The organism is Micromonospora sp. NPDC049662 (assembly GCF_040675055.1).
In the GTDB taxonomy this organism is placed as follows: Bacteria; Actinomycetota; Actinomycetes; order Mycobacteriales; family Micromonosporaceae; genus Micromonospora.
Genome location: NZ_JBFAOC010000035.1, coordinates 1 through 57,671 on the forward strand (window position 1 = coordinate 1; position 57,671 = coordinate 57,671).

At 71.0% G+C, this 57,671-nt stretch carries 43 protein-coding genes, 2 pseudogenes and 1 riboswitch (1 of these 46 running past the window's edge); of the genes and pseudogenes, 19 read left to right on the plus strand and 26 right to left on the minus strand.

Translation table 11 applies throughout. The annotated features are described in order from the left end of the window. The 3 genes and pseudogenes from AB0J36_RS23360 to glgC all read right to left on the minus strand — a co-directional run. Positions 1 to 85 (minus strand): annotated as a pseudogene (locus tag AB0J36_RS23360) (TIGR01457 family HAD-type hydrolase); the annotation flags it as partial. An 11-nt stretch (positions 86 to 96) separates the two neighbouring features. Next, positions 97 to 1,740, minus strand: a complete 1,644-nt coding sequence (pgm, locus tag AB0J36_RS23365; protein WP_363661110.1) for a phosphoglucomutase (alpha-D-glucose-1,6-bisphosphate-dependent) — start codon at positions 1,738 to 1,740, stop codon at positions 97 to 99. Positions 1,741 to 1,771: 31 nt separating this feature from the next. Next, complete coding sequence (gene glgC / locus AB0J36_RS23370) at positions 1,772 to 3,004, minus strand: glucose-1-phosphate adenylyltransferase (protein ID WP_278138510.1); 1,233 nt, start codon at positions 3,002 to 3,004, stop codon at positions 1,772 to 1,774. Between the two features lie 72 nt (positions 3,005 to 3,076). Here glgC and glgA point away from each other — a divergent pair, with 72 nt between their 5' ends. Further along, on the plus strand, positions 3,077 to 4,282 hold the full coding sequence (gene glgA, locus AB0J36_RS23375; protein WP_357120016.1) for a glycogen synthase: 1,206 nt from the start codon (positions 3,077 to 3,079) through the stop codon (positions 4,280 to 4,282). Positions 4,283 to 4,286: 4 nt separating this feature from the next. After that, a complete protein-coding gene (locus AB0J36_RS23380) occupies positions 4,287 to 4,781 on the plus strand; it encodes a hypothetical protein (RefSeq protein WP_363661111.1) in 495 nt (164 codons plus the stop codon). On the opposite strand, the gene AB0J36_RS23385 is transcribed toward AB0J36_RS23380, so the two are convergent. The 3 genes from AB0J36_RS23385 to AB0J36_RS23395 are packed head-to-tail and all read right to left on the minus strand — an operon-like array spanning position 4,753 to position 6,986. Further along, complete coding sequence (locus tag AB0J36_RS23385) at positions 4,753 to 5,697, minus strand: inositol-3-phosphate synthase (RefSeq protein ID WP_357171563.1); 945 nt, start codon at positions 5,695 to 5,697, stop codon at positions 4,753 to 4,755. The genes AB0J36_RS23380 and AB0J36_RS23385 overlap by 29 nt on opposite strands. 45 nt (positions 5,698 to 5,742) lie before the next feature. Continuing rightward, positions 5,743 to 6,573, minus strand: coding sequence for an ergot alkaloid biosynthesis protein (locus AB0J36_RS23390; protein ID WP_357171562.1), 831 nt, complete (start codon positions 6,571 to 6,573; stop codon positions 5,743 to 5,745). After that, positions 6,570 to 6,986 (minus strand): nuclear transport factor 2 family protein, encoded by a 417-nt coding sequence (locus tag AB0J36_RS23395; RefSeq protein ID WP_357120028.1) that lies wholly within the window; start codon positions 6,984 to 6,986, stop codon positions 6,570 to 6,572. The genes AB0J36_RS23390 and AB0J36_RS23395 overlap by 4 nt, the downstream gene beginning before the upstream one ends. 102 nt (positions 6,987 to 7,088) lie before the next feature. Here AB0J36_RS23395 and AB0J36_RS23400 point away from each other — a divergent pair, with 102 nt between their 5' ends. After that, complete coding sequence (locus tag AB0J36_RS23400; protein ID WP_357120031.1) at positions 7,089 to 7,643, plus strand: helix-turn-helix domain-containing protein; 555 nt, start codon at positions 7,089 to 7,091, stop codon at positions 7,641 to 7,643. A gap of 6 nt (positions 7,644 to 7,649) precedes the next feature. On the opposite strand, the gene AB0J36_RS23405 is transcribed toward AB0J36_RS23400, so the two are convergent. Next, positions 7,650 to 8,783: a helix-turn-helix domain-containing protein gene (locus tag AB0J36_RS23405; protein WP_357120034.1), complete on the minus strand. Its 1,134-nt coding sequence runs from the start codon at positions 8,781 to 8,783 to the stop codon at positions 7,650 to 7,652. Between the two features lie 455 nt (positions 8,784 to 9,238). Here AB0J36_RS23405 and AB0J36_RS23410 point away from each other — a divergent pair, with 455 nt between their 5' ends. The 3 genes and pseudogenes from AB0J36_RS23410 (at position 9,239) to glgB (ending at position 14,538) form a co-directional block, all read left to right on the plus strand. Next, the gene (locus tag AB0J36_RS23410; protein ID WP_355618591.1) at positions 9,239 to 9,466 is read left to right on the plus strand and encodes a winged helix-turn-helix domain-containing protein; all 228 of its coding nucleotides are present in this window, start codon (positions 9,239 to 9,241) and stop codon (positions 9,464 to 9,466) included. Positions 9,467 to 9,895: 429 nt separating this feature from the next. Continuing rightward, positions 9,896 to 11,950, plus strand: a pseudogene (locus AB0J36_RS23415) (maltotransferase domain-containing protein); the annotation flags it as partial. 485 nt (positions 11,951 to 12,435) lie between these two features. Continuing rightward, complete coding sequence (glgB, locus tag AB0J36_RS23420; RefSeq protein ID WP_363661112.1) at positions 12,436 to 14,538, plus strand: 1,4-alpha-glucan branching protein GlgB; 2,103 nt, start codon at positions 12,436 to 12,438, stop codon at positions 14,536 to 14,538. 486 nt (positions 14,539 to 15,024) lie between these two features. On the opposite strand, the gene AB0J36_RS23425 is transcribed toward glgB, so the two are convergent. Beyond that, on the minus strand, positions 15,025 to 15,264 hold the full coding sequence (locus AB0J36_RS23425) for a hypothetical protein (protein WP_357120042.1): 240 nt from the start codon (positions 15,262 to 15,264) through the stop codon (positions 15,025 to 15,027). Between the two features lie 111 nt (positions 15,265 to 15,375). After that, positions 15,376 to 21,783, minus strand: coding sequence for an RHS repeat-associated core domain-containing protein (locus AB0J36_RS23430; RefSeq protein ID WP_363661113.1), 6,408 nt, complete (start codon positions 21,781 to 21,783; stop codon positions 15,376 to 15,378). Between the two features lie 380 nt (positions 21,784 to 22,163). On the opposite strand from AB0J36_RS23430, the gene AB0J36_RS23435 reads away from it, so the two are divergent. Beyond that, positions 22,164 to 26,609, plus strand: coding sequence for a LamG-like jellyroll fold domain-containing protein (locus AB0J36_RS23435; RefSeq protein ID WP_363661114.1), 4,446 nt, complete (start codon positions 22,164 to 22,166; stop codon positions 26,607 to 26,609). 102 nt (positions 26,610 to 26,711) lie between these two features. Here the strand turns inward: AB0J36_RS23435 and AB0J36_RS23440 are convergent, their stop codons facing one another. Continuing rightward, the gene (locus AB0J36_RS23440; protein WP_357120051.1) at positions 26,712 to 27,752 is read right to left on the minus strand and encodes a phosphatase domain-containing protein; all 1,041 of its coding nucleotides are present in this window, start codon (positions 27,750 to 27,752) and stop codon (positions 26,712 to 26,714) included. Positions 27,753 to 27,899: 147 nt separating this feature from the next. Between AB0J36_RS23440 and AB0J36_RS23445 the strand changes: the two genes are divergently transcribed. The 4 genes from AB0J36_RS23445 to AB0J36_RS23460 all read left to right on the plus strand — a co-directional run bounded on the left by AB0J36_RS23445 (position 27,900) and on the right by AB0J36_RS23460 (position 32,250). Further along, a complete protein-coding gene (locus AB0J36_RS23445; protein WP_357120783.1) occupies positions 27,900 to 29,573 on the plus strand; it encodes a hypothetical protein in 1,674 nt (557 codons plus the stop codon). Between the two features lie 53 nt (positions 29,574 to 29,626). Beyond that, positions 29,627 to 30,424: a peroxide stress protein YaaA gene (gene yaaA, locus AB0J36_RS23450; protein WP_363661115.1), complete on the plus strand. Its 798-nt coding sequence runs from the start codon at positions 29,627 to 29,629 to the stop codon at positions 30,422 to 30,424. Positions 30,425 to 30,530: 106 nt separating this feature from the next. Next, positions 30,531 to 31,223, plus strand: coding sequence for a hypothetical protein (locus AB0J36_RS23455; RefSeq protein ID WP_357171556.1), 693 nt, complete (start codon positions 30,531 to 30,533; stop codon positions 31,221 to 31,223). 73 nt (positions 31,224 to 31,296) lie between these two features. Then, positions 31,297 to 32,250, plus strand: a complete 954-nt coding sequence (locus AB0J36_RS23460; protein WP_357120060.1) for a TAXI family TRAP transporter solute-binding subunit — start codon at positions 31,297 to 31,299, stop codon at positions 32,248 to 32,250. Between the two features lie 46 nt (positions 32,251 to 32,296). On the opposite strand, the gene AB0J36_RS23465 is transcribed toward AB0J36_RS23460, so the two are convergent. From AB0J36_RS23465 to AB0J36_RS23475, 3 genes are all read right to left on the minus strand, one after another. Then, entirely contained in the window at positions 32,297 to 33,730 is a 1,434-nt protein-coding gene (locus AB0J36_RS23465) for a HAMP domain-containing sensor histidine kinase (RefSeq protein ID WP_363661116.1), read from the minus strand. A 9-nt stretch (positions 33,731 to 33,739) separates the two neighbouring features. Then, complete coding sequence (locus AB0J36_RS23470; RefSeq protein ID WP_355050323.1) at positions 33,740 to 34,396, minus strand: response regulator transcription factor; 657 nt, start codon at positions 34,394 to 34,396, stop codon at positions 33,740 to 33,742. Between the two features lie 80 nt (positions 34,397 to 34,476). Further along, complete coding sequence (locus AB0J36_RS23475; RefSeq protein ID WP_355050324.1) at positions 34,477 to 34,788, minus strand: hypothetical protein; 312 nt, start codon at positions 34,786 to 34,788, stop codon at positions 34,477 to 34,479. A 96-nt stretch (positions 34,789 to 34,884) separates the two neighbouring features. On the opposite strand from AB0J36_RS23475, the gene AB0J36_RS23480 reads away from it, so the two are divergent. Continuing rightward, a complete protein-coding gene (locus tag AB0J36_RS23480; RefSeq protein ID WP_357120068.1) occupies positions 34,885 to 35,223 on the plus strand; it encodes a DUF952 domain-containing protein in 339 nt (112 codons plus the stop codon). Positions 35,224 to 35,299: 76 nt separating this feature from the next. Here the strand turns inward: AB0J36_RS23480 and AB0J36_RS23485 are convergent, their stop codons facing one another. From AB0J36_RS23485 to AB0J36_RS23495, 3 genes are all read right to left on the minus strand, one after another. Beyond that, on the minus strand, positions 35,300 to 37,057 hold the full coding sequence (locus AB0J36_RS23485) for a CDP-glycerol glycerophosphotransferase family protein (RefSeq protein WP_357120072.1): 1,758 nt from the start codon (positions 37,055 to 37,057) through the stop codon (positions 35,300 to 35,302). Between the two features lie 269 nt (positions 37,058 to 37,326). Continuing rightward, positions 37,327 to 39,438, minus strand: coding sequence for a DUF6077 domain-containing protein (locus AB0J36_RS23490; protein WP_363661117.1), 2,112 nt, complete (start codon positions 39,436 to 39,438; stop codon positions 37,327 to 37,329). A 135-nt stretch (positions 39,439 to 39,573) separates the two neighbouring features. Beyond that, the gene (locus AB0J36_RS23495; RefSeq protein WP_355050328.1) at positions 39,574 to 40,212 is read right to left on the minus strand and encodes a TetR/AcrR family transcriptional regulator; all 639 of its coding nucleotides are present in this window, start codon (positions 40,210 to 40,212) and stop codon (positions 39,574 to 39,576) included. 178 nt (positions 40,213 to 40,390) lie between these two features. Between AB0J36_RS23495 and AB0J36_RS23500 the strand changes: the two genes are divergently transcribed. The 4 genes from AB0J36_RS23500 to AB0J36_RS23515 all read left to right on the plus strand — a co-directional run bounded on the left by AB0J36_RS23500 (position 40,391) and on the right by AB0J36_RS23515 (position 45,468). Further along, positions 40,391 to 41,284, plus strand: coding sequence for an ABC transporter permease (locus AB0J36_RS23500; RefSeq protein ID WP_357120079.1), 894 nt, complete (start codon positions 40,391 to 40,393; stop codon positions 41,282 to 41,284). Positions 41,285 to 41,288: 4 nt separating this feature from the next. Beyond that, positions 41,289 to 42,098 (plus strand): ABC transporter ATP-binding protein, encoded by an 810-nt coding sequence (locus AB0J36_RS23505; protein ID WP_357120787.1) that lies wholly within the window; start codon positions 41,289 to 41,291, stop codon positions 42,096 to 42,098. 145 nt (positions 42,099 to 42,243) lie between these two features. Then, positions 42,244 to 43,752 carry a bifunctional cytidylyltransferase/SDR family oxidoreductase gene (locus tag AB0J36_RS23510; protein ID WP_357120082.1) on the plus strand — a complete coding sequence of 503 codons (1,509 nt, stop codon included), beginning with the start codon at positions 42,244 to 42,246 and terminating at the stop codon, positions 43,750 to 43,752. A 45-nt stretch (positions 43,753 to 43,797) separates the two neighbouring features. After that, a complete protein-coding gene (locus AB0J36_RS23515; RefSeq protein ID WP_363661118.1) occupies positions 43,798 to 45,468 on the plus strand; it encodes a CDP-glycerol glycerophosphotransferase family protein in 1,671 nt (556 codons plus the stop codon). Positions 45,469 to 45,472: 4 nt separating this feature from the next. On the opposite strand, the gene AB0J36_RS23520 is transcribed toward AB0J36_RS23515, so the two are convergent. From AB0J36_RS23520 to AB0J36_RS23540, 5 genes are all read right to left on the minus strand, one after another. Continuing rightward, on the minus strand, positions 45,473 to 46,219 hold the full coding sequence (locus tag AB0J36_RS23520) for an alpha/beta hydrolase (RefSeq protein ID WP_363661119.1): 747 nt from the start codon (positions 46,217 to 46,219) through the stop codon (positions 45,473 to 45,475). 133 nt (positions 46,220 to 46,352) lie between these two features. Continuing rightward, complete coding sequence (locus AB0J36_RS23525; RefSeq protein WP_357120091.1) at positions 46,353 to 47,201, minus strand: C39 family peptidase; 849 nt, start codon at positions 47,199 to 47,201, stop codon at positions 46,353 to 46,355. 233 nt (positions 47,202 to 47,434) lie between these two features. Next, positions 47,435 to 47,575: riboswitch (cyclic di-AMP (ydaO/yuaA leader) on the minus strand. Between the two features lie 285 nt (positions 47,576 to 47,860). Then, complete coding sequence (locus tag AB0J36_RS23530) at positions 47,861 to 48,631, minus strand: hypothetical protein (RefSeq protein WP_357120094.1); 771 nt, start codon at positions 48,629 to 48,631, stop codon at positions 47,861 to 47,863. Positions 48,632 to 48,808: 177 nt separating this feature from the next. After that, positions 48,809 to 49,252: a hypothetical protein gene (locus AB0J36_RS23535; protein ID WP_363661120.1), complete on the minus strand. Its 444-nt coding sequence runs from the start codon at positions 49,250 to 49,252 to the stop codon at positions 48,809 to 48,811. Positions 49,253 to 49,435: 183 nt separating this feature from the next. Next, the gene (locus tag AB0J36_RS23540) at positions 49,436 to 50,638 is read right to left on the minus strand and encodes an acyltransferase (protein ID WP_357171549.1); all 1,203 of its coding nucleotides are present in this window, start codon (positions 50,636 to 50,638) and stop codon (positions 49,436 to 49,438) included. A gap of 141 nt (positions 50,639 to 50,779) precedes the next feature. On the opposite strand from AB0J36_RS23540, the gene AB0J36_RS23545 reads away from it, so the two are divergent. Both AB0J36_RS23545 and pseI read left to right on the plus strand, forming a co-directional pair. Further along, positions 50,780 to 51,943: a glycosyltransferase gene (locus AB0J36_RS23545; RefSeq protein WP_357120103.1), complete on the plus strand. Its 1,164-nt coding sequence runs from the start codon at positions 50,780 to 50,782 to the stop codon at positions 51,941 to 51,943. 103 nt (positions 51,944 to 52,046) lie between these two features. Then, entirely contained in the window at positions 52,047 to 53,099 is a 1,053-nt protein-coding gene (gene pseI / locus AB0J36_RS23550; protein ID WP_357120106.1) for a pseudaminic acid synthase, read from the plus strand. Between the two features lie 188 nt (positions 53,100 to 53,287). On the opposite strand, the gene AB0J36_RS23555 is transcribed toward pseI, so the two are convergent. Genes AB0J36_RS23555 through AB0J36_RS23570 form a run of 4 tightly spaced genes read right to left on the minus strand, consistent with a single transcriptional unit; the run spans position 53,288 to position 55,970 of the window. Beyond that, on the minus strand, positions 53,288 to 53,719 hold the full coding sequence (locus AB0J36_RS23555; protein ID WP_357120109.1) for a hypothetical protein: 432 nt from the start codon (positions 53,717 to 53,719) through the stop codon (positions 53,288 to 53,290). After that, on the minus strand, positions 53,703 to 54,458 hold the full coding sequence (locus tag AB0J36_RS23560) for an SDR family NAD(P)-dependent oxidoreductase (RefSeq protein ID WP_357120112.1): 756 nt from the start codon (positions 54,456 to 54,458) through the stop codon (positions 53,703 to 53,705). The genes AB0J36_RS23555 and AB0J36_RS23560 overlap by 17 nt, the downstream gene beginning before the upstream one ends. After that, entirely contained in the window at positions 54,451 to 55,722 is a 1,272-nt protein-coding gene (locus tag AB0J36_RS23565) for an AMP-binding protein (RefSeq protein ID WP_363661121.1), read from the minus strand. Before AB0J36_RS23565 ends, AB0J36_RS23560 begins: the two co-directional genes overlap by 8 nt. Further along, positions 55,719 to 55,970, minus strand: coding sequence for an acyl carrier protein (locus tag AB0J36_RS23570; protein WP_357120118.1), 252 nt, complete (start codon positions 55,968 to 55,970; stop codon positions 55,719 to 55,721). Before AB0J36_RS23570 ends, AB0J36_RS23565 begins: the two co-directional genes overlap by 4 nt. A 99-nt stretch (positions 55,971 to 56,069) precedes the next feature. On the opposite strand from AB0J36_RS23570, the gene AB0J36_RS23575 reads away from it, so the two are divergent. Then, positions 56,070 to 56,579, plus strand: coding sequence for a GNAT family N-acetyltransferase (locus AB0J36_RS23575; RefSeq protein ID WP_355050343.1), 510 nt, complete (start codon positions 56,070 to 56,072; stop codon positions 56,577 to 56,579). A gap of 111 nt (positions 56,580 to 56,690) precedes the next feature. Here AB0J36_RS23575 and AB0J36_RS23580 read toward each other — a convergent pair whose 3' ends face one another. Next, positions 56,691 to 57,671 carry the 3' portion of a hypothetical protein gene (locus AB0J36_RS23580; protein WP_357171544.1) on the minus strand. Its footprint extends 753 nt past the window's final position, so the window shows 981 of its 1,734 coding nt (coding positions 754–1,734); its start codon lies beyond the right edge, outside the window — the gene reads right to left on this strand; its stop codon occupies positions 56,691 to 56,693.

Consider the following 57,671-nt stretch of genomic DNA (forward strand, 5'->3'; position numbering starts at 1 on the left):
CGAAGCTGTAGGTGCGGGTCTCACCGAGCACCACGTAGTCCGGGGCGAAGTCGGTGAGCACGTACCCGACGGCGTGCAGCGCGGTGGCCGGAGGGGTCAGGCCTGGGTCAGGGCCTGGTCTACCAGGGTTTTGGCTTCTTTTTGGATCTTCTTGAGGTGGTCGGGGCCCTGGAAGGACTCGGCGTAGATCTTGTAGACGTCTTCCGTGCCCGAGGGACGAGCGGCGAACCAGCCGGACTTCGTGCTGACCTTCAGGCCACCGATCGGGGCGTTGTTGCCGGGGGCAGTGGTGAGGGTCGCGGTGATCGGCTCGCCGGCCAACTCCGTGGCGGTGACCTGATCCGGGTTGAGCTCGGCGAGCACGGCCTTCTGCTCGCGGGTGGCTGGGGCGTCGATCCGGGCGTACGCGGGGGCGCCGAACCGCTCGGCCAACTCCGCCCAGTGCTCGCTCGGGCTGCGCCCGGTGGTGGCCAGGATCTCGGAGGCCAGCAGGCAGAGCAGGATGCCGTCCTTGTCGGTGGTCCAGGTGGAGCCGTCACGGCGCAGGAACGACGCCCCGGCGCTCTCCTCGCCACCGAAGCCGACCGCCCCGTCGAGCAGGCCGGGCACGAACCACTTGAACCCGACCGGTACCTCCAACAGCGGCCGACCCAGATCGGCGGCCACCCGGTCGATCATCGAGGACGAGACCAGGGTCTTGCCGACGGCGGCGGCCGGCCCCCAGTGGGCGCGGGTGCGGAACAGGTGCCCGATCGCGACCGCCAGGAAGTGGTTGGGGTTCATCAGGCCGCCGTCGGGGGTGACGATGCCGTGTCGGTCGGCGTCCGCGTCGTTGCCCGTGGAGATCTGGTAGTCGGCGCGGGCGGCGATCAGCGACGCCATCGCGTTCGGCGACGAGCAGTCCATCCGGATCTTGCCGTCCCCGTCGAGGGTCATGAACCGCCAGGTCGGGTCGACCGTCGGGTTGACCACCGTCAGGTCCAGCCGGTGCCGCTCGGCGATCTCACCCCAGTACGCCACGCTCGCCCCGCCCAGCGGATCGGCGCCGATACGGATGCCGGCGTCACGGATGGCGTCGATGTCGATCGCGGCCGGCAGGTCGTCGACGTAGTGCGCGAGGAAGTCGTACTCCCCGGTGGTGTCGGCGGCCCGGGCCCGCGCGTAGGTGATCCGGCGGACCTCCTTGAGCCCGGCGGCGAGGATGCTGTTGGCGCGGTCCTGGATCCACCGGGTGACGTCGGTGTCGGCGGGCCCGCCGTTGGTCGGGTTGTACTTGAAGCCGCCGTCGTCCGGCGGGTTGTGCGACGGGGTGATGACGATGCCGTCGGCGAGGCCGCTGGTACGACCCCGGTTGTGAGTGAGGATCGCGTGCGACAGCGCCGGCGTGGGGGTGTAGCCGTCGCGGCTGTCCACCAGCACGGTGACGCCGTTGGCGGCGAGGACCTCGAGGGCGTCCACGGCGGCCGGCGCGGAGAGCGCGTGGGTGTCCCGGGCGAGGAACAGCGGGCCGTCGAGGCCCTGCTCCCGCCGGTAGTCGCAGAGCGCCTGGGTGACCGCGACGATGTGGTCGGAGTTGAACGCGTTGCGCAGGCTGGAGCCGCGGTGACCGGAGGTGCCGAAGGAGACCTGCTGCGCCGGGTCCGCAGGGTCCGGATGCTCGGCGTAGTAGGCGGTCACCAGGCGCGGCACGTCGACCAGGTCGGCGGGCTCGGCGGGCTGGCCGGCACGGGGGTGGGTCACTGCGGGATCCTCCTCGGTGTGTGCGGGTCGGTCACGGCTCGACCTTCTGGCCCTTGCCGATGACCACGATGCCGTTGTCGGAGACGGTGTAGCGCTGGCGGTCCTTCTCCAGGTCGACGCCGATCTCGACGCCCTCGGGGACGAACACGTTCTTGTCCAGGATCGCCCGTCGGACCACCGCGTGTCGGCCGATCTCGACGCCCTCCATCAGCACCGAGCCCTCCACGTGCGCCCACGAGTGAACCCGGACCTTCGGCGACACGATCGAGTTCTCCACCAGCGAGCCGGAGATCACCACGCCGGGCGAGACCATCGAGCCGACCGCCCGGCCGACCCGCTCACCCCACTGGTGGACGAACTTCGCCGGCGGCCACGGCGGCTGCTCGGTGTAGATCGGCCAGTCGAAGTTGTAGAGGTTGAACACGGGGTGCACGTTGATCAGATCCATGTGCGCGTCGTAGAACGAGTCGAGCGTCCCCACGTCCCGCCAGTAGCCCCGGTCCCGGTCGGTGCTGCCCGGCACCTCGTTGTCACGGAAGTCGTAGACGTTGGCCTCGCCCCGCTCGACGAGCATCGGGATGATGCTGCCGCCCATGTCGTGCTTGCTGCTCTTGTCGGCGGCGTCGCGCTCCACGGCCTCGCACAGGGCCCGGGTGGTGAAAACGTAGTTGCCCATCGAGGCGTAGATCTCGTCCGGCGCGTCCGGCAGGCCGACCGCGTCGGTGGGCTTCTCGCGGAACGCGCGGATCTTCCGGCCGTCCTCGCCGACCTCGATGACACCGAACTGGTCGGCCATCGACAGCGGCTGGCGGATGCCGGCGACGGTCACCGCGGCGCCGGAGGCGATGTGGTCCTCCACCATCTGCCGGGGGTCCATCCGGTAGATGTGGTCGGCGCCGAAGACGATCACGTAGTCGGGCTGCTCGTCGTTGATGAGGTTGAAGCTCTGGTAGATGGCGTCGGCCGAGCCGGCGAACCACCACGGGCCGCGACGCTGCTGCGCCGGCACCGGGGTGACGTAGTTGCCGAGCAGCGTGGACATCCGCCAGGTCTTGGTGATGTGTCGGTCGAGGGAGTGGGACTTGTACTGGGTCAGCACGACGATCTTGAGATAGCCGGCGTTTGCCAGGTTGGAGAGGACGAAATCGACCATGCGGTACATCCCGCCGAACGGGACGGCCGGCTTGGCCCGATCCGTGGTGAGTGGCATCAGGCGCTTGCCCTCACCACCCGCCAGGACGATCGCGAGAACCTTGGCAGCCATGCCCCGACGCTATCCACCCGCGTGCCACTTCACCACTCGTACGGGGAGTCTTCTGCACTAGGGTGCGGGGTCATGACGGAACCCACCCCGCTGCGCGTCGACCTGCTCACCCGCGAGTACCCGCCGGAGGTCTACGGCGGCGCGGGCGTGCACGTCGAGTACCTGGCCCGGGAGCTGCGTCGCCTCGCCGACGTCCGGGTGCACTGCTTCGGCCTGCCGCGCACCGAGCCGGGCGTCACGGCGTACGCCGATCCGCCCGGCCTGACCGGCGCGAACGCCGCGTTGCGGACCATGGGCGTGGACCTGGAGATGGCCGCCGGCGCCGCCGGCACCGACGTGGTGCACAGCCACACGTGGTACGCGAACCTGGCCGGGCACACCGCGAAGCTGCTGCACGGGGTGCCGCACGTGGTGACCGCGCACAGCCTGGAGCCGCTGCGGCCGTGGAAGGCCGAGCAGCTCGGCGGCGGCTACGCGCTCTCCTCGTGGATCGAGCGCACGGCGTACGAGTCGGCCGACGCGATCATCGCGGTCAGTGGTGGGATGCGCGGCGACGTGCTGACCGCGTACCCGCAGATCGACCCGGCGAAGGTCCAGGTCGTCTACAACGGCATCGACACCGTGCAGTACGCCCCGGACTCCGGCACCGACGTGCTCGACCGGCTCGGCATCGACCCGGCGCTGCCCAGCGTCGTCTACGTGGGCCGGATCACCCGGCAGAAGGGCCTGCCCTACCTGCTGCGGGCCGCCCGGGAGCTGCCGGCGGACACCCAGCTCGTGCTGCTGGCCGGCGCGCCGGACACGGCGGAGATCGCCGCCGAGGTCGAGGAGCTGGTGGCCGAGCTGCGGGCCAACCGCTCCGGCGTCGTCTGGGTGGCCGAGATGCTGCCCAAGCCCGAGGTGATCCAGGTGCTCACGCACGCGACGGTCTTCGTCTGCCCGTCGGTGTACGAGCCGATGGGCATCGTGAACCTGGAGGCGATGGCCTGCGAGACGGCCGTGGTGGCGACCGCCACCGGCGGCATCCCCGAGGTGGTGGCCGACGGCGACACCGGGCTGCTGGTGCCGATCGAGCAGGCCACCGACGGGTCGGGGACGCCGCTGAAGCCGGAGACGTTCGTGGCCGACCTGGCGGCGGCGATCAACGCGCTGCTCGCCGACCCGGCGCGTACCGAGCGGTTCGGCCTGGCCGGTCGACGGCGGGCGGTCGAGCACTTCTCCTGGGATGCCGTCGCGCGGCAGACCCTGGACGTGTACCGCTCCGTCGGCGGGCGCTGACGACATGCGGTACGACGAACTCGAAGCCGCGATCCTCCGGTTGGTCGTCGCGGCGGGCGACGACGACCTGCGCGCGTTCGGCCTCGACACGGTCACCCGGCTGACCCGGGACGATCTGCTCGACACCGCCGTCGACGACGAGATGACCGAGGACGGGTGGGCGGCGCTCACCAGCGCCCGCAAGAACGTGCCGACGGCCGACGCGACGGAGCTGCGCGCGCTGCTGGTACGGATCGACGAGGGCATTCTCGCCGAGAGTGACCTCGATCAGGGTCTCCTGACGGCCTTCACCGCGCTGGAGCACTGGACCACCTACCTGGAGGAGAACGCGCGCGGGGAGATCTACGAGCTGGCCATCCGCTCGGTGGAGGAGGTCGACTTCCAGGCCTCGGCCGACCTCGACGACGTCCTCGCCACCCCGGAGATGGCCGCCGAGTACGCCCGGATCGAACGCCTGCTCACCGCCGGGCTCAAACCGCCGTCCCGGGAGGGGACTTGAGCAACGACGTCGCCTCGGCGCGGTAACCACCACGTCCGCCTCTAAGCGCGCTGGCCGCGATGCGGATCAGGTCGATGTTGACTCCCGCAGCGCCACTCGGATCGTGCACCTTCAGCTTCACGTCGAGGCTCACCGCCGTCTCACCCCAACCCCGCGCCTCGAGGTTGAGGTGGGCCACCTTCTGCGACGCGAGATGCGGGAGGTAGCCGAGCGGGGCGACCTCGACGCCGTTCGCGCCCGACAGGGCATTGAGCTTGGACTGCTTCTTGGTGTTGGGGTTCTCGACCAGGTTGCGGAAGTCCTCGGTGCCGCCCAAATTGACCTGGTAGGAGCTGTCCAGGGTGAGGCCCCGCTCCTGGAGCAGCCGCAGCAGCGCGTCGTGCAGTACCGAGGTGCCGAACTGACTGGCCAGGTCGTCGCCGAGCAGCGGCAGCCCGGCCGCCTCGAACCTGTCGATCCAACCTGGATCGCGTGCGACCGGGTCCGAGGTGGTGTTGATGAAGGCGACACCGGCCGTCTGAGCTGCCTCGGCGTACGCCTGAGCGGTTTCCGGCCGGCCGCTCGGCGCCGAGTAGAGCAGCACCTCCGCCTCGGCAAGCGCCGCCGCCACCCGCCCCACCCCGGTCGCGTCGACGAGGCCCTTCGTGACGGGCACACCTGCTCGGGGTAGGTCGCAGTTCAGTCGGGGGAAGTTGTTGGGCGGCAGGAAGATCGCCTCGGTCAGGTCCCGACCGATCTTCTCCGGGGAGGTGGCGAAGGCCGCCACGACGTCGATGTCCCCCACCCCGAGCCCGTCGATCACCGGCCGGCGGATCCCGACCAGGCTGCCGCTCTGGCGGTAGAGAGCCAGCCCCTGCACCAGCGCCGACGTGTTGTTGCCGACACCGACAACCGCAACCCTGACCCGTTCGATCATGAGCGGAGGCTACGCCATTTGTGATGAGTAGACGTCTACCGAGCGTCAGCCGGGACGGTCGCCGCGCAGCCGGTCCCGGCAGAAGTCCCGGAAGGATCGGGGCGGGCGACCTGTCACGTCCGCGACGGTCGACGTCGTCCGGTCCTCCGCCCCTGCCGCTATCGCCGTGTCCAGGCTCGCGAGGAAGCGGGCGAAGTCCGGCGGTATGCCGTTCGCGGTGTGGCGGGCGGCCAGTTCCGCCGTGTCGATCGCACGGTGCTCGACCGGCCGGCCACCGACCTCGGTGAGGACGGCGGCGATCTCGCCGTAGCTCAGCGCCTCCGGTCCGGTGATGAGGTGGTCGGTGTTGTGCGGCGTCGGGTCGGTGAGAGCCCGCACCGCCACCTCGGCGATGTCGGCGGGATCGACGAAGCCGACCCGGGCGGTGCCGGTGGCGCTGACGATCTCGCCCTGCTCGCGAGCGCTGACGGCGTGCGGCTGCTCACCGACGAAGTTCTCCATGAACCAGGACGGCCGCAGTACCGCCCATTGCGCGAACAGCTCACCCAGCCGCACGTGCACCAGACCCAGCCCGTGTCCGGCCGGCGGAATGGCCGAGGAGCTGAGCAGAACCACCCGGCGGACACCGGCGCTGCGCGCCCGTTCGAGGAAGGGCAGCATGACCGGCACCGGATCGACCTCGCCGACCGGGGGGATGGCGTAGATCGCGCGTACGCCGTCCAGCGCGTCCGGGTGGGTGGTCGGGTCGTACCAGTCGAAGCGGAACCCTCCGGTCGAGGGGTGTCGGCTGGCGATCCGGGTGGGGTGACCACGCTCGGCGAGCGTGGCGGCGACGATGCGGCCGGTGGTTCCGGTGCCACCGATGACCAGGATCATGAGCGCACCAGGCCGCCGCCGAGCAGTTCCTGGGCGGCGATCGGATCCCAGTAGTCGCGATAGCGCACGAGCCGCCCGTCGCGAATGGTCAGCACGGCGATGTAGCGCACCTCGTACGGCCGACCCGTGGCGACGACGACACCGGAGGCGGCGAACTCGACGACGACGACCTCTGGATCCGTGGTCTCGTGCACGGTTCGATCGTGGATCTCGCGGACGTCGAGCAGGGCCGGGTAGTTGATCAGGTAGTCGTGCAGCTCGGCGCGGCCGGCTACGCGGCGCGGCTGGCCGGGCGGCGCGAACGGCAGCTCCAGCACCGCGTCCTCGGCGAACAGCGCGATGAACCCGGCCATGTCCTTGGCGAGCAGCAGCTCCATGGCGCGATGGAACACCGCGGTGGGGTGGTCCGACATGATCTCGTCCTTTCGTCGTCCGGCACGGCCACGATAAGATTCGGACCGCCGGTCCGCTTCGACTATACGGACCGGCAGTCCGTTTGGCGAGAGGGGTGTCCGATGCGGGCCGATGCGCTGCGCAACAGGGAGTCGGTGCTGGCCGCCGCCGGGCGTCTCTTCGACGCCGCAACCGACCCCGACCAGGTGTCGATGGACGACATCGCCACCGCGGCCGGCGTCGGCAAGGGCACCCTGTTCCGGCGCTTCGGCGACCGCATCGGGCTCATCCGCGCGCTCTACGAGCAACGGGGACTGCGGTTGCGGGACGCGCTCGCGGTGTCACCCACCCGGCCGGCCGCGGAGCAGGCCGTCGACCTGCTGCGGGCCATGCTGCGCTTCAAGCTCGACAACCGGGTGCTCACGCTGGCGCTGGAGAGCGCCGGAGGCGGCAGCCCGTACCGCAACGAGGCGTACGACCACTGGCACGCCCTGCTCGCCGGCCTCGTCACCGAGGCACGCGGCCCGCAGTCGGCGGACTACCTGGCCCACGCGCTGCTCGCCGCCGTCCGCAGCGACCTGGTCGAGCACCTGCGCGACTGGCCCGAAGCTCGGTGGCACGCGGGACTGGACGCACTTGTCGGCTCCGTACTCGGCGACGACGGGAAGACGATGTGACGGCGGTCAGGCGACACCGAGAGTGGTGGCGAGCTGAACGATGCCGGCTGGCGCGTCGGCGGACCGCCACATGACCGTGACCAGCTTTCGTACCGCCGGGCGGTCGTGCACCTCGCCGGGTGCGGTGCGTTCCGCGTCGAGCAGCGCCCGGCCAGCCCGAAGCATGTCGCCGGTCAGCGCGTAGGCGCGGGCCACATCGAGGAGGTACGCGGCACGGTGCTCGGGCGGCAGCCACCGCCACTCCTCGCCGGTTACCAGCCGCTCGTGCCGAGCCGAGGCCGTGGTGACGTCGCCAAGGGACGCCTCGGCCACCACTCGGGCGGCCTCGACCACCGCCCAGCCGGCGATCCCCGTGGCCTGGTCGAGCGCGCGGAGTGCGCGGGCCTGGTCCTTGCCACCCGCGGCGGCGAGCGCAGCCTGGATCAGTAGCACGCCTCGAAGCGCGCCAGCCGGAGAGTCGTCACCGGCCCGAGACACATCGATGTGTTCGGCGGCGACGAGCGCGGCGTCCAGGGCGGATCGTCGTCGACCACGAGATCGCAGGGCCTGACTCAGTGACACGGTGGCGAGGCCGACCAACTGCGGGTCGTGGGTCGCCAAGGCGACTGCCATTCCCCGGTCGGCGGCCAACCAGGCCAGGTCCCCCTGGTCGACCTTGACCAGCGCCAGGGCGATGAGCGCGTACACCGACACCAGCAGCGCGTCCGTCGCGCCGGGGCGAGCCGCGTGTGCTTCCCGGGCCGCGTCGAGCAGGCCGGGCAACAGTGCCAGCAACGCTGGGTACCGAGCGTGGCGATAGCTCTGCTCGGCATGCTCCAGCCGGGCCCGCAACTCCTCCGCCAGCGGCAGTCGGTCCGCGCCCGGTAGGTGGTACCGGGCCAGCGCCGCCCGTACCCCGTCCACCCCGGCCACGACCGGAGTCGGCCGCACTGGCCGTGCCGCCAACAGGACCTCCACGTCGATGCGCAACGTCTCGGCGACCTCCCGGAGGTTCGATACCCGCTCCAACCGGCGTACCCCACGCTCGACCTTGTCCACCCAACTCTTCGACTTGCCGAGCCGGTCCGCGAACTGCTGCTGCGTCATGTTGCGCCGCACCCGCCACTGGGCGACCCGGCGACCCACCGGCAGCTCGTTCACCGCCGGCCCGTCGCGCTCACCGCACGACCCCAAGAACAAACAACAGGAGTACGACCACAGCGATCACGAGTCCGTAGAGGTACTGCCGCCGGGTGAGCGACGCCCGCGCCGGGAGCGGCGGACAGGGCACCTGATCCCCGTCCGGCAGCCGAGGACGCGCACCGGCAACGGGATTGGCCGGTGGCAACGGCCCATCCGGCGAACGTTCATACATCGTGCCTCCTGACCAGCGCGATCGAGATGGCGAACATTGGGGAACGGCGGCTGACCGGACGATCGACCCGGGGCGGAAGCGACCTGCGGGCACTCCCGCCCCGGCTGGAGGCACTCCGTTGCTGACGAGAGAACCCCTACCCATCCCAACTTAGAAGGCACTGCCGTCACAGTCAACAGAGCATGCACGGCGAGTTACCCAGAGTGCGAAGATCGGTGCGCTGACGAGAGGTGGCGCCACCATGCCGCAAGCACCGCTGTACGAGCAGATCATCGATGACGTCGCTGCTTCAATCCGCAGCGGCACCCTCAAACCGGGCGACAAACTGCCGTCCATCGCCGAGATGCGTGAGCAGTACCAGTCGAGCGCGTGGCCTGTGCGTTACGCCCTTCGGATTCTCGAGGAGCGAGGCTGGATCGTCACTCGCCAGGGCAAGGGCTCGTTCGTCGCACCGAACCCGCCCGCCTGAGCCCGAGCACAACGTCGCTCCCTCGATCGTTGGCGGCTGAGCGGTACGACACGCCGAGCGCATTGCTGCCGAGGCGCCAACGATCATCGCCGCCCGAATGCCACCACGGGCCGCGCTCCAGAACCCCCCACCTGGCCCGTTCGTGTGTGCCACACGGTCTTGATCCACTCGCCTTCCGGGAAATCGCGGCATCGAACGCGCACTGACACCGCGGTTTCCTGTAACGCGAGTGGATCAAGGCGGGAGCGGCCGGTCAGATGGACGCCTCTACCCACCGAGCCGCGGAGATCCGCGCAACTTCGGGGAAACTGCTGTCTCAACGCGCTGCGATGCAGCAGTTTCCCCGAAAGTGAGCGGATCTTGGGTCGGGTGCCCACCGGGCGGGTGCTTGGCCGCGCGCGAGCCGATCTCGCACAGTAGGTTGGCGGGGTGACAGGACGGTTCCCGATCGAAGACGTCTCCCCCGTCGTCTCGTGCGGGCGGTACCCGGCCAAGGCGGTCGTCGACGAGCCGGTTCCGGTGTCGGCGCGCGCCTACCGGGAGGGGCACGACGCGCTGGGCTGCAACGTGGTGTGGGCCGGCCCGGACGGCGAGAAACGGCCGTTCACCCGGATGCGCCCCGGCGAGCCCGGCCAGGACCGTTGGCACGCCACGATCCGCCCGGACGCCGTCGGCGCGTGGACCTTCACGGTCGAGGCGTTCGGAGACCCGTACCTGACGTGGCAGAACGCGGTGACCAAGAAGATCGCCGCCGGGCAGGGCCCGGAGGATCTCGCCAACGACCTGGCCGAGGGTGCCCGGGTGCTGGCCGCCGCCACGGACCTGGTGCCGGCCGCCGACCGCGCGAGCGTCGCCGACGCGCTCACCGCCCTCGCCGCCACCGATCTGCCGTTACCGCAGCGCGTCGGGCCGGCGTTGGCCCTCGCCGACCTGCTCTGGGAGCACCCGGTGCGCGAGTTGGTGACGGTCGGTGACGCGTACACCCTCTGGGTTGACCGCAAGCGGGCCCTCTTCTCGGCCTGGTACGAGTTCTTCCCGCGCTCCGAAGGAGCAGCGGGTGGGCGCTCCGGCACCTTCGCCACCGCGACCGGGCGGCTGCCGGGCGTGGCCGCGATGGGCTTCGACGTGCTCTACCTGCCGCCGATCCACCCGATCGGCCGGGTCAACCGCAAGGGCCGCAACAACGCGCTCACCGCCGGACCGACCGACGTCGGCTCGCCCTGGGCCATCGGCGCCGCCGAGGGCGGCCACGACACGATCCACCCCGACCTGGGTACGCCGGCGGACTTCCGGGCCTTCATCGAGGCCGCTGCGGCGCAGGGCCTGGAAGTGGCGATGGACCTGGCGTTGCAGTGCGCGCCGGACCACCCCTGGGTCACCGAGCACCCGGAGTGGTTCACCACCCGGGCCGACGGCAGCATCGCGTACGCGGAGAACCCACCGAAGAAGTACCAGGACATCTACCCGGTCAACTTCGACAACGACCCGGAGGGCATCCGGGCCGAGGTGCTGCGGGTCGTGCTGCACTGGGTGGGCGAGGGTATCCGGATCTTCCGGGTGGACAACCCGCACACCAAGCCGTTCGACTTCTGGCACTGGCTGATCGCCGAGGTCAAGAAGGTCGACAAGGACGTGCTGTTCCTGGCCGAGGCGTTCACCCGGCCGGCCATCATGCACGGGCTCGGCAAGATCGGCTTCACGCAGTCGTACACCTACTTCACCTGGCGCACGACGGCCGCGCAGATGCGGGAGTACTGCGAGGAACTGGTCGAGTCGGCCGACCACATGCGGCCCAACTTCTGGCCGAACACGCCGGACATCCTGCACGAATCGTTGCAGCACGGCGGCCCGCCGATGTTCAAGATCCGGGCGGTGCTGGCCGCGCTGCTCTCCCCCTCCTGGGGCCTGTACGCGGGCTACGAGCTGTTCGAACACGTGGCCCGCCCCGGCGCGGAGGAGTACCTGGACAACGAGAAGTACGAGCTGCGTCCCCGCGACTGGGCCGCCGCCGAGGCGCAGGGCCGCTCGCTCGCGCCGTTCCTGACCACCCTCAACCGGGTACGCCGCGACAACCCGGCGCTGCACCAGCTCCGCAACCTGCAATTCCACGAGATCGACAACCCGGCGCTGCTGTGCTGGTCGAAGCACGACCCGGAGACCGGCAACACGGTCATCGTGGTCTGCTCGTTCGACTCCCGCGAGGTGCAGTGGGGCAACACCACGCTCGACATGCCCGCGCTCGGGTTCGACTGGCACGAGCGCTTCACCGTGTACGACGAGCTGACCGGCACCAGCTACGACTGGGGGCAACGCAACGCGGTACGGCTCGACCCGTACCTGCAACCGGCGCACGTGCTGACCATCCGCCGCCCGACGCCGCCCGCCGTGCCCGAGCCGGCCGGCGTCGAACCGGCGGATCTCACCGTCGCCGACGTGCCGGACGAGCTGTCCGGCGGCACCGCGCCGACGACCCCGGCCACCGAGCCACCGCCTCCGGCCACCGAGCCACCGCCTCCGGCGAGCGTCGCAGAGCCCTCGGCTACCCAGCCGTCGTCCCCGCCCACCGCGCCGCCGGCGACCGCGCCTCCGCCCACCGCGCCCCCGGCCACCGCGCCGCTGGCCCCAGCCACCACGACGCCACCCCCGGCTACCGCGCCCTCTGCCCCGGCCGTCAAACCATCTGCCCCGGTCGTCGAGCCATCTCCCCCGGCCGCCGCGCCCTCTGCCTCAGCCGCCGAGCCATCTCCCCCGGCTGCCGCGCCATCTCCCCCGGCCGAAGCGCCATCTGCCCCGGCCGCCTCGTCTGCGACCCCGGCCCGCAGTGCGGCGACGCCGGCCACCCTGGCGTCCCGCGCCGCGGCCCGTGCGGCTGCCGCCCAGTCCTCGGACGGCCGCCCGTCCGCGCCCCACCCGGCTGCCACCCGCCCGTCCCGCCCCGCGCCGACCGCTCCCGCCTCGAAGGACGACCGATGGACCAGCTGATCACCGGTGTGACGCACGACCCGCACGCGCTGCTCGGCGCGCACCCCGCCGAGGGGTCGACCACGATCCGCACGATGCGCCGGGGCGCGGGTGACGTGGCGCTGCTCGTCGGCGACGACCGGCACCCGATGAAGCGGGTGCACGACCTGGGCATCTTCGAGGCGCAGGTCGAGGGCAACGTGCTCGACTACCGGGTGGAGGTCGACGGCACCACGCACGACGACCCGTACCGCTACCCGCCCACCCTCGGCGAGCTGGACCTGCACCTCATCGGCGAGGGCCGCCACGAGCGGCTGTGGGAAGCGCTCGGCGCGCGGGTCTTCGACGAGGGCGTGGCGTTCAGCGTCTGGGCGCCCAACGCCCAGGGCGTCCGCGTGATCGGTGACTTCACCGGCTGGGGCGCGGACGACGGCTGGCCGATGCGCTCGCTCGGCTCCAGCGGGGTGTGGGAGCTGTTCGTCCCCAACGCGCGGGTCGGCGCCCGCTACAAGTACCGGGTGCTCGGCGCCGACGGGAAGTGGCGGGACAAGGCCGACCCCCTGGCGGCGTACGCGGAGGTGCCGCCGGCCACCGCGTCGGTGGTGCACCACTCGACGTACCGGTGGAACGACGCCGACTGGCTCGCCCGCCGGGCCGAACGGCGGCCGCACCAGGAGCCGATGAGCGTGTACGAGGTGCACCTCGGCTCGTGGCGGCCCGGCCTGGGTTACCGCGAGCTGGCCGACCAGCTCACCGCGTACGTCACCGAGCTGGGCTTCACGCACGTGGAGTTCCTGCCCGTGATGGAGCACCCGTTCGGCGGCTCCTGGGGCTACCAGGTGACCGGCTACTACGCGCCGACGTCCCGCTTCGGCGACCCGGACGAGTTCCGCCACCTCGTCGACGCCCTGCACGCCGCCGGCGTCGGCGTCATCCTCGACTGGGTGCCCGCGCACTTCCCGAAGGACGAGTGGGCCCTCGCCCGGTTCGACGGCACCCCGCTGTACGAGCACCCCGACCCCCGTCGCGGCGAGCACCCGGACTGGGGCACGTACGTCTTCGACTTCGGCCGCCGCGAGGTGCGCAACTTCCTGGTCGCCAACGCGCTCTACTGGTGCGAGGAGTTCCACGTCGACGGGCTGCGCGTCGACGCGGTCGCCTCGATGCTCTACCTGGACTACTCCCGCGAGGCGGGCCAGTGGACGCCCAACCAGTACGGTGGTCGGGAGAACCTGGAGGCCATCGCGCTCATGCAGGAGGTGAACGCGACGGTCTACAAGCACCACGCCGGCGTCGTGATGATCGCCGAGGAGTCCACCGCGTGGCCGGGAGTCACCCAGTCCACCGCCGGCGGCGGGCTGGGCTTCGGCTTCAAGTGGAACATGGGCTGGATGCACGACACCCTGCTCTACACGTCGAAGGACCCGATCTACCGCCAGCACCACCACCACCAGCTCACGTTCTCCCTGGCGTACGCCTGGAGCGAGAACTACGTCCTGCCGATCAGCCACGACGAGGTCGTGCACGGCAAGGGATCGCTGGCCGGCAAGATGCCCGGCGACACCTGGCAGCGCCTCGCCAACGTCCGGGCGCTCCTGGCGTACATGTGGGCGCACCCCGGCAAGCAACTGCTCTTCATGGGCTCCGAGCTGGCCGACGACCGGGAGTGGAGCGAGGAGCGCGGCCTCGACTGGTACCTGCTGCACGACCCGGCCCGCGCCGGCGTGCAGCGGCTCGTCGGCGACCTCAACCGCGTCTATCGGGACACCCCGGCGCTCTGGGCGCAGGACACTGAACCGGCCGGGTTCCGCTGGATCGCCGGCGACGACGTCGCCAACAACACCGTCTCCTTCGTCCGGATCGCCCCGGACGGCTCGACGCTGGTGTGCGTGGCGAACTTCTCCGCGCTACCGCTGCACGACTACCGGATCGGCCTACCGGCCGGCGGCACCTGGACCGAGGTGCTCAACACCGACGCCCACCACTACGGCGGTTCCGGGGTGGGCAACCTGGGCGAGGTGCACGCCCAGGACGTGCCCTGGCACGGCCTGGTCGCCTCGGCGGCCCTCCAGGTCCCCCCACTGGGCGTCATCTGGTTGCTTAAGAAATAGCTTGCTGAAGCGGCTGGCTCATAGGCAAGACGGACGCTCGACATCCCCGATGTGTCATGCCCTTCTGGGATGCCGAGCGTCGCCATAGAGCGACCGAGCGTCCTTCGCCCGGCCTGAACCCTTTTCCATCTCTCGCGAGTGACCAGGGCAGGCGCCTGCGAAGCCGCGACACAGACACCATCTGCCAGGACGGCAGCGCCGGTTAGCATCTCGTTTGGTGCCCGCAGCACAATTGCCGAGTTTATCCCACTCCTGACACTACGGTACGTCCTATTGGGCGCCTTGCCGGCCTCGCGCCCGAGACCAAGCGGAGCACTCCTTCTTTTCGGCTTCAGGCTTTGACCGGGTGGCTGGGGGACTCCCCACTCGGGGAGCCCCCAGCCGGGGACGATCAGTAGCTCACCAGGAGCTAGCTACAGGGGCTACGACCACAGGCCCGAAAGCCTCCGCGCCGCCCAAGACCGATGGTTGAGGAATGCACCTGTCCTATCGGTTACGGAAGCTGCAGGTGTCTCTTAAAAGGTGCTGCAATATAATCATGCTTCGACCTGGATCGATAAGCCCTGACTGCCCTACAGCTAATCTTGTGGTGTCACGCGCAAGCAATATCGCCGCCACCCATCCGATGACTAATACGATCGCGGCTATGAAGAACAGGATCAACACCAACGGCTCAGCTAGCTGCTTGAGACCATCAATCCCCGCCATTAAAACCAGAATGACCATTGATGGCAATATCGCAAGTAAAGTTCGCAAGCTCCACACCGCCAATCGCCACCTCAATGTTCGAACAATAGCTTTCAACTCTTCCAATATTCTAACTTCCGATAGCAGGCACTACTGACTGAAAGGGTGGAAAGCTTCTGCGCAACTGATTCCACTCGAACCGGACCAAGCGAAGGGTGGAGCAGGAGTGAAAGAAGCTCCCCCTCCAATAGAGAAGCCGCCTTGATAGTTACCATTGCCATCACCCTCACCACTGATGCCGCCCACAACTCCTTCGCCTCCGGTCACCTGCCCGTAAGGATTACACCCGCCTTTGTCGTCGATATCTTGGTTAGAGTAGTTGAAGCCTACCGTTGCATCAGCGCCGGCACTAGGGCCGGTACCAACTTTGAATCCACCACCGAATCCCGGCCCATGCCGGTCCACCTCAATGCACAGCTCCCCCGCTATGGACGCACCCATTTGAGCTCCCAGTCCACCGCATATATTCAACGTCCCCCAAGGCTTAGGCTCCTCCTTTACAGGCTTCCTTCGCGGAGCGGCCACTTGACACGGTGCGTATGCCGAGTTGTAGTCACTCACCAGCACTCCGCAATCGTTTCGGAGCCAGCCTCCGGTGCGGAAACAGGAGGGGGGCGCCGTCGGAGAGAGGCATTGCCCACTTGAGTGGGCCAAACCCGGCCAGGGCTCCATAAACTCGACTGCTCCGGGAGTACCTGGCCCAGTATTGCAGTTCATACAGCGAAGCTTATTGGGTTTCGGCCGTGTCAAGTGTCGCGGCTTCGTCAGATCCCGAGATCCCAAGCAACGGGGCCAACAATCGGAGTTCTTGGCCTTGTTTTTACGGTTGCCTTTTTCGTCACCGAGGCGGTAATCGGGACAACTGGCCTGGGTGAGGCAGTCGGTGGGGATCAGCCCGGTGGGGTCGCTCGAGGTGACGGGTGTGTTGTTGGCGTAGGAGTAGCCGTTCCACTGTTGCGGCTGGGCTGCGTCCTGCACAGGATCGATGGAGATGAATCGACCGAGGATGGGGTCGTAGGAGCGGGCGCCGACGGTGGTGAGTCCGGTCGGGCTCATCGGCTTGTCGAGGAAGCCATGGTTGTCGGGTGCGGCGACGGCAGCACCCCGAGCGCCACCGTACGGCGTGTACTGCCGCCAGGTCGGATTTTGTGCGGTGTTGTCGAGGTAGAGCGACGGGGTGCCCTGGTGGTCGGCGATGGCGAAGGTGTACGCCGTGCCGCTCCCGGTGCGGATGCAGCTGCCGCCGCCGGGGAGGGCGTAGTACCGGCTACCGGTCACCACCGTGGAACTGGTGTTGAGGGTGTGTTGTTGCCCCGGCAGGTAGAGGGTGTTCTTGCCGGGCTCCTTTTGCAGCAGCAGGTTGCCGTCGGCGTCGTAGATGAAGCTGTTGTCGCCGCTGGCGCCTCCGGTCACGGTGGCGAGTTTGCCGGCGTCGTCCCAGGTGAGGGTCTGGTTGCCCTGGGCGGCGTTGCGGCCGGTGGTGTTGCCGGCGTTGTCGTAGGTGTACGACGTGGTGCCGGTTGCCCCGCCGGTTGTGGTGGTGGAGGTCAGGGTGTGGGGCTTGTTCTGACCGTTGCCGTTGTAGGCGTAGACGGTCTTGGTGTCGGTGCCGCCGGTGAGGTTGTGCTCGGTCTGCTGGGTGCGGTTGCCGATCAGGTCGATCTGCCAGCTGGTCCAGTAGGCGCTACCTCCGCCGATGGTGTTGCCGACCATGGACTTGTTGGCGTCCGTGGGCGTGGCGGCGCAGGCGTCGGTGCCGGTCCAGCCTTCGGCGAGTCGGGCCAGGCCGTCGTAGCCGTAGCACTGGGTCTCCGCCGGAGTGGTGGCACCCAACCTCTTGCTGGTCTTGCGGGTGATGTTGCCGACCAGGTCGTACTTGTACTCCTGCTCGTCGACATTCGACGGGGTAGCCGTCGAGCGGGTGACGAGCTGGTTGGTCAGCCGGCTGGTGTGCGGGTCGTAGGTGTTGGTGACATACGCCAGGTTCGTGTTCATGCCGAGGGTCTGCTGGTTGACCCGGCCGTAGGCGTCGTAGCTGACCCCGTTGGCATAGCCGTGCAGTCCACCGAGCGTCCAGGGCAGATCCATATCCGGCGAGTAGCCGTGTATCACGACTTCCGCGGGCAGCCCACCCTTGGCGGGGTAGGTGTCGGTCAGGAGCAAACCCAGCGTCGAGGTATAGGTGTGCCCGAACGCGTACGAGCCGCCGAGGGCGCCCTCGGTGGCGGGGATGGTGACCGTCGTGCCCAGCGAGCTACCGAAGACGTTGAACGCCTTCTGCTGCGTGGTGTACGCCTGCCCAGCGCGGTAGGCGATGGTGGTGGTCAGCTTCCCGAGCGCATTGGTGACCCCCGAGACGCCGTTGCTGTTGTCGTACACCCACGCCGCCCGCTGGTTCGCCGACGCCTGGTTCGCCGTCGTCGACGCGTACTCCCCGGTCTTGCGGTTCAGGGAGTCGTAGGTGAACGACAGGGTCTTGCCGCGCCCGTCGGTGGACTCCTGCAGGTTGCCGTTGGCGTCGTAGGTCATGCTGCTGCTACCGGCATCCGGGTCGGACTTCGCCACGACCTGACCGAGCAGGTTGTACGTCGAGGTCCACACGTTGTTGCTGGCGTCGGTGAGCGTCGACTGGTTGCCGTGCCCGTCGTAGCCGTACTTGCTGACCGTCGCCGTCCCGCCGGAGACGGCGAACGTGCCGGTGAACGTGTCCGACGGCGTCGTCACCGTGGGACGGACGCTGTACTCCTGCAACTCCTTCTTCCGACCCAGCGCGTCGGTGAGCGTGGCGGACACCACACCGCCGGCAGGCGGAACGACCGTGGTGCGGTCACCGCCGTGCACCGTAGTCGTCGTCGACACGGTCACACCGTTCTTGGCCGCCGCCACGATCACCGCGCGGCCCAGGCCGTCGTAGGTGGTGAACGTCTGGTTCGGCACCTGCTTACCCAAGTCAGCCGCCGACACCGGCGTGCTGACCGCCGGCGACGAACCGTCGTCCCACCAACCGTTGTACGACGCGCGGGTCCACCCGCGAGTGTCGTAGAACGTGTCCGTGATCATCCGACCACCCGCAGGGGTGACCGACTGGGTCTGACGGCTGCGCAGCAGCGCGTCGTAGATGGTGACCGACTTCTGGTAGCCGCCGGATTCGGTCAGTTTCTCCGTCGTGGTGGCGGACACCCCCGTCTTCGAGACGGTGTAGCCGAACTTGTAGTCTGCTCCGACGCTCGTGGCACGGGAGTTCAGCCACACCGACGTCCCGCGGCCGAGCGCGTCGTACCGCTGGGTGGTGACGACGCCGTTGGGGTCGGTGCTGACCAGCGGAATGCCGCGCTTCGTGTCGAGGGTGACGGAACCGGCGTGCCCTGCGGCGTTGGTGCTGGAGGTGGCGGTGACCAGTTTGACGGCGTTCATGGTGTAGCCGCTGCTGGTCTTGTTGCCCTTGGCGTCGTACGAGTCGGTGACCCGGCCGTAGTTGTCGTAGGTCGACCGCTCGGTGGTCTGCCAGACGTACGCGCCGGAGGTGTAATCCTTGGCGGTCTGGGTGAGGGTGACGTCGCCCTTGGACGGGGCGTTCGTCTGCGGGAACGTGGTGGAGAAGGTCTGGTCGTCGTAGAAGGTGCGTTCGGCCTTGACGACCTGGGCGGGCCGGTTGACGCTGCCGGGGGCGGTCAGGGTGTTGAGGCTGCCGGGTTCGGAGGCGGGGCTGCCCTGGGTGAACCCGCCGCAGGCCACGGCCACGGTTTCGGTCTGGCTGACCAGGCCGGCGAGGTTATTGCTGGTGTTCGCCGGAGCGTAGGTGTAGGTGGTGCACTGGTTGTACGCCGTGTCGACCGGCACGGTGTAGGTGTAGGTGTTCTTCAGCTCGCCGAACGTGGCGCTGGTGGTGTTCGCGTCGTAGCTGTTGTCGCTGGCGGTGGTACGCCAGGTCACCGATCCGCTGCTGGTGACGGCCTGGCGGGTGTACGTCTTGACCGGCGCGACCCACTGCGCCGTCAACGCCGACAGTCCGGTCCTGCTGCGGGTGGCGGTGGCGCCGGACACCCAGTACGAGGTGATCGTGGAGGAGTCGACGCGGCCGTTCTCGCCGAGGTACTTGGTGGTCTCCAACTCCTTGCCGGCGAGTTCGTCGACGTCCTCGTGGTTGCCGCCGACGGAGTCGGTCAGGTTCAGCACGATGCTGTTGTTGTTCTTCGACATGCCGCGGTAGTAGGCGGTCTCGGACTGGGTCCGACGGTCGTTGACACCGTCGCCGGTGAACGTCTGCACCTTGGCGTAGCCGCGGAACTGGCCGTAGCTGCGGTACTTGGACTTGACGACCTCGTTCTCGTCGTAGTGCCAGGCCGCGCCGCCGAGGTACTTGTAGCTGGTCGACAGGGCCGCGGCGCCACCGGTCGGGTCCGTCGAGGTGACGCGGGTGACGGCGTACTTGTTGAACCAGTCCTTGAACGGGTTCACGTAGCCGTCCGGGGTCCAGTAGACCGGGTAGCAGGACTTCGTGTTGACCGCCGGGTCGGTGCTGACCGGGGCGGTGCACGGCACCGGCAACTCGTAGGACGGCGAGATCACCGAACCGGTCTCGGTGGTGATCGTGGCGATGCGCTGGCGGTAGAACGACGGCAGGCCGCCGGTGATGTCGACCCGGTTGGGCAGCTTGATGCCGGTGAACGACACCGACGGCAACGTGATCGCCTCGGTGGACCCACCCGCGCTGGTGTCGTGACCGGTACGCGCGATATCGGTGAGCCACAACGTCGGCGAGGTGCCGTCACCGGTGGCCGGCATGCTGTGCGACAGGGCGTACGAGTCGACCTTCTCGTACTGCTTGGTGGCCGTGTTGTACTGCTGGGCCTCGATCGAGGTCAGGCGCACCGTGGAGAAGAACGACGGGCTCCAGTCGTCACAGTCGGTTCCCGAGGCGCAGATCAGGTCGAACGGCACGTCCGGCCAGTTCGCCTTGTTCGTCGAGTTCAACGGCTGACACGTCCCCGACAGGCAGCGGTCACCGGTGTTGAAGACCACCCGGTTCGCCACCGTGCCGTACGCGCCGCCGTCGGTGAAGCCGTAGTCGATGCGCGCCAGGTTGCTGTCCCGGATGTAGGACTCGTCCGAGGCGCCCTTGTTACGGCCGTAGAAGTTGGTGGCCTGGTCGTAGTAGTAGGCCATCGCGTTGCCGTGGGTGTCGGTGACGTAGTCCAGGTTCCATCGGTACGCCATCGTGCACACCGACGAGGTGAACCCCGCCGCTTTGTAACACGGGTCGCCGGAGTGCGGCGAGTACACCGGCGTGTGGTCCACCGACTTCGTCTCCGCCTTATCCGAGGCCCACCCTGGCAGCCGGTTACGGCCGAACTCGTAGCTCGTGCCGTCGCGCAGCGTCACCCGCCAGTAGTCGGTGTTGTACGTCCCCGAACCGTTGTTGGCGTTCTCGACGTGGGTGATCACCTCGCCGTTGTCCGACTCCGGCTTCCACACCTCCTTCGCCGCGTCCCACACCAGCGCCGTCGACGAGCCATTCAACGACAGCGTCAGCATCGGACCGTCGTAGCAACGGTCCGGCGTCTTCACCGGAGACGCGCTGCCACCCGGGTCGTCCATGCACGACGCGAACGTCTGCTCCACGAACGAACGCGGCGTGGACCAACCGTCACCCACCCACGAGGCCTGCGCGTTCGTCGACGCCGTCTGCCCGTCCACACTGCCCGAGTCGTACGACAACGCCACCGGCGGCACCAGATCCGAGGCCACCGGCGGCACACTGATCGGATACGAGTACGTGAACGACCCCGTACTTCCACCACCGCTCCACGAACCCGACGGCTTCAGATCCGTGGCCGCATACGTGCCACCCTTACCGCCCTCCTCGCCGGCAGCCGCGACGGCCGCCAACACGGTCAGGCCGCCCGCCGCCCGGGAACCCGCGTCCGTCGTCATCGGCACCTCCGCCGACACCGACCTCGCCCCGGCGTCATTCGTCGACACCAACGGCGACGGCACCCGGCACTCGCTCGCCGCCGGCGTCGTCAGCACACACGACGGCAGACGCACCAGGCGCAACCGCGACCCGTAGTTACCGCCGAACGCCTCGGCGAACCCCGCGTAGTCCACGCCGACCCGAACCGCCCCCGAGGCTACGTCCGGAGTCACCGACAGCAGCACACCGTCTACCCCGGCAGCCTCGGCGGCCTTGCGGTCAGCGACCTTCACCGCCAGGGTGCGCGGGCCCGTCTTCTCCCCCGCTGGCTGAACCCACACCGGCGCATCCGCCACACGTGCCTTCGCCGCAGCCGCGCCCCGCGCCCCAACAAGCGGTGCGGCCGGCAGGTCGACCTTCGCGGAAACGGCCTTCGGCCACGCCGTACGCGTCGGCCGGTACGTCGACTTCGCGTCATCAGGCGGCGTGACGAACCTCGTCGGCAACGGCTTCACACCCTTGACCGACTGCCCCGGCGACGTCGCCGGGGCCTTCGCCACCTCCGGCCCCTTCGGCTTCGCCACCGCCGGCGCACCCGACAACAAGCCCGCCGCCACAGACATGGCCACGACAGTCGCGGCCAGACGTCTAGGACGTGTGAGCAGGCGTAATCCCCCGTAGACGGTCATGCAGACCTCACCTCTGCCCGATGAAATGGAAACCACGCAGGGTGATGGGTCGCGCACCCCCGTGGCGCGAACAATGTTTCATGTCCGACCGTCCACAAGGTCACGACACGGTAACGATGATCAGCCGCCAAAGCCCTCAAATGCGCTCCACTGAACGTCAAAGGGACGGCGTCGAGGACCCTCGGGCGTTTCCCGCAGCCGGCCACGCCTGCTTCACTGTGGCCGCTCGATCGGGCGCACCCACGCGCTCACGTCACTCACGGGGAGTACTTGACATGATCAGGAGACGACTGCGCCTACGCGCCGTCGCATCGGGCGCGGTGGCCGCCGTCGCCATCGCCACGGCCACGGTGCCGCTCGCCATACCAGCCGCCGCCGCACCGGCAGCGCCGAAGCCCGCCGTCGATCCGAAGAAGGCACTCGGCGTCGACGCGGCCCTGGCGCAGGCCAAGCGGACCGGTAAGCAGGTCGAGGCGACCGCCGCCGGCACCTCGACGGAGAAGCTGACCGCCCTTCCGAACGGCCAGATCCTGCTCAGCCAGAGCGCGGTGCCGAACCGCAAGCGCGTGGGCGCCGACTGGAAGCAACTGGACCCCACCCTGTACCGGCGGGCCGACGGCGCCGTCACCGCGACCACCACCACACACGACATCAGCCTGTCGGGCGGTGGCAGCGGGCCGATGGCACACCTGGTCAGTGGGGACCGGTCACTCACCCTGACCGCCCCCGTCGCGCTGCCGACCCCCACGCTCGCCGGGCCGACGGCGACGTACCCCAACGTCCTTCCCGGTGTGGACCTGACCGTGACGGTCAACGCCCAAGGCGGGTTCTCCCACGTCTTCGTGGTCAAGGACGCGACAGCGGCGAAGAACCCGAAGCTGGCCACGCTCGAGTTGGCCACCACCGCCAAGGGGTTCACCCTCGACGCCGACGCGGTCGGCAACATCAGCGGTCGGGACCGCACCGGCGATGCGGTCATCACCGCGCCGGCCCCGACCATGTGGGACTCCTCGGCGGGTGCCACCGCCGCCCCGACCGGGCGCAGTAGCGCCGCGTCGACGACCGCGGCCCCGGGCCGGGCGGCTCGCACCGCCGCCATCGGGGTCTCCGTCTCCCCCGGCAAGCTCGCTCTCAAGCCCGACCGCAAGCTGCTCACCGATGCCGCGACCGTCTACCCGGTCTACATCGATCCCAGCTTCAACTGGAGCGTCACCGGACCGCGGATGTCCGGCTGGTCCAGCATCTCGTACCAGCACCAGTCGACGAACTACTGGAACAACACGCCCGACCCGCAGGGTCGGATGCAGGTGGGCAACTCCGGCGAGCAGCGCTCGAACACGCTCATCAACTTCCCGGTGCCGTACAGCACCCTCACGGGCGCGACGATCAACGACGCTACGTTCAAGATCACTAATACCTGGTCGTGGAGCTGCACCAAGAAGACGGTAAACGTCTACGCCCCCGCGACGACGTTGTCGAAGTCGAACGCCAGCTGGGACTACTGGGAGGACCAGAGCAAGGGCCCCCTCGCCGCGTCCGGGAGCTTCGCCTACGGCTACAGCGGCTGTAGCGCCCAGGGCGTGTCCTTCGACATCACCGACCAGATCAAGACCGACGTCGCCAACAAGAAGGCCACCCGGACCCTGTGGATGATCGGCGGCAACGAGGCCAGCGACGATGAGAGCTGGAAGGAATTCCTGGAGACCAGCCCCACGCTGGAAATCCGCTTCAACCACAAGCCCAACAAGCCGACCGGCATGACCACCTCACCGCGCACCGCCTGCGGCGGTGGGTCGATGGTCGGCGACAACCCGGTCTACCTGTACGCCCCGGTTTCCGACCCCGACGGCGGCACCCTCGGCGTGAGCTTCAAGCTCTGGAAGACCTCCGACTCCGCGCAGACCGCCCTGGCATCCTCCAACCCGAACCTGCTCACGTACTCGTCCGGCAGCACGGGCGTGCTGATCGTGCCGGTCGCCACGCTGCGCTCCGCCGCGGGCGGCGCCATCACCAGCTTCTCCTGGAAGGTCCAGGCGACCGACTTCGGGGCGTCCAGCGACTGGTCGACGACCTGCAGCTTCACCTACGACCCCACCCGGACCGGCGCTCCCGACATCAGCCAGCCGCAGGGGCAGTCGAAGATCGGCGAAGAGGTCAGCTTCGCCGTCACGCCGCCGAGCACCGGTACCCAGCCGGCCAGCTACAGCTACCAGCTCAACGGCCTGCCCCCGGTCAGCATCTCCGCCTCCGCCGGCACCGCCTCGGTGGTCGTGACGCCGACCCGGTTCACCAACACCCTCGCCGTGACCAGCCTCTCGACCGGTGGGAACTTCGGCGAGACCGCCACCATCACCTTCAACGCGGATCCCGCCGACACGGCGGCTGACGCGGACCTCACCGGTGACGGTGTCGCCGACCTGCTGACCATCGGCGCCCGCAACGGGCTGCCCGCCGGCCTCTGGCTGGGCACGGGCATGAACAGCGGCGCGGTACGCACCACGGTCAACGACCTCGGCGCCCGGGGCAACGGAGTCACCGGCAACGAGGACCCGTCCGACTTCAACAACGGCCAGGCGATCTCCGGCCACTTCTTCGGCTCCGGTCTGCAGGACGTCCTCGTCTACTACACCGGGGGCGTCAACGCGGGCAACGGCATCGTCCTGCGGGGCAGCGGCGACGGCTCGGTCATCCAGCCGTACAACAACCAGGTGAGCGTCTCCGGCGAACTGCTTGTCGACAGCAACGGCAACGCTCCGCTGCAGTTGGCAAACGCCGGCGACTCCCGAGCGACCGGAAGCACCATCCCGGACCTGATCGGCACCAGCGGCGACGCGACGAACGGGTACTTCCTCAACTACTACCCGATGGCCTTCGCGGCCGGCCTCTACTACTACGCGGGCAGCACCACGACGCTCACCCCGGCCGGTGGCGTGGACTGGAACAACTGGACGATCGCCACCGCCCAGGTCAGCGGTGGCACCGCCATGTTCCTCTGGAACAGCAGCACCGGCGCCCTGCACCTGTGGACGAACCTGGCGTACAACCAGGACACCAACCAGCTCACCTACACGCCGTACACGCTCTCGACCAACTGGAACCGGGGCGCGTCGCTAGCCCTGCGGGCCGCCGACGCCAACTCCGACGGCACTCCCGACCTGTGGAGCGTCGGCGGCAACGGCCTGACCACGGCGTACCTGGTGAGCGGCCTGGGCACCACGCCCACCATCGCCACCCAGCAGGCGCAGGGCCTGGTCACCGCCAAGCACACCTGGCCGCTCGACGACGGCACGGCCGGAGCGTCCGCGGCCACCGCCGGCGACATCACCGGTGGCAGCACTCTCACCGGCACCGGCAACGCGTACTGGCACGAGGGTGACCTCTTCAGCCCGGACCTGCGGCTCAACAGCGATGCCACCGGCACGGGCGTGGACGCCAACGGCACCGGCAGCCTGGTCAGCGCCGCCAGTCCGGTGCTGGTCGACACCACCAGGTCGTTCAGCGTCGCCGCCTGGGTGAAGCCCACCACCGCCGGAAAGATCATCCTTTCCGAGGAGGGATCGCGCTCGGCCCGGTTCATCCTCTGGCAGGAGCAGAGCGACAACACCTGGCGGTTCGGGATGGCCCGATCCGACAGCGACGCCTGGGCGTACGACCAGGCCATCAGCGCGCCCAACGCCCAGCTCGGAGTCTGGACACACCTGGTAGCCACCTACAACGCGACCACGAGCACGATGGCCCTGTACGTCAACAACAACCTCGCTGGCACGGCACAGCACGCCGCAGCCGTGTCCTGGCCCAGCACCGGTCGTTTCGTGATCGGTCACTACCGCTACAAGGGCGCGCCGAGTTCGTACTACTCGGGTCAGGTCAGCAACGTGCAGCACTGGGACCGGGCTCTGAACCCGGCCGAGGCCACCGCGCCGGGCAACTACGCCCAGATGCTCATCGCACCAAACGTCCGCGACATCACCGGCGACGGCCGGGGCGACATGCTGGTCAGGCAGGGCAACGGCGACGTGCTGCTGCGCCGCGGAACGAACCTGGACGGCACGCTCACGTTCGATGCCGGCGTGGTGGTGTGCGGCAAGTGCGGCGGTTACGACTCGTTCAACATGGCCGACGCCAACAATGACGGCAAGTTGGACTTCTTCATGCGGCAGATCAGCACCGGTGACATGTACGTCTATACGAACACGGTCGCCAGCGGCGACCCGGTCTGGGGTGGCCGCCAGCTGGTCTGTGGCAAATGCCTCAACTTCGGCCTGTCCGACCTGGGCGACGTGAACCGGGACGGCAAGACCGACCTGTTCGTCAAAGAAAACAGCACCGGGAACATGTACGCATACCTGGGCAGCGGTACTCCAGGCGGCGAAGTCACCTGGAGTACCCGGATCATGCTCTGCGAATTGTGCGGCGGGTACGATCAGGCGAGCGTCGAGGACGCCAACAACGACGGCAAGACTGACTTGATCATGCGCAATGCCAGCACCGGCGACATGTGGGTCTACCCCAACACGGCCGCCAGCGGAACGCCGGCCTGGGGTCCCCGTGTCCTGGTCTGCGGCAAGTGCAAGGACTTCGATATGAGTAGCCTCGGCGACGTCACCAACGACGGGAAGATGGATCTCATGGTCCGTCGCAGGAGCAACGGCACCCTGGCCCTCTACCCGGGCAACGGCGCCCCCGGCACCGTCACCTGGGCCTCGCCCACGCTGATGTAGAACCGAACACGATGTAACCCGAATGGCCGGAACCCCCCGGGCACCGCGAACTGCGGTACCCGGGGGGTTCGCCTATGCGGGCTGAGCCGGAGGGAGTAGAGGTCAGACCAGGCCGGCGTCGCGGAGGAGCTGCCACAGGCCGGCGCCGTCGGGCGCGGACAGCCACTTCTGCCCCACCGGCCCCGAGGACGGCCGTCCGGCCGGGGCGGGCAGGCTACCGGCCAGCACCGACTGGGTCGGGGACAGCCGACGGATCGCCACCCCGGCGACGTTCTCCGGGTGGGCGGCGGCGAACTCGCGGTAGATCTCCTGGTCGTGCTGGCCGTCGTCGCCGACCAGGAGCCAGCGCACGTCGGGAAACTCCTTGGCGAGCCGCGCGAGGGTGGAACGCTTGTGCTCCATGCCGCTGCGGAACCAGCGGTCGGCGGTCGGACCCCAGTCGGTGAGCAGCAGCGGACCGGCCGGGTAGAGGTGCCGGGACAGGAACCGCGTCAACGTCGGCGCGACGTTCCACGCGCCGGTGGAGAGGTAGAAGACCGGGGCGCCGGGGTGCGCGGTGACCAGTCGCTCGTAGAGCACCGCCATGCCGGGTACGGCGGCGCGGGCGTGCTCGTCGAGAACGAAGGTGTTCCACGCGGCGAGCAGGGGTCGGGGCAGCGCCGTCACCATCACCGTGTCGTCGATGTCGGAGAGGATGCCGAACTTGACCTCCGGGTCGAGGATGCGCACGGGGGCGTCGACGGGCTCGGCGTCGGGGACGCTGAGGCGTACGGTGCCCCAGCCGGGTGGCAGGTCGGCCTCGACGAGCGTGTCGACGAAACCGCTGCGGTCGGCCTGGGCCTCGTGCCGTACCCCGCCGGCCTCGATCTGCACCGTTACGTGCTTGGCGGGCAGGGTGGTGAAGCTGCGCCAGCCACGCACCTTGTCCAGCCGACCCCGCTGGCGGTTGTCCGGACGGCCCAGCAGCACCCGGCACATCACACGTACCCAGCCCGGCCGGCCGTAGCCGGTGTAGGCGACGATGTTCATCCGCCAGCCGGTGCGGCGCAGCCGACGCTCCACGAGCTGGTGCACGGCGTCTTCGATCCGCGCGGCCCGGTGCAGATTCGGCACGGCAAGTTCGCCGGCGGGTGTGGGTGGCACGCGCCAACCCTGCCACACGTCGTCGGCGACGGCCACGCGAGCGGGTCCGAACCGCAGCCCGCCAGCCAGGTCGTACTGCGCCGAAGCGGCCCGACCGACCGTCGGTCCGTGAAACACTCCGGTCGGGACGACGACGGGGGCGTGGTCGTGTCGCATCCAGAGCAGCACCGCGGGCGGTGGCGTCCGCGACTTGACCGGCCGGCGCTCGTCGCGCTGCTGTTCGGGCTGGTCGGCGTCGGGTACCGGCTGGTCCTGACGCTGTACACCGTCCCGGTGTCGAACAGCGACGAGGCGACCTTCGGGCTGGCCGCCCTGCACATCGGGCAGCGCCGGGAACACCCCGTCTTCCTCTACGGCCAGCACTACATGGGGATGCTGGAGTCGTACCTGGCGGCGCCCCTGCTCGCGGTCTTCGGGCCGAGCTGGCCGGTGCTGCGGCTGCCGATGCTGGCCCTGTACGCGGTCTTCCTCTACCTGGTGTACGCGCTCACCCGCCGGCTCTACCCGCCGTGGTTCGCCGTCCTCGTCGTCGGACTGCTGGCGCTGGGACCCGAGCGGGTGGTGCGTGACCAGCTCACCGTGGTCGGCGGTCGGCCGGAGGTCAAACCGGCGGTGCTGCTGATGCTGCTGATCGTCGTGGGGCTGGCCGCCGGGTCGGTGCGCCACCGTCGGCTGGCCGTCGCGCTGTTCGGGCTGCTGGCCGGGCTGGCCGCCTGGTCGGACTGGCTGATCCTGCCGTACCTGGCGGTGGCCGTGCTGGCCCTGCTCTGGGCGGTGCGGCGGGAACTGCTCGGCTGGGCCGGGCTGCTGCTGGTGGCGGGTTTCGTGGTCGGGATCGCGCCGATGATCGTCGACAACCTGCGTGCCGGGCCGGGTGAGGACTCGCTGACGGTGTTCCGGGAGGTCAGCACCAAGGCCGGCCCGCTGCCACCGTGGTCGGACCGGATCCGGGGCGGCCTGTTGGAGGGAGTGCCGCTGGCGCATGGGCTCTGCCCGGTCGACGGCTGCGGTCGCTGGCAGCAGTGGTTCGGACTGCTCTACCCGGCGCTGCTGGTGGCCGCCGCGGCGCTCGCGCTCGTCGCGTACCGCCGGGCCGTGGGCACGACACCCGGCGAGCCCGCCGCCGGCACCCTGCGCGGCGGCCGGGCCGAGGGCACGCCACGGGCCGCGCGGGTCGGGCCGGTGGTGCAGCTCGCGCTGGTCGTCGGGGCGGCGTTGACCCTGCTGTCGTACGTGCGTAGTCCGCTCGCCGCGACCAGTCCGCTGGACAACGCCCGCTACCTGTCGGTGCTGCAACTGTCGCTGCCGGCGGTGCTCTGGCCGCTCTGGGCGGCGGCCGTGGCCGGCTGGCGGGGCACGGTGGGCGTGCTCGGCCGGCTGATCGGCGCGCTGGCCGCCGCCGTGCTGGCGGCGCTGACCGCGACGACGCTGGTGGTCACCGTGCTCTTCGCGGTCAGCGGCGCCGCCGCGTCGCGGACCGAGGAGCGCCAGGCCCGGGAGTTGGCCGCCGCGCTGCGCGCCGACGGACCCCACGAGGTGTACGGGGACTACTGGACCTGCAACCGGCTGATCTTCAACACCGACGAGGCGGTGGTCTGCGGGGTGCTCGACGGCGACCTGTCCCCGGGGCAGAACCGCTACCGGCCGTACTGGCGGCAGGTCGGGCGGGCCGCGCGGCCCGGCTACGTGGTGGAGGTCGACTCGCCGATGGACCGGCGGCTGCGCCGGCTGCTCGCCGACCGACCCGACGCCGCACCGGTCCGCGAGGTGGGTGGCTATCGCGTGTACCACCCCGACACCCCGGTGCGGCCCTGGCGCTGAGCACGGGTCGTACGCTGGCCGGGCCGCCGCCGTACGCCGTCCGAGGAGACCCGATGCTCATCCTGCTGCCGCCCTCGGAGGGCAAGGCCGACGCCGGCACCGGACGGCGGTGGACGCCGGACAAGCTGTCACTGCCGGAGCTGAACCCGGCCCGCGAGCGGGTGCTCGACGCGCTCGTGGCGCTCAGCGCCGGGCCGGACGAGGAGGCGGCGTTGGCCGCGCTCGGGCTCAGCGACGGTCAGCGCGGCGAGCTGCGCCGCAACGCCCGGCTGCGGGAGGCGGCGACCGCCCCGGCCGAGCGGCTCTACACCGGGGTGCTGTACGAGGCGCTGGAGCTGGCCACGCTGCCACCGGCGGCGCTGCGGGCGGCCCGCCGGTCGATCCTCATCAGCTCCGGCCTGTGGGGCGCGGTACGCCTCGCCGACCGGATTCCGCCGTACCGCTGCCCGATCGGCGTCCGCCTGCCGGAGGTCGGGGCGCTGTCGGCGTACTGGCGCAGGGAGTTGACGCCGGTCCTGGCCGGCGCGGCCGGTCGGGGCCCGGTGCTGGACCTGCGCTCCGGCGCGTACGCGGCCACCTGGACGCCGCGCGGTGAGCTGGCCGAACGGACGGTCACCGTGCGGGTGCTGCACGAGCGGGAGGTCGACGGTGTGCCCGTCCGCTCGGTCGTGAGCCACTTCAACAAGGCGACCAAGGGGCGGCTGGTGCGGGATCTGCTCCTCACCGGCGCGAAGCCGCGCACCGCCCGGGAGTTGGTCGGCGCCCTGCGCGAGCTGAAGCACACCGTGGCGGAGGAACCGGCCGCCGCCGGGCGGGTCCGGCAGGTGGATCTGGTGGTCACCGAGCTGTAGCGCAGCGGGAGCCGCAAGATTTGCTCAAGGCTGGGCGGGACACATTCCGTAACGGCCGCGCAGGGGCCACGGTAGGGGAACCCAGACTCCGACGAGGGAGCCCCCGTTGGCCCGCGATCCCGCCCTGCTCGACCGGCCCCGCCCACCGGCGACGCCACCCCCGCTGGACTGGCTGACCCTGGGCGACGCGTTCGAGGCGTCCTGCCTGCTGCGCTGCACCGCGCCTCCGACGGGCGCCCGGTCGAGCGCCCCGCCACCGGCGCTCGCGCCGGGGGTCGAGTTCAACCGGGAGGACGCCGCGCAGCGGATGCGCCAGCTACTCGCCCGCCTCGACATTCCGGTCACCCAGGAGGTGACGGTCGGCGGACTCCGCCGCCGCTACGAGGTGCACCGGCTGTGGGTGCCGCCGGAGCACCGGGGCACGTACGGCCGGCTGATGGATGCCGGCTGGTGGCAGGGACGTCGGGAGCTGTTGGGCGGTCCCCTGCCGGGCGCCTCGCCGGCCCGCCGCCGGTGGGTGTCCCGCCTCGCGGCGGCGGCCTGGCGGTCGGCGCTGCTGGCCGGCGGGCGGCACGTGCGCCGGCACATCCTCGGTGTGCGGCTCACCGACCGGGAGTTGGCCGCCGTGCTGATCCGCGGCGCGGCCGTGCTCGACGTGCCGGCCGTACTCCGCCCGGGTACCGGTTGTTTCCTGGTGAGCGTGGCCGACGGGCCGGACCGGGAGCGCATCCTGCACAGCGCGTCGTTGGAGCCGGCGCGCGCCGCGGTGTCGACGCCGGGCCGCCGCCCGGTCTGCTGAGCGCAGGCCCGTACCGGCGGTACTGACGGGTGCGGGCTTGCGCCTGCCCGTCGGAGCGCGCACAGTGCACCGCGTGGGTCGTACCTCGTCTCCTCGGGCCGGTCGACGCCGCCCGGGAGCGGCGGCGCTGGCGCTGGTCGTGGCCCTGACCGTCGCCGGCTGCCGGGACGACCCGGCCGAGCCGGTGGAGATCCGGATCGCCACCGGCAGCCCCACCGCCGTCTACTACGCGTTCGGGCAGTCCCTCGCGACCATCCTCAACCGCGAACTGCCCGGGGTACGGGCCAGCGTGGTGATCACCGCGGCCTCGGCGGAGAACGTCCGCCTGGTCGGCTCGGGGGCCGCCGAGCTGGGTTTCACCCAGGCCGACGTGCTGCCCACCAGCCCGACGCAGAGCCCCTCGGTGGACGCGGTGGCCCGGGTGTACGACGACCAACTGCACCTGGTCACGACCGACGGCGGGCCGGTCCGTACGGTCGGCGACCTGCGGGGTCGGCGGGTCTCGGTGGGCGCGGCCGGCTCCGGCACCGAGATCACCGCCAGCCGGCTGCTGGAGGTGGCCCGGCTCGGCGGCGACGCGGTACGCCGGGAACGGCTCGGCCTGGACGACTCGGTGACCGCCCTGCGCTCGGGACGCATCGACGCGTTCTTCTTCTCCGGTGGTCTGCCGGTGCGGGGCATCGAGGAGCTGGCCGGGCGCAGCGCCACCCGGATCGTCGACCTGGGCGAGTGGACGGAGCCGTTGCGTGCCCGCTACGGGCAGGTCTACGTCTCCCGGGACATCCCCCGCTCGGTGTACGGGATGAACCCGGTGACCACGGTCGCCGACCCGAACTATCTGATCGTGCGGGCCGACCTGCCGGAGCCGCTGGTCCGGGACGTGACCCGACTGCTGATGGAGCGCCGGGCCGAACTGGGCGCGGCACATCCGGCGGCGGGACGGATGAGCCCCCGCTCGGCGATCGCCACCGCGCCGCTGCCGCTGCACCCGGGCGCCGCCGCCTGGTACCGGGCCGCCAAGCCCTGAGCTGCCGGGTCGCCGCAGCGGGCACGCGGCCTGAGTCGCCGGTCCGCTAGCGCGCCGGGGTGGGCCACCGGTCGGCGGCCGGGTCCCCGTCCCCGTCCAGCGGCTCTTCCGCCGGCTCGGCGGCCGGGAACCACAGGCCGGCGACCAGCCCGCGCGGGGTGCCCGCTCGCATGGTGAGCCGCCCGTCGGAGGCGTCCACCAGCACGGCGGCGATGGTCAGGCCGAGCCCGGCGCCGTCGACGTTCTGCGCGTCCGGGGCCCGCCAGAACCGCTCGGTGGCCTGGCGGAGTTGACTCTCGGTCATTCCCGGGCCGGTGTCGCGCACCTCCAACAGGACCCCGTCGTCGCGGCGGGCCACCGTCACCGTCACCGCCCCGCCGGCCCCGCTGAACTTCACCGCGTTGTCGATCAGGGCGTCCAGCGCCTGGTCGACGGCGGTCGGCACGGTCCGCGCGTACGCGGGAGCGTCGCTCGTGGCCAGGCGCAGCGCGACCGACCGGTGCCGGGCCAACGGCGCCCACGCGGCCACCCGGGAGGCCGCGACGGCGGCGGCGTCCACGCTGACCCGCTCGTTCTCCTCGCGTTCGGCCCGCGCCAGGGTGAGCAGCGCGTCGAGCACCAGTGCCAGCCGGTCGGTCTCCTCCAACGCCAGCCGGTGCTCGGAGCGCCCGTCCGCGTCGGTGAGGCTGGGACCCAGCTCCTCCACCCGCAGCCGCAACGCCGTGAGCGGATTGCGCAGCTGGTGGCTGGCGTGCGCGACGAAGGCACGCTGCCGGTCCATCACGTCGGAGACCACGTCGGCCATGTGGTTGAAGCTGGTCGCGAGCCGGCGCAGCTCCGGCGGGCCGAGTCGGTGCTGCACGCGGGCGCCCCGGTCGCCCTCGGCGATCTCGTGGGTGACCGCGTCCAGCTCGGTGACCGGCCGCAGCACCCATCCGGCCAGGCCGAACGCGGTGAGCACGCAGGCCAGCACGACGAGCAGGCCGGCCACGGTGAGCAGCAGCCACCAGGTGCTCACGGCCCGACGGATCTCGCCGGCGGGTGTCACGATCACCACCGCGCCGAGGACCTCACCGCCGTCGTTGATGGGCACCGCCACCACCACCGGGCCGGCGGACCAGGGCCAGATCGACTCGGGCGCGCTGGACTGCTGCCCGGACAGCGCCACGTCCAGGACCGTGGCGGTGCCGGTGGACCGCCAGCTCGCCGAGTCGACGACGATGCCCCGGTCCCGGTCGACGACCGCCGCGCCGATCCCGTACAGCTCGTCGTAGCTGCGCAGCTCCGCCCCGATCGGGCCGGGCTCCCCGCCGCGCAGCGCCGGACCGGCCAGCGAGGCGAACCGGGTGGCGTCGGCGAGCCGGTCGGCGCGTACCCGCTCGGTCTCCCGGCTGGCCAGGGTCACCGCGAGCGGGCTCTCCAGCGCGACGAGCACGAGCACCATCAGCAGCAGGTAACTGATCACCAGTCGACGGCGCACGGGGTCCCCTCACGCATCGCGCAACCGGTAGCCGACCCCACGGACGGTCTCCACCAGCCGCGCGTCGCCCAGCTTGCCGCGCAACGACCCGACGTGCACCTCGACGGTGTGCGGATCGCCCCAGGTGGTGCCCCAGGCGTCGAGCAGGATGCGGTCGCGGGGCACCGCCACCCCCGGCTGGCGGGCGAGCGACAGCAGCACGTCGAACTCCTTGCGGGTCAGCGTCACCGCGCGCCCCGCCACCGTCACCGTGCGGGCGGCCACGTCGATGCGCACCGCCCCCGCCTCGATCAGGTGCCGCTCGGGGGCGGCGTTCGCCGCCCGGCGCAGCACCGCCTCGATCCGGGCCTGCAACTCCACCATCGAGAACGGTTTGACCACGTAGTCGTCCGCGCCCAGGCGCAGCCCGAGGACCCGGTCGCGCTCCTCACCCCGCGCGGTCACCGCGATGATGCCGAGCTGGCTGCTGCGTCGGCGCAGCTCCCGACACACCTCGGTGCCGTCGCCGTCGGGCAGGGTCAGATCCAGCAGCACCAGGTCGCAGGGGGCGGCGGAGAGCGCCGCGGCGACGGTGGCGGCGTGCTCGACCTGGTAGCCACGACGGGTCAGGGCGGAGGAGAGCGCGGCGGCCACCCGGCGGTCGTCCTCCACCAGCAGGATCCGCACCGTGCCCCCATCCGTCGCAGCCGTCCTGCGAATGGTGGCAGAAGGCCGCCGCGAGCGGGAGGGCCGGCTCCGGTCAGGCCCTACAGACCGAACGTGTCGTCGGCGACCGCGTCCCGCACGCCGTCGGTGAAGCCGCGGAAACCGGGGTCGTCGTGCCGGGCGGGCACGCTGGTGACGTTGACGCCGCTGGCCTGGGTGACGGCGTCGACCAGGGGCGGAAAGTCGATCTCGGCATCGTCGAAGGCGTCGTCGTCCGCCTCGGCCAGGTTGATCACGTGCTGCACGTCGTCCGACGGGGTGTCCGGGTCCTCGGCCCACTCGCCGCCGGCCCGGTAGCACTCGTCGTACAGCCCGCGCTGGGTGTCGGTCCAGTCGTCGTCGTAGCTCGCCATCGTCCATCCCCTTCCGGCGGGTCAACCTGAGCATGACGGGCGGCGGCCGACGTCGGCGGCGGTACGGCCGAAACGTGGGCGACGTAGTCTGCGGAGGTGATCTACAAGCTGTTGCCGACCGTCGAGTGGGACGACGCCCGGGTCGCCGGCGCCGTCGCCGGCTCGGCCCTGGACCACCAGGACGGTTTCATCCACCTCTCCGCCGCCGACCAGGTGGTGGAGACGGCCCGCCGGCACTTCACCGGCGTCACCGGCCTCACCCTGCTGGGCGTGGACGAGGGTCGGCTGGCCGACGCCCTGCGCTGGGAGCCGTCGCGCGGCGGGCAGCTCTTCCCCCACCTGTACGGGCCGCTGCCGCTGAGCGCGGTGGTGACGGCACGGGCGTTGCCGGCGGACACTCCGGTCGCCGACGCGGTCGCCGCCCTGCTCGACTGAGTCACACCCCTTCGCCGCCGACACGACCGCGCCCGGTCCGACAGGTGTCGGGCCGGGCGCGGGACGTGGTGCGCGGTCAGCGGCAGAGCCGGGTGATCTCCTCGGCGAACCGGTCCATCGGGTTGGCCTCCGCCGGCCCCAACAGGTAGGTCTTCAGGTCGCGGCGTGCCTCCGTCATCGGGTCGTCGCCGGCCCGGGTCACCGCCACGATCTTCTCCAGCTCACCGCAGTCGGCGGAGAGCAGGTACGCGGCCCGCGCGGTCGGGTACTCCCGACGGAACTCGTCCTCCGGCAGGCCGGCCGGGTTGGCCACCACGTACGGCCGCTGACTCTGCACGAAGTCCGAGACCACACTGGACACGTCGCTGATCAGCAGGTCGGTCTGGTTGAAGCAGTCGAACAGCCCGGGGGTACGGCCGGTCACCACGACGTGCGCGGTGCCGTCCAGGGAGGCCGCGTTGGGGTTTCCACCGGCGGAGCGGATCGCCTCGACGATCCGGTCGTGCACCGCCTTGGCCGCCTTGGACCGGGACCCGGTGAGCGGGTGCGGCTTGTAGACCAGACGCACCCCGGGGTTGCTCGCCAGCAGGCCCTTGACGATCCGCTCACCCATCAACACCAGCGAGGTGTGGTACGGGTCGTCGTCGAGCCAGCCCTCCCAGGTGGGCGCGTAGAGCACGGTGAACGGACGGTCCACCGACTCGGCCCCGAAGGTGTGCACGCCGGCCAACTGCGGCCGGCCGATCTCCACGATGTCCGAGTCGAGCACGCCCACCCCGGCACGGGCGTACCGCTCCCGACCGGCCAGGCCCGCCACCCACACCTCGTCGTACACCTTGCTGTAGGGGTTGACGCTGGCCTGCTTGTCGCTGTCGCCGTGCCCCACGAAGACGTGCTTCATGCCGGGCTCGCGCAGCATGTGAATGTTCGCGCCGACGTTCGCGGCGTAGAGGGCGGCGCGGACGCTGCCGAGTTCGAGGTTCATGAAGTCCACCCCGGCCGGTACGCAGAGCACCGGCAGCCGGGTGTCGGCCAGCTCGAAGAACGCCTCCCGGCTGCGCATCAGCACCACCGCGCGCTGGTTCAGCGCCTCGGTCGGGGCGAGCCACATGTTGGCCTGGTAGACGTCCTTGGCCGGGCCGGCGAAGTAGAGCGCCACCTCGGGCCGGTGGGTGTCGAGCCAGCGCTGCACGGCCGGCATCAGCGGTCCCTGGCCGGAGCCTCGACCGCGCAGCCACGTCACGGCGATGATCGCGCCCACCACCCCGGTCGCCGCCACCGTCAGAGCGGCGGCGACGAAGTACGGCGTCGGCTCGTGCCGCACGGCGGCGACCACCGCGGCCGGGACCAGCAGGAGGTTCAGCAGAGGCATCCGGTCCCCCGCGACGGCTGCCGCCCAGGCCGGCGGGCGGGGGGCCGAGCGCAGGGGGCCCAGCTCGATGTTGCGGACCAGGGCGGACTGCGGGTTACGACGGTCGATCATGGTGGAGAGCGCGCCCGCGAAGACCGAGACGACCCACACCGCCGCCGGCAGGATCAGCAGGAAGCTCAACTCGACGCCGTCGAGCTCGACCTGGGCGGCGACCAGCAGCACGGCCGACAGGTCACGGGTCAGCTGCCGGTAGGAGAAGTTCAGGCCGACCTTCTCCAGCAGCAGCTGCGACGGCGGGGACCAGCGGGCGGCGGCGAACTCCCCGACCACCGCCGCCAGCCCGGCGACGGCGAACAGGCCGACCCAACCGAAGACTCCTGCGACGAGCATGACCAGGTAGGCCAGCACCAGCAGCGCGCTGCGGGCGGCCACTCCGATGCGTCCTGTCAACGTGCCGAACAACGAGTTCGCTCCCTACGATTTTCGAGGTGGACGCATGCCCGTGGTGCGTCGATGACACTCCCCGTCGCGCATGACCTACCGCGCGGCCGGAGCGGCGGGCCACGGATGTGGTGATCCACACCCCGTACGGCGGGCGGTAGTGATGACTGCGACCTTAACGCGAAGACACCCAGCGGTGTCGCTCGGGTATCGGGCGCACATTTCGGTCACCGCACCGAAACTGCCGGTGCCGCATTGTCGCGGCACCGGCAGACCCAGGGGCGGAATGCTCAGCCGACCCGCCGGAAACACGTCATCGCTCCGGGCTTGCCACGCTTCGCGAACTCCTGGTAGCCGAGCTGCGGCACCAGGTCACGGGCGTACTGGTTGCCGTTGTAGACGCAGATGGTGCCCACATCCAACCGATCGAGCGCCGGTGCCAACTCCGCCGGCGTCGCGGTGGTGGCGCCGTCGGCGAAGCTGGCGAGCAGCAGCCGGTCCTTGGCGAACTGGGAGTTGAGGTCGTACTCGACGAGGTAGAAGTCACGCGGTAGGACGACCCGAACCTGGCTGGTGACGACGAGCGAGGTCCGCATGATGGTCTTCGGCGCCAGCAGCAGGCCCGCGGGCCGGTCCAACCCCTTGATCCAGAAAGCGATCGACTGGCGCTGCTGCGGCAGCTTCCAGGTGGGCCGCTCGTGCACGTCGACCCAGCTCTTGGCGGACCACATCGGGGTGGCGAAGAGCGCGAACGAGGCGACCAGCAGCACCGCGATCCCACCGGACGCCGCACGACGCAGCACCGGCGTGGGGGCCGGCACGCGAACCGTGCAGAGCAGCCCGATCAGGGTCGGCAGGGCGAGCAGCCACGGCACCCGCCACAGCACGACCGAGATGCCGCTGAGCGCGCTCAATGTCTCCAGCACACCGGGGACGAACAGCACGCTCAGCGCCAGGGTCGCGCCGGCGGTGAGCAGCGCGGGCGTACGCCGACGGGCCAGCAGTGGGCCGCACCAGAGCGCCAGGCCGGAGATCACGCCGACCACGCCGAACAGCAGGGTCCGCTTGTAGGTGTACGCCGCGTCGAAGAAGGCGTCGTCCGCGCCGTCGGCGCTCAGGCCGCCGAGCAGGATCCGGGACACCACCAGGGACCCGATCGGGTACGTGAGGGCGGCCACCGCCGCCACCACGGCGAGCTTCCAGCGCCCGACCAGCACCATGGCGAAACCGGCGGCCCCGACCAGCATCGGCAGGATGATCGCGGCGGTGTTGGTGAGTCCGATGGCGGTGATCGAGAGCGCCACGATGAGCAGCAGGCTGCGCCGGGTACGCCGGTCGAACCACTCGGTCAGGTAGAGCCACATCAGCGGGATGACGGCCGAGACGAACATGCCCTTGCCCTCGTAGAGCCGGGGCAGGTGGAAGGTGCCCAGCGCGGCGTCCCCACCGGCGACCAGGTACAGGTACGCGACGGCGACCGTGAAGGCGAGCACCGGCCGCCGGGGTGCCCAGCGCTGGGTCAGCCGCCAGAGCGCGAGCACCGCCAGCACCGCCATGATCGGCAGCATCACGTACCAGGTGGCCGAGGCGCCGTGGATCCCGAGCACGTTGGCGAGCGCGCCGTCGAACACCTCGATCGAGGGGATGGGGGGTTGCGAACCCATCGCCGGAAGGACGTTCTCGGAGAAGAGGAAGTCGTTGAGCGGAACGAGGTCCCGCTCGGCGATCCAGACCGACTTCCCGACGTAGTAGACGTCGTCCGGGGTATTGCGGGCGAGGAAGAACGAGGAGATCCCGACCAGTACGGAGATGACCAGCGCGTACGCCGACTGCCCCGCCGTGGGCCTTGGCGCGATCGAGGTGGGCGTCGGGCCGTCCAGCCAGACCCGACGCAGCAGCAGGATCCCGCCGGTCGCCGCGAGCAGGCCCGCCACCGCCGGGATCCACCAGGAGACGGCGGCGCCGGTGCCGATGACTCCGGCGCTGACCGAGGCTACCGCGGCGGCGGCGAGCACGCCGATCAGCAGCCGCCGGTCGACGGCGGGCCGCGTCCCGGTCGGCTCGACCGGCTCGGCCGGTCCGCTCTCCTCGCGGAGGGCGGCGGAGCGGCGTCGGGCACGCAGCATCGCCACCACGGCGAGCAGGACGCAGGCGACCACCCAGATCCGGAAGGTCACCGACGGACGCAGATCCGCCAGGAAGGCCGCGTGGTAGATGACGGTGAAGAGCGCGAACGCGACCACGGCCCCGTCGGTGAGCAGCGTCGGGGCGGCGGCCACCAACGCGCGTACGCGGGCGGCGGGGCTACGGTCGGGGCCCTGACCCGACCGGGACACCGGCTCGGAGCGCGGCGTCGGGTCCGGGTCAGTGGGCGCGACGGCGATGCTGTCGACGTTGGCCACGGGCGTCCTTCTCGTCAGGCGGATCTGGGGGCGAAAGGTCGATGTCGGCTCGGTGACGGCCGGGTGTCAAGGGGGCAGCCTAGCGGAGCCGGGTGGCCCGCCAGGTCCCCGTCGTGGGTGGTGTCGCGGGCCGGGTCAGCCGGATACCGGCGTCGCCCTCGGCCGGGGTACGACGCCGGTCGCGCCGAGCCCGACGGCCACGGATTCGACCAGGTTGTCCAGGTAGCTGTCGGTGAGCGGCAACCGGGCGATGGCGAGCCGCCAGTAGAGCGGGCCGACGATCAGGTCGACGGCGGCGTCCGGATCGGTGTCGGCGGGCAGCTCGCCGCGCTGCACGGCGCGGATGACCAGGCGACCGCCGATCTCCTGCTGGCGGGCGCGCAGCACCTGACGCAGAGTCTCGTCGATGGCCGGGTTGCGGGCCGCCTCGGCCAGCAGGTCGGGGATGATCTGCGACGCCAGGGGGTGACGCAGCGCGTGCGCCACGGCCTGGAACAGCAGCGCGAGGTCGCCGCGCAGGGTGCCGGTGTCCAGCACCGGCAGCTTGCCGTGTGCGGCGGCGGCGACGATCTCCACCACCAGGTCGAGCTTCGAACTCCACCGGCGGTAGACCGCCGTCTTGCTGACGCCGGCCCTTCGGGCCACCGCCTCGATGGAGAGCCGGCCGTAGCCGACCGCGGCCAGCTCCTGCATGAGCGCGCGCCGGATGGCCGTGGTGATCTCGTCGCGCAGCACCGCCGCGCCGGCCGGTACGCGCCTCTTCTCGGTCGTCACCGAGGACTCTTCTCGCAGGTCACGCCCGCTAGAGTAGCGCAACGACGGTACGGTTGCGTCCCGACGTGTTTCGGACTACTGTCCACGCAGCGACGAGGCGGCGTCCCGCGCACAACTCCCACTAGGATTCCATCGTCGCGAGCAACCCGTCTGCACGAAAGATCGGAGTGCCATTTCCATGGCCACCACCGCGCTGGTCGACCCTGACACGGGCCTGACCCAGGCGCAGCTGGCCGCTCGGCACGGGCTACGGGTCGCCGGTGAGCGACCCACCCTCGTCGAGTACAGCCGCCGACTCTGGGCCTACCGGCACTTCATCGCCGCGTACGCCAACGCCAAGCTGGTCGCGTCCTACAGCAACGCCAAGCTGGGCCAGCTCTGGCAGGTGCTCACCCCGCTGACCAACGCCGCGGTCTACTACCTGATCTTCGGGGTGGTGCTGGCACAGAACAGCATCCCGAACTTCATCGCGTACCTGACCACCGGGTTGTTCATCTTCAACTTCACCCAGAGCGCGGTCCTGGCCGGCACCCAGTCGATCAGCAGCAACCTCGGGCTGATCCGGGCGTTGCACTTCCCCCGGGCCAGCCTGCCGCTGTCGACCACCATGACCCAGTTCCAGCAGCTGCTGGCGTCGATGGTGGTGCTGGTCGGCATCGTGCTGGTCACCGGCGAGCCGATCACCTGGGACTGGCTGATGCTGGTGCCGGCGCTGCTGTTGCAGGCGGTCTTCAACGCGGGCGTGGTGCTGCTGGTCGCCCGGCTGGGCTCCAAGGCCAGCGACCTCAAGCAGGTCATGCCGTTCGTCATGCGCACCTGGATGTACGGCTCCGGCGTCCTCTACAGCGTCAGCCTCTTCGAGCGGCTGCCCGGCTGGGCGACGACGCTGGTCCAGTTCAACCCGCTGCTGGTCTACATCGAGTTGGCCCGGTACGCGCTGCTCGAGCAGGCGCCACTGCTCAACGAGTCGCTGACCCAGCTCTGGCTGGTCGCCGCCGGTTGGGCCGTGGTGGCCGGAATCGGTGGCTACATCTACTTCTGGCGCGGCGAACAGGAGTACGGCCGTGGTTGATTCCCTGCCGGCCGCCGACGAGGCGACCGTCTCCCTGCCGACGCTGACGCCCGAGCGGATCCCCACCGTGGTGGTGGACGACGCGCACATCATCTACCGGGTCCACCAGGGCGCCACCGGTGGCACCACTCCGGTGGCGGCGCTGCGCCGGCTGGTCAAGCGCACCAACGCGCCGAACGTGCGGGAGGTGCACGCCGTCAAGGGCGTGTCGTTCACCGCGTACCGGGGCGAGGCGATCGGGTTGATCGGCAGCAACGGCTCGGGCAAGTCCACCATCCTGCGGGCCATCGCCGGCCTGCTGCCGGTCAACCGGGGCGCGATCCACACCCAGGGGCAGCCGTCGCTGCTCGGGGTGAACGCGGCGCTGCTCAACGACCTGTCCGGCGAGCGAAACGTCGTGCTGGGGTGCCTGGCGATGGGCATGCACCCCGACGAGGTCGCCAAGCAGGCCGCGGGGATCATCGACTTCTCCGGGATCAACGAGCGGGGTGACTTCGCCAGCCTGCCGATGCGCACGTACTCGTCGGGCATGGCGGCCCGGCTGCGGTTCTCCATCGCCGCCGCCAAGAGGCACGACGTGCTGCTCATCGACGAGGCGCTCGCCACCGGCGACAAGGGTTTCCGCAAGCGCAGCGAGCAGCGCGTCCGCGAGCTGCGCGAGGGCGCCGGCACGGTGTTCCTGGTCAGCCACCAGCTCTCCTCCGTGCGCGACACCTGCGAACGGACGATCTGGCTGGAATCGGGCCTTATCCGGATGGACGGCCCGACCGACGAGGTCATCCGCGCGTACGAGGCGTTCGCTAACAGCAAGTAGAGTGCCGGCCAACCACCGGCATCGACACGGCAACCAGGACCGCGTCGCCCGCGTTGGGGCGGCGCGGTCCGCGCGTTAAGGTTCATTCCGTCGCCGCTCGGGCGGAACTTTCCGTTAACGCAACCCTGAGAGTGAGGATCCGGCAATGACGCAGGACCAGACCACTGGCCCGGACGCCGCAACGGAGACCCCCGCACCGTGGCGGCCCTCGCGGACAGTGGCCGTGGTGCTGGCCGGCGGCACCGGGACCCGGCTGGGCCTCGGCATCCCCAAGCAACTGCTCAAGATCGCCGGTAAGCCGATCATCGAGCACACCCTGGCGGTCTTCGAGGCCGCTCCGGAGATCGACGAGATCATCGTGCTGATGGCGACCGGTCACGTCGACGACGCCCGGCAGATCGTCGAGAAGGCCGGCCTGCGCAAGGTCACCCAGGTCATCGAGGGCGGCGACACCCGCAACGCGACCACCCGGATCGCGCTGGACGCGGTCGGCCCGGCCGACTGCAACATCCTCTTCCACGACGCCGTCCGCCCGCTGCTCAGCGGCCGGATCGTGCGCGAGTGCGTCAACGCGCTGTGGACCTACGCCGCCGTCGACGTCGCCATCCCCTCCGCCGACACGATCATCCAGGTGGACGAGAACGACTGCATCACCGACATTCCGGTGCGCTCCCGGCTCCGCCGGGGACAGACCCCGCAGGCGTTCCGCTCCCCCACGATCCGTGAGGCGTACCGGATCGCCGAGAACGACCCCGACTTCGCCGCCACCGACGACTGCGGCGTGGTGTTGCGGTACCTGCCGGGCACGCCGATCAAGGTGATCGACGGCTCGGACGAGAACATCAAGGTCACCCACCCGGTCGACGTGCACCTGGCGGACAAGCTCTTCCAGCTCGCGGCCGCGCAGGCGCCCCGGCTGACCGATCACCGCAGCTACACCGAGGAGCTGACGGGCCGCACGATCGTGGTGTTCGGCGGCAGCTACGGGATCGGCCACGAGCTGACCGAGCTGGCGCGGCGCTACGGCGCGCAGGTCTTCCCGTTCAGCCGCTCCACCACGGGCACCCACGTCGAGCGCGCCGAGGACGTCGAGGCCGCGCTGACGACCGCCTTCGAGGCGACCGGCCGGATCGACCACGTGGTGGTCACCGCCGGGATCCTGGAGCGGGGCGCCCTGGCCGAGATGGACGAGGAGACGATGGACCGGGTGTTGCAGGTCAACTTCGTCGGCCCGGTGACCATCGCCCGGCAGGCCCTTCCGTACCTGCAGCAGACCAAGGGTCAGCTGCTGCTCTACACCTCCAGCTCGTACACCCGGGGTCGGGCCCGCTACGCCCTCTACTCGTCCACCAAGGCCGCCCTGGTCAACCTGACCCAGGCGCTCGCCGACGAGTGGGCCGACGTCGGCGTACGGGTCAACTGCATCAACCCGGAGCGGACGGCCACCCCCATGCGTACGCGGGCCTTCGGCGAGGAGCCGGAGAACACCCTGCTGGCCGCGGAGGCCGTCGCCCAGTCCTCGCTCGACGTGTTGATCTCCGACCTGACCGGCCAGGTCATCGACGTACGCCGGGCGCCTGGCGACGGCCCGTCCGTGCCGGCGCAGGCCGGCCCGGACCGGTCCGAGACGCCGGCCGCGGCGTCGACGAACTGACGTCGACGGCACCCCCGCGACACCGAGGGCGGCGATCGGAGCGACATGCGTGGTGACCTGGTTCGCAAGGTGGCCGCCCGGTGCCTGAGCACCGGGCTCGCCGTGCTGGCCTTCGTCGTGCTGGCCCTCACCGGCAGCACCGGGTGGGGCCTCGCGCTGGCCGTCGCCGCGCTGGTGGCGGCGGCCGCTGAGCAGCGGATCCGACCGGGCGCCGACCTGGTGGCAGAGACCGCCCTGATCGCCGCGGCGGTCCTGGTCGGTTACTCCCGACGGCTTGACGACGGCTTCGACCCGGCGCTGGCCGCGACGGCGCTGGTCCTGCTGGGGCTGGTGCTGCTGGTGGGGCCGTTGCGTACCGCCGGCAACCTGGAGATCCGGGCGGCCAACCTGCCGGTACGCGCCTGGACCCCGCTGATCGCTGACCGACTCGGCGTCGCCCTGCTGGGGCTGCTCGCGGTGGTGGCCATCGCCGCCGCGTCGACCCTGCCGGCCGTCGTGGCGCTCGCCGCCAGCCTGCTGGTGGCCGCCGGCGCCGGGGCGGTCGCGCTGGACCTGGCCAAGCGACGGTTCCGCCCGGCCGCCGGCGGTGGGCAGGTCGCCCGCGCGCTACGCCGGCACGAGCCGGAGTTCCTGCTCTACTTCTCCGCACCCCCCGGCTCCGAGTACCAGGTCACCATGTGGCTGCCGTACCTCGAACGGATCGGCCGGCCCTTCCTGGTGCTGGTCCGTGAGCCGGAGTTCGTCGCGCCGATCGCCGCGGCCACCGACGCGCCGGTGGTCTACTGCCCCACGCTGCGCGCGATGGACGAGGCGCTGGTGCCGAGCCTGCGGGTGGCCTTCTACGTCAACCACGGGGCGAAGAACAGCCACTGCATCCGGTTCACCCAGCTCACCCACGTCCAACTGCACCACGGCGACAGCGACAAGGCGCCCAGCGCCAACCCGGTCTCGGGCATCTTCGACCGGATCTTCGTGGCCGGGCCGGCGGCGATCGACCGGTACGCCCGCGCCGGGGTGCAGATCCCGGCCGAGAAGTTCGTCGTGGTGGGCCGTCCCCAGGTCGAGTCGATCGAGGTGCGCCAGGAGCCGACGCGGGGCCTCGCGCACCCGACGGTGCTCTACACCCCGACCTGGACCGGGCACCACGCCGACGCCGACTACTGCTCGCTGCCGGTGGCCGAGGAGCTGCTGCGGCGGCTGCTGGGGCGCGGCGCGACGGTGATCCTGCGGGCGCATCCGTACACGACGCAGAACCCGGCGTCGGCACGCCAGTTGGGCCGGCTCACCGAACTGCTGGCCGTCGACCGCGCCCGCACCGGCCGGCAGCACGTGTTCGGCGCGGCCGCCCGGGAGCTGAGCCTGACCGAGTGCGTCAACCGCTCGGACGCGCTGGTCTCCGACGTCTCCGGGGTGATCTCCGACTACCTCTACTCCGGCAAGCCGTACGCCGTCACCGACATGGGTGACGAGGGCGACCGGTTCACCGAGCGCTTTCCACTGGCCGGCTCGGGCTACGTGCTGCGGCGCGACATGTCCAACGTGGACGCCGTGCTCACGGCCCTGCTGGACACCGACCCGCTGGCCGATGCCCGCTGGGTCACCCGCCGCCGCTACCTGGGCGACTTCCCGGCCGAGTCGTACGCCGAGGGTTTCCTGACCGCCGCCCGCCGCGAGCTGACCTCGGCCCGGGAACTACCCGCGCCCGCAGCCGCCTGACCGGTCAGCGGTACGGCTCCAGCAACGCCAGCACGGCCGCCGGATCCTCCAGGTGCGCGTTGTGCCCGAGACCGGACAGCGTGGCGACCGGTACGCCGTACTCCTTGAGCTGCGCGTCCGTGACCATCGGGTCGTGCTCCCCGCGGGCCAGCACCACCGGCACGTCGGTCGCCGCGAGCAGCGCCGCCAGGTCGGGCGCGCCGACGGCGAACGCGGCGTTGTCCATCGCGAGCCGCCACCGGCCGTCGACCTGACGCAGACCGGCGTCGACCATCGGGTGGTCCGGGAGGACCAGACCGGTGAGGCCGGCGACCCGCAGGTACCGGCGGGCGGCCTCGGTACGGCTGGTGAACCAGCCCACCGGGCGGGCGGCGAGGTCCGCGGCACGGGCCAGCTCGGCCGGCGCCCAGACGGCCTTGATGCCCAAGCCCACCACCGCGTCCACTGGCAGACCGGCGGCGCGGGCCGCCAGCGCCAGGCCGACCACGCCACCGAGCGAGTGCCCGAGCACCACGATGCGGTCGTCGGAGGCCAGGCCCTGCGCGACCCGCTGGGCGAAACCCTCGAAGGAGTACGACGACAGCGGCGCCGACCAACCGTGACCGGCGAGATCGGGCGCCAGCCACCGGCCGGGCCAGTGCTGCTCCAGAAGTGGCGCCCAGGGCAGCCACAGGTCACCCGTCGCCCCCATGCCGTGCAGCAGCAACAGGATCGGCTCCCGGCCAGCTTGACCACCCGATTCATCCACCACGGCCGCAGTCTCCCACGGTTCGCGGCCCGGTACGAGAGCCGTTCACCGGCGTCGCGCCCGACACGGGGACGCCGCGGGCGCCGGCCCCTCGTGGGAGACGGCGCCCGCGGCGTCGTGGGGTGTCGCGCGTTGGTCAGGCGGAGTAACCCCGGGTGGCGATCCAGTTCGCCAGGTCGATCGTGGTGATCCAGTAGGCCGGGTCGGCGGCGTTCGCCGAGTCGGCGATCCGCACCGTACGGCCGTTGTCCTTGTAGCCGACGACGGCGATGTAGTGCCCACCGCCGTAGGAGTGATAGCCGCCCTCGGTGTCGATGGCGTCGCCGACGACGTTCGCCACCACGCCCCGGCCATCGGTGATGGCCTTGACGACGTCGGCCTGAAGACGGTCCATCTGGGCCGGGCTGGGCGTGCCCGCGAACATGCGGGTGCGGTACGGGGAGCCCTTCACCTCGGCGTTGAGCACCCGGGTGGTGTCCTCGGCCGAGTTGGTGCCCATCTCGGTGGTGCCCAGTTCGGCGCCGAGCTCCTCCTGGGTGCGGTCGATCCCGCTGGCGCTGAGCGCGTTGCGGGTGGCCGCCGGGCCGCAGTTGTAGTAGGTGTTCTGCGCCTCGTAGTCGTAGTCGAGCACCTTCGTCGCGGGCGGCTTCGGCGGCGTCGGCTTCCGGGTGACGTCCGGGTTGCTCGTGGCCTTCGCGGCGGGGGACGCGGCGGTGGTGGCCGGGGCGGCGGTGCTCGGTGCGACGCTCGCCGACGGGGCCGCGGACCGGAGTTCGCCACGGGAGGCGACGGTGTCACTGCGCATCTCGGCGACCGTGGTCGGGGTACGCGAGCCGGCCGGGGCGTCGTCGGCGCCGGCGACCAGGGCGCCGGCGGTGGTGGCGATCGCGAGGGCCGCGGCGGAGGCGGCGACGATTTGGTACGGGCGCTCGGTCGCGAGGCGACGGAGCTGGCGCTTCAGGGTGTGCTTCACGAGGTCCTCCACGGTTCACAGGGAGAGCGGCACACCGGGGCTCGACCGGCATCCGGGCAGGCGTCAGCGCGCGGGCGGTGGCCCGCGGATGATGAGCCGCTCAGGGGAACGCCCGGCGCGGCCGGGCGGGAAGTGCGGTGACCCGGGGGGTCAGCTCACCGTCACGAGGCGGATGAGCGGGGACACCGCGTCGCCGTGGAGGCGGCGGAACAACAAGGGGGTCGAGGGGTGCTGCACGAGGATGGAACTCCTTCCGTCACCGCCTACCGGGTTAGCTGACGGATTCGGGCGGGAAGATCGCCCTACCGCGGGCCGTGGCTCGCGGATTCACCCCGGACTTACTGTGGGTCCCCGGTTCGTTGATCACGATTGAGCGGGTCGGCGCGGCGTCGCCTCCTGCGATCGGTAACCGCACCGGACGGGACGACAGTACTGGCCGGTACGCACTCTGCCAAGCCGTGCCCACCTGCGTAAACATCGATTGGCCCAGCAATTTCTGCGCGTTCTGCCGCTGACGTGACTCGATGGGACAACGGGTTCCGCCGGCACCTGTGGGCGACAACCGGACAGGTGGCCGACAACGCGGCCACAATCGCGGGCGCAATGGCCGCCGATGATGCCCGCCGCCCGATTTCCGCCGCCGGTGACCCGCCTCACATAACGGATCGGGCTCAACCGGCCCGGGCCGGACGCCAGCGTGCCACGAGGGCCGTACGCGACGGCCGCGTCGCGGTGCGCCGGGAGAACGCCGGGCTCGGCCGCGACCGGACCGCCGCCACGTACGCCTCCTCGGCGAGGACGCGCGCCGACTCGGCGGCCACCTCGGCGTCCCGCCAGGACGACCGCTCCCGCTCGGCGGCCGTCCGGTGCTCGGCCAGCCTCGCGTCACGGATCGCCCGGATGAGCAGCGTCTCCTGCTCGACCGGGTGCCGGCGGGGGTCCCAGCCGCGCCGGTGCCCGAACACGTCGCCGAGCTGAGCCATGGTCAACTCCCCCCGCCAGTGCGCCGCCATGGCGGCACGGTGCAGATAGCGCTCCCTCGCCGCGTACTCGGCGGGGGTGTGCGGGGTACGCGGTGTCGGCAACGCCCCGGCACCGGCGACCCGACGGGCGGCCGTGTCCGCCTCGTCGTACGCGGTCCAGGCCCGCTGCGCCTCGTCCTGAGCGACCAGCCAGTCAGCGCGCCGCCGTCGGGCGGTCCGCGCGGCCCGGGCGGCGGCCACGGCCACCTCCTCGGCGTACCGGCGCAGGTCGGCCATCTCGGCGACGGCCATCTCGCGGGCGGTGGGTGTCGGCGGCGTGGGGTCGGCCGCGGGCGAGTCCCGCTCCGGTCGGGCCACCAGGACGGCGAGGACCGTCAGCGCCAGCAGGAACAGGGCCGACCAGATGGCGGCGGCCTGGGGCACCTCGGTCAGGAACTGGTAGAAGACGACGGTTTCCATGATCGACACCTCGGCATGAGCACGTAAGCGATGGGATGCCGCACGGGCGGGTGCGGGCGGTGTGTCGTCAGGTGTGGTGACTGGCGTTCGGTCTGGCGGCGTCGCCGGTGATGGAGATCTCGGCGCGCCACACTCCGGCGCTCGCGGGACGGCGTGCCGCCCCGGTGACTGACCCCGCTAGGCCGGCGGGGCGCGGGGGGCCCGGCTGGCCGAGCCGGCGGCGCGGAGGGGCCGCTCCGAGCCCGTGCGCGCCGAGGTCACGCCCGCCAATGGGCGGGGCAACGCGTCCGAACCACCGTGCCGGGCGGGCTGCGGCTCGACCGACCGCGCGGAGGCGTCAGCGCCAAGCTCTGCGGCTCGTCCCTCGCCGACCCTGTCGGTGGCGGCCGAGCCGGTGGCGGCGCGGTCGGTGAGGACGGTGGAGAGGGCCGCGGTCGACGGTCCGAGCGGCTCCGCGAGGGCGAGCGACCCGATGATGGGCGGCGGGGCCGCGGCGGTCGATGCCGGTAGCAGCGCCGGGGCCGCGCCCAGGGCGAGCGACAGCACGGCGAGGCTGGTCAGCACCCGTGCCGCCCAGCGCGCCACCCACCACAGGGGACAGGTGAGCGCGACCGGGAGCACGTCCTCACGCTACCGTCGGGACCGCCCGGACGCATCGGCGACGGGCGTGTCGGCCAGCGCCGCGCCGACCCCGTCCGACCAGCGTGGACCAGGTGGCGTCAGCCGGCGCTGGTGGGTGCCACCGCGCCGGTCAAGATCGCGCTCGATCGTTGATGTAGTGGCCTCACTCGGCTGACGAGACCACTACAACCAGGATCGAGCGCGATCTTGCGCGTCTGGACGGGCGGGCACGGGCGGCACGCCGGCGTCACCGCTCCCGGCCGACGAGGTGGTGCGCTGATGGGGAACGAGCGGCGGGCGACCCGGGCGACGTGGCGCGAGCCGGCGCATCATCGGGGTCTCCACCCAGCGGTGCAGCAACCCGGCGAGGACCAGGTTCGCGAGCAGGAATCCGAGCACCACCGCCGGACCCCGCCAACCCCGGAAACCGGTCCCCCAGTCGCCGCTGAGCCGGAGCACGCTCGTCATCACCAGGACGTGCACCAGGTAGAAGGCGAACGAGACCTCGCCGAGCCAGACCAGCGGACGCGAGCGCCACGGCGAGCGCCGGCCGCGCACGTCGGCGTCGGCGGCCGCGGTGATCACCAACAGGTACGCGACGGCGAGCAGCGTGGTCCACAACTCGGCGCGGATCCACTGCGCGGCGGCCACCCAGGTGCCCACGAAGATCGCGGTGGCGGCGGTCAGGCCAGGCCCGCGCCACCGGCCCCGGAGCATCAGCTCGGCCGCCACCGCGCCCAACCAGAACTCCAGGGACCGCACCGGCGGGAAGATCTGGGTGAACCACCAGCGGCTTACCTCCGGCACCAGATGCTGGGCCGGCCAGAGCGCGAGGATCAGCAGCGGCAGCGCGACCACGAGCGCCCAGAGCACCGCGGGTCGCGCCCGGCGCAACAGGGGCAGCGCCAGCGGCAGACAGAGGTAGAAGAAGAACTCGCAGGACAGCGACCAGCTCACCGTGTTGACGCTGTAGAACCAGCCCAGCCGGGGGTCCCACGCCTGCAACAGCAGCAGGTTCTCCACGGCGACGGCCGGCAGGACGGGATCGGCGAACCACCCGGCGACCAGCAGCGCGGCGGCCCACAGCACCACGTGGTTCGGGTAGATCTTCGCGACCCGTCGACGCCAGAAGGTCAGCCGCGAGTCGCCCGGGCGGGCCGACCAGACCAACACGAAGCCGCTGAGAATGAAGAAGAACTGCACGCCGGACAGGCCGAGGGTGAAGAGGGCGTCGACGACGGCCTTGTACTCCGGCTCGGCGATGATCCGCATCGTCCCGGCGTGGAACCCGAAGACCAGCAGCGCGGCGATCCACCGCAGCCCGGTCAGCGACGGCAGCCGGGCGGGGGCGGCCGGCGCGGCCGGCGCGTCGGTGGTGCTCGTCATGCCGAGGCACCCTACCGGGTCACTCCCGGGTGAACCGGGCGGCCGTTGTTTACCTTCCGCTTCGCGGGTGTTCAGGGATTTCACCATCGGCGGCCACGTGTGGTTCCGGGGCTGGCCATCCACGTCGTCGAAGGTGGCGACGTGGTCAATGAGCCGACGCACGCGCCGCTGCTGAGCATCGTCGTGCCCGTCTACGGCGTCGAGGCTTACCTGTACCAGTGCCTCGAGTCGGTCCGGGCGGACATCCCGGCGGGCGAGTCGGAGGCGGTCGAGCTGATCGCCGTGGACGACGCCTCGCCGGACGGCTGCGGCGCGATGCTGCGGTCCTACGCCACCGGGCGCGACAACGTCCGCGTCGTACACCTGGAAGAGAACGTGGGTCTGGGCCTGGCCCGCAACGCGGGCCTCGACGTGGCCACCGGCCGGTACGTGTGGTTCGTCGACAGCGACGACTGGCTGCCACCGGGCACGATCGCGGCGGTGCTGGACCGGCTGCGTGAACACCAGCCCGACGTCCTCATGCTGGACCACCTGCGGGTGCACGAGGACGGTCGGCGGGAGGTCGACGCGAGCAGCCACCTGCTGCGCGGGGTGCCGGGCGTGGCCCGCCTGGCCGACCAGCCGCACCTGCTGCGGGTGCAGCACACGGCGTGGAACAAGGTGGTACGCCGGGCCTTTCTCGACGAGTTGGAGCTGCGCTTCTTCCCCGGCTGGTACGAGGACATCCCGTTCAGCCACCCGCTGCTGATCGGCGCGGAGAAGATCTCGGTGCTGGACCGGGTCTGCTACCTGTACCGGCAGGGCCGCCAGGGCGCCATCACCTCCACCCGCAGTGGCCGGCACTTCGACGCGTTCGGCCAGTACGAGCGGCTGATGGACTGGGTTGCCCGCCGGCACCCGGACGAGGGCCTGCGGGCCGAGCTGTTCGAGCTGATGATCAGCCACTACCTGGTGGTGGTCGGCAACGACGACCGGCTGCACCCACACCTGCGGCGCGCCTTCTTCCACCGGGTCGCCGAGCACTACCGCCGATACCTGCCCCCCGGCGGCTATCCGATGCCGCCGGGGGTCAGCGGGCTCAAGCACCGCCTGGTGGGGCGGGGCGACTGGTTGGCGTACTCGGCGCTGCGGCAGGCGCACCGGGTCACCGGACGGTGGCGACGGTCCGGCCCGACCGCCAGCGCCGACTCGTCGTCGACCGACGACCCCTCCCGAGCGGCGCGGTCGACGAGCAGGCCGGACGGCGGGCACGCCGCCGGCAGGCCGGGACGGTCGGACGCGCTGGCCGGTGGCCGCCTGCCGTGACCCGTTCGGCGGGTGCCCGGGTTTTTCAGGTCGTCCACCCGTTCGGGGGGACGACGACAGCACCACCGCACGTCGGTGCGGGCGTAAGGGAACAGAGGTCGGAATGACGGCGACAATCAAGATCGGACCGCACGCGGTCGGTGCCGGGGAGCGGCCCTTCGTGGTCGCCGAGATGTCCGGTAACCACAACGGCGACCTGGACCGGGCGCTGGCCATCGTGGACGCGGTCGCCGAGAGCGGCGCGCACGCGCTCAAGCTGCAGACGTACCGGCCGGACACGATCACGATCGACGTCGACACCCCGGCCTTCCGCATCTCCGGCGGACACGAGCTGTGGGGCGGGGAGAACCTGTACCGCCTCTACGAGCGGGCGCACACCCCGTACGAGTGGCACGCCCCGATCTTCGCGCGGGCCCGCGCGCGCGGGCTGACGGTCTTCTCGTCACCGTTCGACGCGACCGCCGTGGCGCTGTTGGAGTCGTTGGACGCCCCGGCGTACAAGATCGCGTCCTCGGAGCTGGTGGACCTGCCGCTGATCCGCTTGGTGGCCAGCACCGGCAAGCCGATGGTGATCTCGACCGGGATGGCGACGGTCGCCGAGATCGACGCCGCCGTACGGACCGCGCGCGACGGCGGCGCGGCGGGCATCGTCCTGCTGGCCTGCACCGCGTCCTACCCGGCACCCCCCGCCGACAGCAACCTGCGCCGCCTGCCGGTGCTGGCCGGCGCGTTCGACGTGCCGGTCGGGCTCTCCGACCACACGCCCGGTATCGGCGTGGCGGTCGCCTCGGTGGCGCTGGGCGCCTGCTTCATCGAGAAGCACGTGACCCTGGACCGGGCCGATGGCGGCGTGGACTCGGACTTCTCGCTGAACCCGGCGGAGTTGACCGCGCTCGTCGAGGAGTCGGGCCGCGCCTACGCGGCGCTGGGCGGCACCGCGATCGGCCCGACGCCGGCCGAGCGGGAAGGGCTACGGTTCCGCCGTTCGCTGTTCGTGGTCGAGGACGTCCGGGCCGGCGACCCGGTGACGGCACAGAACGTCCGGTCGATCCGCCCAGCCGGCGGCCTGGCCCCGATCGAGATCGACAGGGTGTTGGGCCGCACCTTCACCACCGACGTCCCGCGCGGCACCCCGCTGAGCTGGGACCTGATCTGACCGCTGTGCGGCCGGGTGCCCCGCCGCGCCGGTAGCGGCGCCGCGGGGTGCCCGGCTCTGCGGCTGGCAGTGCCCTGTGCGCCTCCTGTCGAGCTGCCCCGAAAATGGGGCGCGTGCCGTGGGTGCCATCCCGCCCCACCGATGGGGCAGCTCGACAGGAGGCGCCCGACAACAGCGGCACCCCGCCGTCAGTCGCGGCCGGTCAGCCCCGCGCCCTGCTCGGGGGCGAAGCCGACGGTGACCACCAGGTCGGCGACCCGCAGGGTGCTCCAGAGGATGGCGACGTTCACCGGAGTGCCCAGCCCGTGCCGACGCCACCAGGTCGCGATCGGCACGTCGACCAACTTGCAGCAGCACTCGGCCCGGGTCCACCGGGCCCAGAAGTCAGCGGTGCCGAAGTGGCGGGCCAGTGCCGGGGGCACCGGGGCGTTCGCGCGCTCCGCGTCGACGGCCACTCGCCAACCCGGCACCGGCGGGCCGTACCAGCCGACGCAGCGCCCGTCGTCGAGGTGACTGCGGGTCGTCGCCGAGGCCAGGTCGGCGGGCGTACCGATGCGTAGGTGCCGTTCGGCGGCGGCGAGCAGTCCCGGCACCGGGCGCAGGTCAGATGGAGGCGGCACCGTCCACCACGATGACCTGGCCGTTGATGTTGGTGTGCTCGCGCAGCAGCATCCGCACCACCGGTACGACCTCCTCCGGCTCGGTCAGGTGGCCGGTCGGGGTACGGCGCACGATCTGGTCGAGCTGGGTCGGGCCGAGCACGGCGGACATCTCCGAGGCGAAGAAGCCGGGCGCGACCGCGTTGACCAGCATCCGGCCGCCGAGTTCCCGGGCGAGCGAGCGGGTGGCGGCGTCCATGCCGCCCTTGGTGGCCGAGTACGCGACCAGGCCCGGGAAGCCACGCTGCGCGCAGATCGAGGTGATGTTGACGACGCGGCCCCGCAGCCCCTTGCCGAGCATCCGACGGATCACCAGCCGGGTCAGTTGCAGCGGCGCGGTCAGGTTGGTCTCGATGATCCGGGCGATGTCGTCGGTCGCGGTGTGCACGTGCAGGGAGTCCTGCCCGACGGCGGCGTTGTTGACGATGCCGTCGATCGGGCCGAGGCGCTGCTCCACCTCGCGGACGAAGCCCTGCGCGGCGCGCAGATCGGTGACGTCGACCGAACCGACGTGCACCCGGTCGGGGTGCTCGGCGGCGAGCTTCTCCAGCTCGGGGGTGACGGTACGGGCGAACGCGGCCACCCGTACGCCCGCGTCGAGCAGGTCGGTGACGATGGCCAGGCCCAGCCCCCGGGAACCGCCGGAGACGAGGACCACGGAGCTGGGGGGAACGAGCTTGGTGTCGGCGGGGTCAGACATCGCTCTTCAGGGTCTCCTTGACGGGAATCTCGGTCAGCACACGGATCCGGCGGGGCACGGCGTGCTCGGGCAGCCGGTCGGCGCACCAGCGGACCAGCGCGGCCTCGTCGGGCAGCGGGGCGTCCGCGTGCTCGGCGGGTGCGAGGACCACGTCGGCGACGACCATCCGACCGAGCACCGGGGCGCGGCGGCCGGTGACGCGGGCCCAGGCCACATCGGGATGCTGGGTCAGCACGCCACGGACCACACCGGCGGAGACCTTGCTCCCACCCACGTTGATCTCGTCGGTGTCCAAGCGACCTGTGATCAGCACCCGCCCGTCGACCACCTGCACCCGATCCCCGGTGCGGACCGGGCCGGAGAGCCCGACCCCGTGGTACGGGGAGGTGACGACCAGTTCGTCGTCGCGTACCGACAGGGTGGGTCGGCCCTCGGTTTCCCGGTCCAGCCACTCGGCGGGGAACCCGGCCCGCCCGTCGTGCACCACAATGGACGCGCCGACCTCCGAGGACGCGTAGATCCAGGAGATCCGCGCGGCGGGGAAGACCTCGCGCAGCTGGTCCAGGATCGCCTGGTCCACCGGCTCGCCGCCGAGGGTGATCTGACGCAGCGGCACCCGGGCCAGCGCGGCGGCGTCCCGGTAGAGGGTGCGCCGCCAGAAGGTGGGCGTGCCGGACGCGGCGTCGACCCCGTGCGCGGCGGCGACCGCCGGCCAATCGTCCAGTTCGTCCGGCTCGATGACCACCAGGTGCTGACCGGGCTGGGTCAGCGACAGGGTCACGACCTGCCACCAGGCGTACGTGCCGGGGGCGTAGGGGCACAGCCAGGTCCGGTCCGGCTGGTCGGCCCGCACGGTGGTCAACGTGTCGAGGGTGTGCCCGACCCGCTTGGGACGGCCCGTCGACCCGGACGTCAGCAGCCACAGCCGGCCGGGTTCGGCGACGCGCGATCGGGCGGGCGCGCTGGGGTGCGCGCCGTCGTCGTCGAGGAGGGTCACGGTGAAGCCCGCGTCGTCCAGCTCCGCGCGCATCGTCGCGTCCACCCGACTCGCGGTGCTGAGCAGCAGCTCGGTGCCGTGCACGGCGTGCTGTCGCGCGGCGGCGAGCGCGTGCCGGGCGGAGTGCGCCAGCACCGCGGCGGGGTCGGGCAGCTGCGGCGTCGGCAACGTCCGCCAGGTCAGCGCGGCGCCGCCCGCGACGAGCCGGTTGTCGACGCCGGCCGGTTCCCGACCCGCCGTGGCCGGGTGGGGGGTCGCGACGGTCACTGCTGCGAAAGCTCGACGAGGAAGTCGAGGACGTCGCCGACGGTGGCGATGCGGCGCAGGCCGGGAGCGTCGAAGTTGAGCTCCTCCCCCGTCTCGTCCTCAACGCGCAGGGCCAGCTCGGAGAAGTCCAGCGAGCGGAAACCGATGTCCCGCAGCTGCGCCGCGTCGTCGGCGGGCAGCTCCTTGTCCTGGTTCTTGAGCACCTGCGCCATGAGGTCGCGGATCTGCGCGCGACTCAATTCGTTCATGCGCCGGAGTCTACAACCCAGCGAATGGATAACTGCTTTCCCGGTAGGCCCGGGTAAGGTGCTCCGACCGGATGTGTTCAGACAGGAAAGCGGGAGCACGTGCTACGCGAAGCGACGGCGGACGACGTTCATCTGATGTTGTCCTGGCGTAATCAGGAAACCAACCGTCAGGTCAGCAAGACCAGCCACGAGATCACCGCCGAGGAGCACGCCCGGTGGTGGTCGGCGGTGCGCGACGACCCGACGCGGCGCGTCCTGACGTACGTCCACGACGACCGACCCTGCGGTGTCGTCACCTTCTTCGACCTGCGGCTGGACGCCCCGCGAACCGGGGCGTGGGGCTTCTACCTGGACGCCGACGGGCTGGCCGGGCGGGGCGAGACGCTGCCGGCCTGGCTGGGGGTGATGCGGGAGGCCGTGGAGTACGCCTTCGACGGGTTGCACCTGACTCGGCTCGACGGCGAGGTGCTGGCGCACAACACCGTCGTGCGGCAGATGAACCGACGTTTTCGATTCGTCGAGGGCACGCCACGGCAGGAACTGTCCGACGGGCGGGAAATCACCGTCATTCCGATTTCCCTGGCGCGTGAGGATCGTCGCCAACGGTGATTGCCGCCGGCATTTCCGCAATGGCGGTAAAGCGTTAGGCACCCGTACGCCCGGTGGACATCCACCGTTCACCGGAACGCGGTGACCACCGGGCGGTAATGGGCGTCGGAATCAGGCGCGCCGCCAGGCGGCCCAGTGCTGCCGTTCGTTGCCGCCGAGCCGGACGAAGCCGTACCTCGCGCCGTCCCAGTCGTCCGGCTGGCCGGGCGCCCAGCGGGCGAACACCACCTGCGCGGCGGCGGGCGGCTGTTCGCGGAACCACCGCACGTCGGTCCAGGTGACCTGGTGACTGAGGTTGAACCGCAGGATGTAGTGCACACCGGTGGAGGCCCAGACCCGCTCGCCGGGGCGTACGCCGACGTCGGCGACCCGGGGGGTCGGCGCGGTGCTCGCGGCCATCGGCCGCACCAGCCGTTGGTCGATCACCTGCATGGTGAGCAGGTTGACCACGACCAGGACGCCGAGCACGGGCAGCCGCAGCCGGGGCACCCGGACCGCGGCCACCAGCAGCACGCACGCGCCGATGCCGATCAGCGACCCGAGCACCGGACGCATCTCGCGCCAACCGTTGGTCAACGCCATCAGGTCCGGCGCGCCGAAGCCGCCGTAGCGCAGCGAGTGCCCTCGGCTGGCCACGTACGCGAGGCGACCGGCGACCAGCGCGCCGCCGGCGACCAGCAGGCCCACCGCGACCGCCGCCCGGCGCAGCGCCACCCGGCGCTCCTCGGTGAGCAGCACCCCGAGCCCGACCAGCAGCCAGAACGGGGCGAGCATCTGCACGTAGCGGCCGTAGATCGCGTCCAACGGCTTGCCGGTGATGCCGGCCAGGAGCACCGACGCGCCGCTGGCGACTCCGACGCTCACGACCAGCGCCACCCCCATCGTCCAGCGGGTGGCGTCACCGTGGCGCGGACGCCACAGCTCCTTGACGGCGGCGGCCCAGGCGATCCCGGCCAGTCCGAACGTGATCACCACGAGGTACCAGAGCTGGGTGGTGACGGCCGCCCCGACGCGGACCACCCCCTGGGCGGAGGCGACGGCGGCGACCGTGCCGCCCCCGGGGGTGCTGCCCAGCAGGTAGACCTTGTCCCC

Coding starts and splice junctions, on each gene's coding strand:
- AB0J36_RS23570 (WP_357120118.1), bottom strand. CDS start 55,970: ATGAACGAATTGAGTCGCGCGCAGATCCGCGACCTCATGGCGCAGGTG.
- glgA (WP_357120016.1), top strand. CDS start 3,077: ATGACGGAACCCACCCCGCTGCGCGTCGACCTGCTCACCCGCGAGTAC.
- AB0J36_RS23510 (WP_357120082.1), top strand. CDS start 42,244: ATGACGCAGGACCAGACCACTGGCCCGGACGCCGCAACGGAGACCCCC.
- AB0J36_RS23400 (WP_357120031.1), top strand. CDS start 7,089: ATGCGGGCCGATGCGCTGCGCAACAGGGAGTCGGTGCTGGCCGCCGCC.
- AB0J36_RS23560 (WP_357120112.1), bottom strand. CDS start 54,458: ATGTCTGACCCCGCCGACACCAAGCTCGTTCCCCCCAGCTCCGTGGTC.
- AB0J36_RS23390 (WP_357171562.1), bottom strand. CDS start 6,573: ATGATCCTGGTCATCGGTGGCACCGGAACCACCGGCCGCATCGTCGCC.
- AB0J36_RS23540 (WP_357171549.1), bottom strand. CDS start 50,638: ATGACGAGCACCACCGACGCGCCGGCCGCGCCGGCCGCCCCCGCCCGG.
- AB0J36_RS23410 (WP_355618591.1), top strand. CDS start 9,239: ATGCCGCAAGCACCGCTGTACGAGCAGATCATCGATGACGTCGCTGCT.
- AB0J36_RS23530 (WP_357120094.1), bottom strand. CDS start 48,631: ATGGAAACCGTCGTCTTCTACCAGTTCCTGACCGAGGTGCCCCAGGCC.
- AB0J36_RS23385 (WP_357171563.1), bottom strand. CDS start 5,697: ATGATCGAACGGGTCAGGGTTGCGGTTGTCGGTGTCGGCAACAACACG.
- pseI (WP_357120106.1), top strand. CDS start 52,047: ATGACGGCGACAATCAAGATCGGACCGCACGCGGTCGGTGCCGGGGAG.
- AB0J36_RS23500 (WP_357120079.1), top strand. CDS start 40,391: ATGGCCACCACCGCGCTGGTCGACCCTGACACGGGCCTGACCCAGGCG.
- AB0J36_RS23395 (WP_357120028.1), bottom strand. CDS start 6,986: ATGTCGGACCACCCCACCGCGGTGTTCCATCGCGCCATGGAGCTGCTG.
- AB0J36_RS23435 (WP_363661114.1), top strand. CDS start 22,164: ATGATCAGGAGACGACTGCGCCTACGCGCCGTCGCATCGGGCGCGGTG.
- yaaA (WP_363661115.1), top strand. CDS start 29,627: ATGCTCATCCTGCTGCCGCCCTCGGAGGGCAAGGCCGACGCCGGCACC.
- glgB (WP_363661112.1), top strand. CDS start 12,436: ATGGACCAGCTGATCACCGGTGTGACGCACGACCCGCACGCGCTGCTC.
- AB0J36_RS23425 (WP_357120042.1), bottom strand. CDS start 15,264: ATGGTCATTCTGGTTTTAATGGCGGGGATTGATGGTCTCAAGCAGCTA.
- AB0J36_RS23515 (WP_363661118.1), top strand. CDS start 43,798: ATGCGTGGTGACCTGGTTCGCAAGGTGGCCGCCCGGTGCCTGAGCACC.
- AB0J36_RS23380 (WP_363661111.1), top strand. CDS start 4,287: ATGCGGTACGACGAACTCGAAGCCGCGATCCTCCGGTTGGTCGTCGCG.
- AB0J36_RS23475 (WP_355050324.1), bottom strand. CDS start 34,788: ATGGCGAGCTACGACGACGACTGGACCGACACCCAGCGCGGGCTGTAC.
- glgC (WP_278138510.1), bottom strand. CDS start 3,004: ATGGCTGCCAAGGTTCTCGCGATCGTCCTGGCGGGTGGTGAGGGCAAG.